46 protein-coding genes and 3 pseudogenes (1 of these 49 running past the window's edge) are annotated in these 57671 nt (G+C 38.7%); 24 read left to right on the forward strand and 25 right to left on the reverse strand.

Annotated features, from left to right (window positions below):
• Positions 1–148: 148 nt before the first annotated feature.
• The gene (locus ACM03V_RS19505) at positions 149–1213 is read right to left on the reverse strand and encodes a M20/M25/M40 family metallo-hydrolase (protein ID WP_414622460.1); all 1065 of its coding nucleotides are present in this window, start codon (positions 1211–1213) and stop codon (positions 149–151) included.
• Positions 1214–1268: 55 nt separating this feature from the next.
• The gene (locus ACM03V_RS19510; RefSeq protein WP_414622461.1) at positions 1269–7778 is read right to left on the reverse strand and encodes a translocation/assembly module TamB domain-containing protein; all 6510 of its coding nucleotides are present in this window, start codon (positions 7776–7778) and stop codon (positions 1269–1271) included.
• 420 nt (positions 7779–8198) lie between these two features.
• Between ACM03V_RS19510 and ACM03V_RS19515 the strand changes: the two genes are divergently transcribed.
• From ACM03V_RS19515 to ACM03V_RS19555, 9 genes and pseudogenes are all read left to right on the forward strand, one after another.
• Positions 8199–8588, forward strand: a complete 390-nt coding sequence (locus ACM03V_RS19515; protein WP_414622462.1) for a DUF3110 domain-containing protein — start codon at positions 8199–8201, stop codon at positions 8586–8588.
• Positions 8589–8749: 161 nt separating this feature from the next.
• The gene (gene murQ / locus ACM03V_RS19520) at positions 8750–9661 is read left to right on the forward strand and encodes an N-acetylmuramic acid 6-phosphate etherase (RefSeq protein WP_414622463.1); all 912 of its coding nucleotides are present in this window, start codon (positions 8750–8752) and stop codon (positions 9659–9661) included.
• A 240-nt stretch (positions 9662–9901) separates the two neighbouring features.
• Positions 9902–10033: a hypothetical protein gene (locus ACM03V_RS19525; RefSeq protein WP_414622464.1), complete on the forward strand. Its 132-nt coding sequence runs from the start codon at positions 9902–9904 to the stop codon at positions 10031–10033.
• A gap of 289 nt (positions 10034–10322) precedes the next feature.
• Entirely contained in the window at positions 10323–11504 is a 1182-nt protein-coding gene (locus tag ACM03V_RS19530) for a response regulator (protein ID WP_414622465.1), read from the forward strand.
• Positions 11505–11542: 38 nt separating this feature from the next.
• Positions 11543–11746: a GAF domain-containing protein gene (locus ACM03V_RS19535; RefSeq protein WP_414622466.1), complete on the forward strand. Its 204-nt coding sequence runs from the start codon at positions 11543–11545 to the stop codon at positions 11744–11746.
• A gap of 45 nt (positions 11747–11791) precedes the next feature.
• Positions 11792–12079, forward strand: coding sequence for a four helix bundle protein (locus ACM03V_RS19540; RefSeq protein WP_414622467.1), 288 nt, complete (start codon positions 11792–11794; stop codon positions 12077–12079).
• Positions 12073–12726: pseudogene (locus tag ACM03V_RS19545) on the forward strand (response regulator); the annotation flags it as partial. The gene ACM03V_RS19540 and the pseudogene ACM03V_RS19545, both read left to right, overlap by 7 nt.
• 735 nt (positions 12727–13461) lie before the next feature.
• Complete coding sequence (locus ACM03V_RS19550; protein WP_414622554.1) at positions 13462–14160, forward strand: CAP domain-containing protein; 699 nt, start codon at positions 13462–13464, stop codon at positions 14158–14160.
• Positions 14161–14290: 130 nt separating this feature from the next.
• Positions 14291–15109: an alpha/beta fold hydrolase gene (locus tag ACM03V_RS19555; RefSeq protein ID WP_414622468.1), complete on the forward strand. Its 819-nt coding sequence runs from the start codon at positions 14291–14293 to the stop codon at positions 15107–15109.
• A gap of 222 nt (positions 15110–15331) precedes the next feature.
• On the opposite strand, the gene ACM03V_RS19560 is transcribed toward ACM03V_RS19555, so the two are convergent.
• From ACM03V_RS19560 to carA, 5 genes are all read right to left on the reverse strand, one after another.
• Entirely contained in the window at positions 15332–15634 is a 303-nt protein-coding gene (locus ACM03V_RS19560; protein ID WP_414622469.1) for a DUF1816 domain-containing protein, read from the reverse strand.
• An 84-nt stretch (positions 15635–15718) separates the two neighbouring features.
• Complete coding sequence (gene rlmB, locus ACM03V_RS19565; RefSeq protein ID WP_414622470.1) at positions 15719–16711, reverse strand: 23S rRNA (guanosine(2251)-2'-O)-methyltransferase RlmB; 993 nt, start codon at positions 16709–16711, stop codon at positions 15719–15721.
• 101 nt (positions 16712–16812) lie between these two features.
• A complete protein-coding gene (locus tag ACM03V_RS19570; protein ID WP_414622471.1) occupies positions 16813–17286 on the reverse strand; it encodes a Mini-ribonuclease 3 in 474 nt (157 codons plus the stop codon).
• A 512-nt stretch (positions 17287–17798) separates the two neighbouring features.
• Positions 17799–18200 carry an STAS domain-containing protein gene (locus ACM03V_RS19575; RefSeq protein WP_414622472.1) on the reverse strand — a complete coding sequence of 134 codons (402 nt, stop codon included), beginning with the start codon at positions 18198–18200 and terminating at the stop codon, positions 17799–17801.
• Between the two features lie 144 nt (positions 18201–18344).
• A complete protein-coding gene (gene carA, locus ACM03V_RS19580) occupies positions 18345–19502 on the reverse strand; it encodes a glutamine-hydrolyzing carbamoyl-phosphate synthase small subunit (protein WP_414622473.1) in 1158 nt (385 codons plus the stop codon).
• A 415-nt stretch (positions 19503–19917) separates the two neighbouring features.
• On the opposite strand from carA, the gene ACM03V_RS19585 reads away from it, so the two are divergent.
• The 6 genes from ACM03V_RS19585 (at position 19918) to ACM03V_RS19610 (ending at position 28934) form a co-directional block, all read left to right on the forward strand.
• A complete protein-coding gene (locus tag ACM03V_RS19585) occupies positions 19918–21117 on the forward strand; it encodes a TIGR02281 family clan AA aspartic protease (protein WP_414622474.1) in 1200 nt (399 codons plus the stop codon).
• 745 nt (positions 21118–21862) lie between these two features.
• Entirely contained in the window at positions 21863–23671 is a 1809-nt protein-coding gene (locus ACM03V_RS19590; RefSeq protein ID WP_414622475.1) for a cyclase family protein, read from the forward strand.
• Positions 23672–24689: 1018 nt separating this feature from the next.
• Positions 24690–24971: a hypothetical protein gene (locus ACM03V_RS19595; RefSeq protein WP_414622476.1), complete on the forward strand. Its 282-nt coding sequence runs from the start codon at positions 24690–24692 to the stop codon at positions 24969–24971.
• A 502-nt stretch (positions 24972–25473) separates the two neighbouring features.
• Positions 25474–26061, forward strand: coding sequence for a hypothetical protein (locus ACM03V_RS19600; protein ID WP_414622477.1), 588 nt, complete (start codon positions 25474–25476; stop codon positions 26059–26061).
• A gap of 81 nt (positions 26062–26142) precedes the next feature.
• Positions 26143–27951 (forward strand): ABC transporter ATP-binding protein, encoded by a 1809-nt coding sequence (locus tag ACM03V_RS19605; RefSeq protein ID WP_414622478.1) that lies wholly within the window; start codon positions 26143–26145, stop codon positions 27949–27951.
• A gap of 209 nt (positions 27952–28160) precedes the next feature.
• The gene (locus ACM03V_RS19610; protein WP_414622479.1) at positions 28161–28934 is read left to right on the forward strand and encodes an energy-coupling factor transporter transmembrane component T family protein; all 774 of its coding nucleotides are present in this window, start codon (positions 28161–28163) and stop codon (positions 28932–28934) included.
• Between the two features lie 369 nt (positions 28935–29303).
• Here the strand turns inward: ACM03V_RS19610 and ACM03V_RS19615 are convergent, their stop codons facing one another.
• From ACM03V_RS19615 to ACM03V_RS19625, 3 genes are all read right to left on the reverse strand, one after another.
• Positions 29304–30002, reverse strand: a complete 699-nt coding sequence (locus ACM03V_RS19615) for an SAM-dependent methyltransferase (RefSeq protein WP_414622480.1) — start codon at positions 30000–30002, stop codon at positions 29304–29306.
• Positions 30003–30459: 457 nt separating this feature from the next.
• On the reverse strand, positions 30460–31104 hold the full coding sequence (locus tag ACM03V_RS19620) for a methyltransferase domain-containing protein (RefSeq protein ID WP_414622555.1): 645 nt from the start codon (positions 31102–31104) through the stop codon (positions 30460–30462).
• 61 nt (positions 31105–31165) lie between these two features.
• The gene (locus ACM03V_RS19625) at positions 31166–32515 is read right to left on the reverse strand and encodes an APC family permease (RefSeq protein ID WP_414622481.1); all 1350 of its coding nucleotides are present in this window, start codon (positions 32513–32515) and stop codon (positions 31166–31168) included.
• A 1295-nt stretch (positions 32516–33810) separates the two neighbouring features.
• On the opposite strand from ACM03V_RS19625, the gene ACM03V_RS19630 reads away from it, so the two are divergent.
• Both ACM03V_RS19630 and ACM03V_RS19635 read left to right on the forward strand, forming a co-directional pair.
• On the forward strand, positions 33811–34830 hold the full coding sequence (locus ACM03V_RS19630; protein ID WP_414622482.1) for a sodium:calcium antiporter: 1020 nt from the start codon (positions 33811–33813) through the stop codon (positions 34828–34830).
• A gap of 334 nt (positions 34831–35164) precedes the next feature.
• A complete protein-coding gene (locus ACM03V_RS19635; RefSeq protein WP_414622483.1) occupies positions 35165–36115 on the forward strand; it encodes a DMT family transporter in 951 nt (316 codons plus the stop codon).
• A gap of 144 nt (positions 36116–36259) precedes the next feature.
• On the opposite strand, the pseudogene ACM03V_RS19640 reads toward ACM03V_RS19635, so the two are convergent.
• Positions 36260–36510: pseudogene (locus ACM03V_RS19640) on the reverse strand (FAD-binding protein); the annotation flags it as partial.
• A 412-nt stretch (positions 36511–36922) separates the two neighbouring features.
• On the reverse strand, positions 36923–37093 hold the full coding sequence (locus ACM03V_RS19645; protein ID WP_414622484.1) for a hypothetical protein: 171 nt from the start codon (positions 37091–37093) through the stop codon (positions 36923–36925).
• Between the two features lie 67 nt (positions 37094–37160).
• Between ACM03V_RS19645 and ACM03V_RS19650 the strand changes: the two genes are divergently transcribed.
• The 5 genes and pseudogenes from ACM03V_RS19650 to ACM03V_RS19670 all read left to right on the forward strand — a co-directional run bounded on the left by ACM03V_RS19650 (position 37161) and on the right by ACM03V_RS19670 (position 44882).
• Complete coding sequence (locus ACM03V_RS19650; protein ID WP_414622485.1) at positions 37161–38348, forward strand: RNA-guided endonuclease InsQ/TnpB family protein; 1188 nt, start codon at positions 37161–37163, stop codon at positions 38346–38348.
• 134 nt (positions 38349–38482) lie between these two features.
• Complete coding sequence (locus ACM03V_RS19655) at positions 38483–40666, forward strand: GAF domain-containing protein (protein WP_414622486.1); 2184 nt, start codon at positions 38483–38485, stop codon at positions 40664–40666.
• Positions 40663–40815, forward strand: a pseudogene (locus tag ACM03V_RS19660) (IS200/IS605 family transposase); the annotation flags it as partial. The gene ACM03V_RS19655 and the pseudogene ACM03V_RS19660, both read left to right, overlap by 4 nt.
• 449 nt (positions 40816–41264) lie before the next feature.
• A complete protein-coding gene (locus ACM03V_RS19665; protein WP_414622487.1) occupies positions 41265–43370 on the forward strand; it encodes a M3 family metallopeptidase in 2106 nt (701 codons plus the stop codon).
• A 657-nt stretch (positions 43371–44027) separates the two neighbouring features.
• Entirely contained in the window at positions 44028–44882 is an 855-nt protein-coding gene (locus ACM03V_RS19670; protein ID WP_414622488.1) for a universal stress protein, read from the forward strand.
• Between the two features lie 111 nt (positions 44883–44993).
• Here ACM03V_RS19670 and psbM read toward each other — a convergent pair whose 3' ends face one another.
• The 7 genes from psbM to ACM03V_RS19705 form a co-directional block, all read right to left on the reverse strand.
• Positions 44994–45113 (reverse strand): photosystem II reaction center protein PsbM, encoded by a 120-nt coding sequence (gene psbM / locus ACM03V_RS19675; RefSeq protein ID WP_414622489.1) that lies wholly within the window; start codon positions 45111–45113, stop codon positions 44994–44996.
• 109 nt (positions 45114–45222) lie between these two features.
• Entirely contained in the window at positions 45223–45519 is a 297-nt protein-coding gene (locus ACM03V_RS19680; protein WP_414622490.1) for a 2Fe-2S iron-sulfur cluster-binding protein, read from the reverse strand.
• Between the two features lie 157 nt (positions 45520–45676).
• A complete protein-coding gene (locus tag ACM03V_RS19685; RefSeq protein ID WP_414622491.1) occupies positions 45677–45814 on the reverse strand; it encodes a photosystem II reaction center protein K in 138 nt (45 codons plus the stop codon).
• Positions 45815–46046: 232 nt separating this feature from the next.
• A complete protein-coding gene (locus ACM03V_RS19690; RefSeq protein ID WP_414622492.1) occupies positions 46047–47321 on the reverse strand; it encodes a sensor histidine kinase in 1275 nt (424 codons plus the stop codon).
• A 31-nt stretch (positions 47322–47352) separates the two neighbouring features.
• Positions 47353–49758 carry an MASE1 domain-containing protein gene (locus ACM03V_RS19695; protein WP_414622493.1) on the reverse strand — a complete coding sequence of 802 codons (2406 nt, stop codon included), beginning with the start codon at positions 49756–49758 and terminating at the stop codon, positions 47353–47355.
• 237 nt (positions 49759–49995) lie between these two features.
• Positions 49996–51102, reverse strand: coding sequence for a tRNA guanosine(34) transglycosylase Tgt (gene tgt / locus ACM03V_RS19700; RefSeq protein WP_414622494.1), 1107 nt, complete (start codon positions 51100–51102; stop codon positions 49996–49998).
• 52 nt (positions 51103–51154) lie between these two features.
• Positions 51155–51607 (reverse strand): hypothetical protein, encoded by a 453-nt coding sequence (locus ACM03V_RS19705; RefSeq protein WP_414622495.1) that lies wholly within the window; start codon positions 51605–51607, stop codon positions 51155–51157.
• A 395-nt stretch (positions 51608–52002) separates the two neighbouring features.
• Between ACM03V_RS19705 and cobS the strand changes: the two genes are divergently transcribed.
• A complete protein-coding gene (gene cobS / locus ACM03V_RS19710; RefSeq protein ID WP_414622496.1) occupies positions 52003–52785 on the forward strand; it encodes an adenosylcobinamide-GDP ribazoletransferase in 783 nt (260 codons plus the stop codon).
• Positions 52786–52876: 91 nt separating this feature from the next.
• Here the strand turns inward: cobS and ACM03V_RS19715 are convergent, their stop codons facing one another.
• The 5 genes from ACM03V_RS19715 to tnpA form a co-directional block, all read right to left on the reverse strand.
• On the reverse strand, positions 52877–53347 hold the full coding sequence (locus ACM03V_RS19715) for a PPC domain-containing protein (RefSeq protein ID WP_414622497.1): 471 nt from the start codon (positions 53345–53347) through the stop codon (positions 52877–52879).
• Between the two features lie 56 nt (positions 53348–53403).
• Positions 53404–54099 carry a ComF family protein gene (locus ACM03V_RS19720; RefSeq protein WP_414622498.1) on the reverse strand — a complete coding sequence of 232 codons (696 nt, stop codon included), beginning with the start codon at positions 54097–54099 and terminating at the stop codon, positions 53404–53406.
• 81 nt (positions 54100–54180) lie between these two features.
• Positions 54181–54675, reverse strand: coding sequence for a GNAT family N-acetyltransferase (locus ACM03V_RS19725; protein WP_414622499.1), 495 nt, complete (start codon positions 54673–54675; stop codon positions 54181–54183).
• 61 nt (positions 54676–54736) lie between these two features.
• Positions 54737–55336, reverse strand: coding sequence for a tRNA-(ms[2]io[6]A)-hydroxylase (locus ACM03V_RS19730; RefSeq protein ID WP_414622500.1), 600 nt, complete (start codon positions 55334–55336; stop codon positions 54737–54739).
• Between the two features lie 341 nt (positions 55337–55677).
• Positions 55678–56091, reverse strand: coding sequence for an IS200/IS605 family transposase (gene tnpA, locus ACM03V_RS19735; RefSeq protein ID WP_414622501.1), 414 nt, complete (start codon positions 56089–56091; stop codon positions 55678–55680).
• 75 nt (positions 56092–56166) lie between these two features.
• Here tnpA and ACM03V_RS19740 point away from each other — a divergent pair, with 75 nt between their 5' ends.
• Entirely contained in the window at positions 56167–57351 is a 1185-nt protein-coding gene (locus ACM03V_RS19740) for an RNA-guided endonuclease InsQ/TnpB family protein (protein WP_414622502.1), read from the forward strand.
• Between the two features lie 147 nt (positions 57352–57498).
• On the opposite strand, the gene ACM03V_RS19745 is transcribed toward ACM03V_RS19740, so the two are convergent.
• On the reverse strand, positions 57499–57671 hold the 3' portion of the coding sequence (locus ACM03V_RS19745) for a ParB N-terminal domain-containing protein (RefSeq protein WP_414622503.1). 88 nt of this gene lie beyond the right edge of the window; 173 of the gene's 261 nt are visible here — the last part of the coding sequence; the start codon falls outside the window, past its right edge — the gene reads right to left on this strand; it ends in the stop codon at positions 57499–57501.

Raw genomic sequence — 57671 nt, forward strand, 5'->3', positions numbered from 1 at the left:
ACAACCCGCGCAGGCGGGTTTTGCTTGTGTAGATGCGGTTTCAACCGCCGGATACTGCGTGGACTATGTAAATTTACAACCCGCGCAGGCGGGTTTTGCTTGTGTAGATGCGGTTTCAACCGCCGGATACGATGTGAAGCTAAACTTCCTAACTCGGCGTTGCCAAACTACCGCTACCTTCCAGCAAAGCATTCGTAACATTTACAATTAACTGCGCTGCACCGGCGAAAAAATCACGTTCAATATTAGCTGGAGTATCGCTTGGTTGATGATAAAAAGAACTACGCAAATTTGCTGTATCGGTAATTAATAAAGCTCCTATTCCTTGAATCCAAAATGGTGCATGGTCGCTACGTAAAACGTCGGGTGTTAAAACGCCTTTGAGGGGTACTGGTAAAGTAAATACAGGTGGCAATTTTGATGAATTATTAATATTTTTATCAACGTTTTTAAAAGTATTAATTAATGGTAAATGTTCTATATCACCTACCACGGCTAAAAAATCACCTTTATCGCTAATGGGAGCTATAGGAAAACCGGAGGGAGCTTTTTGACAACCTTTTGTATAGCAAGCGTAACCCACCATATCCATGACAATTACACCGCGCAAGTTTTGCAAGCGGGCTGTATTATTAACAAAAGCGCGACTACCCAATAAACCAGCTTCTTCTTGATCGAAAAAAGCTAATTGCAAAGTGCGTGGAGTCGAAGCAGAATTAAAAAGTCGAGCAATTTCCAACAATACAGCAACACCAGTAGCATTATCGTCAGCACCGGGGGAATTCAAAACGGTATCGTAATGTGCTGCAAGTAAAATTGCTCCCGCTTCACTATCAATTCCCGGTTTTTCAGCAAATATATTCACACCTTGTTGAAACTGCTCTAAAGAAGATTCCCAACCCTGCTTTTTTAATTCATTAATAATATAATTCCGGGTACGTCTGCGCTCGTCATCTGTAAAACGCTGAAAACTCAAATTTTGCACGTCAGCGAACAATCTTTCCGAATCAACTTGAGGAATATTAGTTTGTTTAATTTGTTTTGATTGAGTTTGTATTTTCGCTGCTGTAGATTCTTGAGCTATTGGAGTTTCTATTTGAATACTATTAATAACAGCAGTTTCTTTAGATGCACTAAAAAAAATATTCCCAAATAATACCGCAACCGCAACACCTAATAATATCAACAGCACGAAACCAAGATTTTTTTTCATAAATAGAAGTTAGTTGGTAACTGATAGATAAATGTTCACTGCTCACTGTTAACTGTCAAAACCTTGTTTGATATTCAATTACACCACGGCTATCATCATCAAAGTTAGTGGAACCGCGAAGACGAATTTTATCTTTTAAACGGTAATTAATACCAAATTGAAATGGATCATCTGCGGTTAAAATCTTTAAAGCGGAAATCGATATTTTATCTGTTATATCTACTCCAGCTTCTGCGGCTAATTCCACACTAGAACTGCTTTTTCCTGCTTCGGGATTGTCGGAAATAATAGTTGGGAATACTCGCAGTTCATCTAAACCAAAAGCAGTACCAATATCATTAAAAGCGCCTTGTAAATTACCTAAAACTGCGGTGCCTGCGATATTAAGCAATCCTACAGCCAAATTACCTCTTCCATCAGCGTCAAATCCACCTCCTAATAAAGCGACAATTTCTGTTTCACTACGTGATGGACTACTTTTCAATTCTAAGTTTTCATTTAGTTTACTAGCAGGGCCATTTACTGCTGCTTCGACACGAATTGTTTCTAATGCTGCTAAACCAGTGGCATTTGCTCTACTAAAGTCAGAACTTTGAATTACATCTAATACTTTAGCAAATAAACTAATATCTAAAATTGGATCGCGGGGCTGATTTTTGATAAATGTAGCGGTATTCTCTTCACCACGGGCTAGATTAAATTGGGTAGTAAATAAGTTAACTCCCCCTTTTTTTAATTTTAGAGTACCGACTGGGATGGGATTGCTAAATGTACCGTTTATATCTAATTTTCCACTAGCTTGAATGCTAACAATTGGAGGACGTTCTACTTTTACTTTTTCACCTAAAGTCAATTGTAAATTATCGAATCTTCCTCTAGTATTTTCTTCTTGATTATTTTCTGTACCTGCTTTGACACGTTTAATGTTTTTATTATTTGCAACCTCAGTATCGGCATCACCTTCGGGTAGCAATACTAAACCGTTATTTAGATTAATGTTACCGCTAACAATCGGACTTAATGCAGCACCTTTAAGAATTACATTACCTCCAACGCCACCTTGATAAATTCCTTTGAGATTTATTGCTAATTTATCTAAGGTAACTGAAAGTGGATTATTAATTTGAATAGATTCATCGTTATATATAGGAATTTCGCCTTTCGCGACTACTTTACCTTTACTAAAGTCTCCTTGAAGATTTTTTACCGCTATCGTATCAAAATCAAAGTTTACTGTTCCCGTTACGTTTGTCAGTTTTTCTGGTAAAGCTTGAGCGGAAAATATCCCCTGAGTAATAGTAGCATTTCCATTTACTACTGGTTCTTGCAAAGTTCCGCGTACTGTTAATTTAACTTCTCCTTCACCTTGTTCAAAAGCTACTTGATTGTTAAATAAATTTATGACAGCTAATCCTTCATTTTTGACATTTACATCTAAATTAATTTGATCGCTTTGGGGAGCTACTGAAGCAAAAGGCAATTTATAAGGAATACTACCGTTAATGTCAACGGGTTCGGAATCATTCACCAAGACGTTACTAGCAAATCTTAAACGTCCGTTGCTATAGCTGAAACTTGCTGCGGCTGATTCGATTCCTTTTTGGTTTAAAGTTCCTTCGGTAATTCTTAATTCTCCTTTAGTTAAAGGATTAGCAATACTACCGGCTATTGCTGCTCTACCATTAAGATTACCAGTGAACCCTATCGGTAACTTGACAAAGTTATCAACTACTTCTAAAGGAAAGTTCTTTACTTGTAAATTACCAAACTGTTCTTCACCACCAATCGCACCGCTAAAGCTAATAAGTCTATTTGTTGATTCAATTCGTAACGGTGTTAATTTTAAAATTCCGTTTTCAAAACCACCTTGAGCAACAACTTGTGTTGCTTTGTAGCGCTCTGGATCTTCTTCGGTTCCCCAAGTAAAGTTTTCACCTTTGACATTAAATTGCGTAGCTAATCCTTTATCTTTCGTTGTGTCTAGGCTAACTTCAGCATCGAAAGTTCCTTTTAAATTCGCTAATTCCGGAAAAGGAGAAGCATCCCGTCGTTGTTGTTTTTGTTTTTCTAATAATGCTTGAATTTCTGAATAGCGTCGCAGTTGAGTTAATAAATTTTGATTTGGTAAACCTACCGCAGTGGTTTCGAGTTGACTTGCTTTACCATAAGTCGGTTCTTCTAAGCCGCGCTGAATATCTTGTAATTCGTATATTTGTAATGCTGTTAAAACGTCTTGTATTTTTCCTTGATTGACTTTTAATTGACCTTTTATTTGCGGTGAATCAGATGTTTGAGTTACAGTACCCGCAACAATATAGCTGCTTTCGCCTTTGAAAAATTCACCTCTGCTAATATTTAATTTTTTACCATTATAATTAAAATTCGCAACCAATTTATCGCCTTTTAAACGTCCAACTTCTGGATTTTGAACGGCAATATTTCCCGAAGCAGTGGCAAAGGTTTTTTGATTAACTCTGACATTTCCAGTAAATGTTCCAGCAATTTTACCGGAACCAAGATAGCGATTTACTGGTAAAGGCAGTTTTAATAACTGTAAAGGAAATGCTTTTACGCTCAATGCTAAAATATCACCTTGAGATTGACCGGATGCAAATGCTTCACCCCGTTTAACTACAAAGGATTCTGGTCGATTATTAGCATTCAAATTAACTGCAATTTGGTCTTGTTTACCCGCAACATTTAACTGCAAACCGCTTCCTTGCTGCGATTTTACATTACCAGCTAAAACTGGCTCAAAAGCTATATCGTTAACTACAAAATCTTTTAACGCTACTCTTCCTACTACATTCGGTAAAGGTAATTTACCAGTTATCTTACCGTCAAAATCAACTTTCCCCGCTACATTAACTGCATTAGAAATATCTACAGGTAACTGCTGCAAATCAAAATTACTAGCTTGTATATTCAAATCTAATTGCGTAATTTCAGGTATCCCCGCACCCTTAGCATTAGCAAAAATATCACCGCTAATATTTAAACCCGGTGCAGTTGCTTTGACGATATTTAGCTTATTTCCACTCCAGGCGATCGCCGCATTAATCGGTTTCTCAAAGCCAGGAATTCCCTGAGAAAACTGCACGTTACCATTAGCTCTGATGTCAGCTAAACTGGGATTTTTCAAGTTACCAGCAAGTTGTAAATTACCAGCAAACTTACCCCGCAAGCGTTGATTTAATTTGTTTAATTCCACAGCTGCTGCATTCACAACTGCTTGATAGCGTCCGTTTTTAACTAAAATATTTGATGCTGCAATCTCACCACCTGCTGCATTTATTGCAGCATTCCCAGATAAATTAACATCTTCAAAGGAATTTAGCGAGCCAGCAACATTAAATTTACCCGTTAAATCTCCAGCTAAAATTTCCGGTAGTTGAGGTGCAAATTGTCTTAACCGTATTTGATTCGCATCAACTTTAGCTTGATATTTGCCGTTATTAACTAAAATATCCGACGCAGTTACCTTACCATCACTGGCATTTATGGTAGCATTCCCCGAAGCAGTTACATCTTCAAAGGATGAAAGCGAACCTGCAACGTTAAACCTACCCGTCAATCTTCCCGGAAACGATTGAGGAATGTTCTTAGATAATTGACTTACAAGTAAATTATTCGCATCAACCTTAGCTTGATATTTACCGTTATTAACTAAAATATCCGACGCAGTTACCTTACCATCACCAGCATTTATGGTAGCATTCCCCGAAGCAGTTACATCTTCAAAGGATGAAAGCGAACCCGCAACGTTACCTGTAATATTAAACCTACCCGTTAATCTTCCCGGAAACGATTGGGGAATTTTTGGCGATAATTGACTTACCAATAACTTCGAGGCATCAACTTTAGCTTGATATCTTCCGTTATAAACCGCAATTTCCGACGCTGAAATCCTCCCACCTGCTGCATTAACAAAACCATTCCCGGATACGGTTAATTCTTCAAAAGATTTCGTAGAGCCAGCAATATCAAAATTTCCCGTTAACTTGCCTGGGAACGATTGAGGAATTTGTGGTGATAATTGACGTACATCTATATTATTAACTCCAACTTTTGCTCGATACTCTCCCCTGGCAAACTCGATATCCGCAGCAGAAATTCTACCAGCGGCAGTATTTAAGTTTGCTTTCCCCGAAACAATTAAACTTTCCGGTGCAAAAGAATCTAAGGAGCCAGCAACGCTAAATTTACCCGTCAATCTTCCCGCAAACGACTTAGGAATTTGCTCGGATAACTCCCTAACTCGGACATTATTCGTCGCTACTTGAGCTAAATAAACCCCATTTTTGACTTGAATATTATTAGCTGCAATAACACCACCATTCGTTTTTACCTCAGCTTTACCAGTAGCTACTATACTTTCTGGTTGAAATGATTCTAAGGAGCCAGCAACATCAAATTCCCCCGTCAATCTTCCTTTAAACGACTTTGGTATTTGCTGTGATAACTGCTGCAACTGTAGATTATTTGTCCGGATTTTAGCTAAATAAATCCCGTCTTTCACCTGGATATTATTCGCTGTAATCCTTCCCCCAGCAGCGGCTAAACTAGCATCACCTTGAATCTGCAAAGTTTTTGCATCGAAATTATCTCTATTCCCAGATACTTGAAACTTCCCGCTCAAAGGGCCATTTATAGGTAAGCTCGCATCTTTTAATAAACGTCCTACTTGAACCTTAGAAGCTACCAACTCAGCAGAAAACTTTTGCTCGTCAAATTTAACAGAATTAACCGCAACCGTACCCCCAGCAACTTTTATATCGGCATTTTCGGTACGAATTTGAGCAATTTTAAACGGTGTTGAAGTACCCGAAACAATAACTTTACCGTTAAAATTAGCGCTACCAAGATTTACCTTTTCTAACTGTTCCTTACTGACAAATTGATTAATTTTGATACCCTTGGTATTCGCTACAGCCTGCCACTGCTGTTGATTCCAACTACCGTCAGCTAAAGCCGTACCGCCAGCCACAGCAAGAGCTACATTGCGAAATAAAACACTGCGGTTAGGATTTACTATTACTTCCCCCGTAGCTGGATAAGTCGCTTGAGGAGCATTAAATTTTACCAGGGTGCGAAGAGTTTCTGGTGTACCGCTTAAATTAGCTGTAGCTGCTACATTCCCAACTTGAAACGAATTTGTCGGAATATCGTAAATTCTGGCTAAACTATCTCCCGGTGCATTACCCGTGCGGAAATTAAAATTAACTTGGGTTTTTCTACCAATATTATCGTCGCCAATTAAGATTTTACCAGCACCTCGAACTTCTCCACCGACAGCAGCAGTACCGCGAATATCTGTAAAAGTAACGCTTGAATCAGCCGTCACAAAATCAAATTTACCGCTAGCGGTTTTCAATTTAACTTTATCGAAAATCCCAGGTTTAACCGTGGAAACAATACCGGAAATAACTGGTTTAGTAATAGCCCCCGTCATCGATAAATCGCCTTTGACAACTCCACCAACGGGTAAAGGCGACTGAAGATTGAGACTTTGCAAAGTATCGTTGACGCTGACTGCATTGGCGCGAGCAGTCAAATTGTAACCCTTGTTAAAATCAATGGTGCCACCACCACTCAAAGGAATTTTATCGTAACTGGTAACTACATCACTTAGTTTTACTTTTGTACCATCAAACTGCAAATTTCCTTGAGAATTAAGCAGCGGTTTCGGCATTTGGGCTACTTGAAAATCTAACCCTTCCACGCGAGCGTTGCCGTATAATAAAGGCTGCTTTTCTTCCCCAGTCGGTAGTTTTACCTGTAAATTTCCATTGATTTTCCCCCCTTTCAACTTAACTGGGAGCTTGACAAGGGGAGTAACTTCTGATGCTAATAAATCCTGTGCCTGTATTTGTAAATTACCGGCTTTATTTTTTAAACTTACCTTTCCCCCTACCGAAACATTACCAGTACGTCCCGGTTGTCCCCCGACTTCAAACCCGATCGCTTGATAATTATCAGTAAATTTTGCGTAACCGTTGAGTTTTGAAAAAACCACTGGAGAAGCAGCCTTCTGATTCTCCACAAAAGGCATTAATGTTACATTCCCATTACGCAAACGGACTTTTTCTACATCTATGGCGATCGCGCTCGGTTCATCCGGTAGCACAATTTTAGTAGTAATCCAGCGCCCTTGTTCGTCTTGATCGACATAACCAACGGGGTTGACTAAAGTTACATCTAGCTTTAATCTACGATTGAACAATAATTGTAGCGGGTCAAATCCAACCTCTATAGCATCAGCTTTAACTCGATCTGCGTCTGTTGCTGTCGCCGGAATAGCCGAAGCTCCAAACTTGACTCCAGAAAGCGTAAAACCTTTGACATCACCCAACTCCAGCGGACGGTCAATAATAGTAGTAAGATTTTTTTCTACTAAAGGAGCTAAATCTTGTTGAATAAAATTTTGTAATCGCCAAATACCAACAGAAATTCCTACAAGTAACAATCCCCCAAACGCCAATCCACCGCGACTAAGTACTAATAACCAAAGACGCTTGCGATTTTTCGATTTAGAACATTTTTCAGTAGAAGAAGAATCGATCATTTTATGTTACTTCTGACTTTAGCCGATGCAAACAGAACTGCGAATTAGACCTAAACGCGGACGTAATCCGTAAACCTTTCCAAGATAACTTGCTGAGTTGAGTAGAAAGTAGAGAATAGGGAGTATAAAAAAATTGCTCGTTTTCTGGGTGGAATACTAGAACATGAACAAACTAATGGTGTTTTTTAGAGAATAAACTTGGTCTAACCCAGTTGTAGCAGTAATTATTAAGAATTAAATCCAAATAATTAAAATTGAAACGGTACCAGGGTTAAAGCAGCAATACTTATATTCCCGTCAAAATAAAAGTGAATTCAGGAAAATGTTAAGAAAGCGAGAATTATTATCTTAACTTTCCCCCAAATGCATCCTAGAACTTTAATATGGATAGAACCCAAACAAAAGGACAGGTGATTACAGATGGGGCGCGTTTTTGTGTTAATCTTTAATGCCCGTACAGAAAACGAAGGAATTCATACAGTTCGGATCGGCGATCGCGATAAAGTGCTGATGTTTGAATCCTTAGATGACGCTGAGCGCTATGCTTTAATGCTCGAAGCGCAAGATTTTCTTACTCCTACACCCGAACCAATGGATAAAGCGGAAATCGAGCATTTTTGTAAAAGTGCTAATTATGACTATGAAGTTGTTCCTGAGAACGGCGATTTAGTTGTTCCTCCACCACAAAATCTTGAGAATATTGATTGGCGCGAGGATGATTCGACTCAAGAAGAACCAAAAGTTCCAGAAGAAGAAATGTCAAATTCCGATCTAGATAATATCCGTCGCAAACTGGAAGGATTGTTGTAAGATTCTTCGTATTTGTGATTTTAGATTAATTCTACAATTCTACGGATAAATCCGGGTATGAATTCAAATGTAGAGACGTGATACTATGCGCGTCTCTACAAAAATTTCGATTTCGCAACGAATAAATCCAAAATCTAAAATTACGGAAAAAAACAAAACATATGACAGATTTGCAAGAGCGCGGACACTTGTTAACCGAGCAAGTTAATCCCGATAGTCTTAATTTAGACCAGTTAAGTAGCGTCGAATTTATCGAACTCTTTAACCGTGAAGACGCAAAAGCAGTCGCTGCGGTTGTTGCTGCCAAAGAAAATTTGGCTAAAGCGATTGATTTGTCAGCGCAAAGTCTTAAAAAAGGCGGACGCTTGTTTTATGTAGGTGCGGGTACTTCCGGTAGATTGGGAGTATTAGATGCTGCTGAATGTCCGCCGACTTTTTGCACTCCCCCCGAATTAGTTCAAGGTATAATTGCTGGCGGTGCTGGGGCATTAGTACGCAGTTCTGAAGACTTAGAAGACTGCGCCGAAGATGGCGAAGTTGCGATCGCTCAGCGAGAAATTACCCAGCTTGATGTGGTAGTAGGTATTACCGCAGGTGGAACTACTCCTTTCGTCCAGGGTGCTATTAAGGCAGCGAAAAGCCGGGGTGCGACTACCGTATTTATCGCTTGCGTTCCATCCGAACAAGTAAGTGTAGAAACAGACGTTGATATTCGCTTACTTACAGGGCCAGAAATATTAGCCGGTTCAACTCGCCTCAAAGCCGGTACCGCCACAAAATTAGCTTTAAATATTCTTTCTACCGGCGTTATGGTCAAACTCGGTAAGGTTTACGGCAATCGCATGGTAGATGTCGCAGTTACAAATCAAAAGTTACAGGATAGAGCTTTACGAATTTTGCAGGATTTAACCAGTTTGAGTCGCGAAGCTGCCAGTACTTTACTCGAACGTAGCGGTAAATGGGTCAAGTTAGCAATTTTGATGCATGAAACTGGTTTGGATAAGAAACAAGCGTCGAAGCTGCTCACCCAATATCAAGGAAATCTCAGAAAAGCAATTGAAGCAAAAAAGTAAGTTGAATTAGGAATGGGGAATAGTTAAAAATGTAGAGACGCGATACTATGGCCGTCTCTACAATTCAATTGTTTATTTCTAGCAATCTGAAAAAAAATACTTTTAAATTTGAATTTAAACAGTGCTTTCACTTAGAAAAGAAATGGAAGTGCAGATTCTTCTATGCGTATAAACTCTATTGGCGTTTCAAAATTACCCAAAGATAATCAGAAGTGCAGTTATCTCAATAAGTAATTAATCATGTCACGTCCAGAACTTGGAGAATTTTCCAGTATTATTTGCTTTAAAGCTGCTATCGCTGGAATCGAAGAACGCGATCGCGCTAATTGCAGCAGCCCGCAAGTCGTGGTAAAAACCTTGCGAAAGAGTTAAATTCTTATGAGGTTATTTGTTGAGTCAATAAGTAAATTTGGAGCTTCTCTATAACTGTTCTGTAAATGATTCTTGAAATCTCTACAAATATATTATTTTTTTATAGATATATCTTGCAGATATTCTGGGTCTTTAACAAGAAGTATTTTTGTGCATTACTTCAAATTAGGCTAATCATCCGCAACCGGTTTGCACTCATGAAAGGGCAAACAAAGCTACGTATCTCCTGAGTTTTGCAACCGCGAGTCTGGACATTTAAGAGAAGACTTATTAATAAAGGGAACAAAGTATGAGCCATCCCGAAACGATGGTGTCGAGCGAATTACTCGATGAATTTAGAAGTTGTACTCAAATACAATATAGTGGCAAATTAAATATCAAAGGTTCCAAAGGGCACTCTTGGGTGTTCTACTACAGATTGGGACGTATAGTTTGGGCAACTGGGGGAACTCATCCCTTCCGACGTTGGCGCAGACACATGACCCAACACTGCCCGGATATTGATATTGACAAAATGCAGTTCAATTCCAAAGGTTTATCAAATAAAAATGATTACTGGGATTATAAACTGCTTGAAGTTTTGCATGAAAACCAGAAAATTAAGCGCGAGCATATAAACGGCGTTGTAGAAAAGACTATAGCAGAACTGCTGTTTGACTTAGCTCAACAGGCACATTTCAATCAAATTCAGTGCGATCGCACTAACGATGTGATATTGGAAGCGCCGATGAGTTTTACAAGTGCAGATATGTCTTTGAAGTTCATGCAAGACACGTGGAAACATTGGTCTGAAGCAGGTTTGGCTAATTTTTCTCCTGACTTGGCACCAATTCTCCGCAGACCAGATCAGTTACAGCAGATGGTAAGTCCGGCCGTCTACAAAAACTTTGTCAATTTGATGAACGGTAAATACACTTTGCGAGATTTAGCCGTCAAAATGAAGCAAAGTCCGTTACCTATAGCTCGTTCATTATTGCCTTACGTGCTTAAAGGGATTATCGAACTGATTAAAGTTCCTGATTTGCCTTTTAAGATCGGTGATGGTCAAAATATATCGAGTATAGAACCGGAGCCAGAAGCACCGAGGGGTCCTTTAATCGCCTGTGTTGATGATAGCCCCCAAGTATGTCAGATGCTCGAACAAATTCTTGTTTCTCAAGGATTGAGGTTCATTAAAATTCAAGATCCCGTACAGGCTTTACCGATTTTGATTCAGAATAAACCAGACTTAATTTTCTTGGATTTGGTGATGCCTGTTGCTAGTGGCTATGAAATTTGCGCTCAACTGCGTCGGATTTCAGTTTTCGCGAATACACCAGTGATTATACTTACGGGTAGCGATGGCTTATTGGATAGAGTTCGTGCCAAGGTAGTGGGTTCTACGGATTTTATTACTAAGCCTGTGGTTGCTGACAAGGTAATGGGAGTAATACGCAAATATATCCAAACTCCATCTCTTACTAAAATCTAGAGATTTTAGAACAGTTCCAAGTTAAAGCTTATGTAATTGTGCCGCTATTTGCAGGACAAAAACTCTGGGGTTTACTGGGTGCTTATCAAAATAGTGGTGCTTATAAATGGCAAGAAGATCAAGTGAAGTTGTTGCGCCAAATTGCGATCAACTTGGGCGTAGCTGTATCTCAAGCAGAATTCGCGCGGGAAAGTGAAGATAAATCGCGACAATTAGCGCAAACAGCAGAACGCCAGCTATGAAAATAAGCAGTAGTAAGTTCGGCTTTGATAATCGGAGGGTAGCTTTTGGCAACAAAGATAATCAATCTTTACTCTCAACTTCAACAGCATAAAGAATATGTAATTTCCAATCAATTACTCAAATCGGGTACAAGCATTGGAGCCAATATTGAAGAAGCTAGTGGAGGGCAAAGTCGAAAAGACTTCTTAGCAAAAATGTATATTGCTTACAAAGAAGCCAAAGAAACCAAATATTGGTTAAGGCTATTAAAACACTCTAATTTAGTCAAAATTGATGTAAATCAAGAACTTATATATATAGATGAAATTATTCGTCTTTTAAGTTACCTTTAGGTCAAGCAATTGCTCCCCCAAAATATGTTTACGGTTGTAGTAGTTTAGCTAATGGTAATTTAATTCTAGTAATTGATGGAACTTTGCTACCATCCATTGGCGAAATGCAAGCGTCAATTGATTATACGGCTCTACCACCAGGGGTTTCTAAAAAAGCTTTGCAAATGTCGGGAGAAATAATCACATCTAAAGCACTACTTGCTGCTTCTAAATCTACAAATAATCCTCAAATTACTTCAGGGCACAAAGCAAAGCCGGCTGTTGCTAAATCTTCAAAAGTTGTTTTAGTGGTAGATGATGCGATTAGTTTGCGACAAACCATTTCATTAACTTTACAGAAATACGGTTATCAAGTCGTACAAGCTCAAAATGGTGTAGAAGCTTTAGAAAAATTGCAGCATCATCCCGAAGTTGATTTAGTAATTTCCGATTTAGAAATGCCTCGGATGAATGGTTTTGAATTGTTAAGTAATTTGCGTCAAAGTCCTAATTTAGGAAATGTTCCTGTAGTTGTGCTTACTTCTCGCAGTGCAGAAAAGCATCGTCAGCTTGCAGAAGCATTAGGTGCAAACGCTTATTTAACCAAGCCTTATTTAGAACATGAATTTCTTTCTCAGGTTGAGCAGTTGGTAACGAGTAATGGGTAATCAAGGGAGTACGAAACGGGGAACAGAAGATAGTTCGAGAGTATTTTTTGGCTTCCTTGGGAAACTATAGTAATTCCTGCGGAAAATAAGTGTTTATATCGCAGCCCGCCGGGGACTGCAAGTCCCCGTCTAATAGCGAAAGTCCTATAAAACTTACATCTTGCACCATTGTTGTTAAGCCCGAATACCCGCCTTGTAAGCCGGAGGCTTTCTCGCAGAGAAATCAATTTCAAGGCTAATATACAAAGTACGTTAAAACGTACTAAAAGCCTTGCTCAGTCTGATTTATCAGACTTTGTATTTGAGCCTGGGAATTTATTCCAAGGCGGTGTTGAAAATGGTGCAAGATGTAAGATAAATAGGACTGGGTAAAAAAGTTTGTAGTCAGGGCTTTAGCCCCTAATTATAGCACTGAAGTACTTACTACTAACTATTCAAAAATAATGAAAAAGACTACTACTAGCGAGCAAAATGCTCCTACTACCGAGGCTACACTAACTTCTAAATATTAATTTTAAAGAAATTTAAAACCCCGGCTTTTTCAAAAACCGGGTTTTTAATAGTACGAAAAAACCATAATTATTACTTCTTTCCTCTGTTCCCCATTCCCTATTCCCTCTTCCCAAAACTCATGTACCGATAACTTTTTAATGTCCGCAATCAGGAAACTGATGTTAATATCATGAATCTATAAGAATGCTTATACTATATTCTCATGGGTTTATGAGGTTGTTGATGCGTCGGATACTTTATTGGGTAGCCCCTTTTAGCCTACTTGCGGTCTCCTCTGCTGTCGAAATTATTGAACCAATGCCTCCCGTGTCGGAAACTCCTTCAAAAACACCATTGTCTGTAAGGCGGGATAATAACCTTTCGGTTTTAGAACAACGAGTAATTGCCGAAATGAATCTGGCTCGGACAAATCCCCAAGCTTATGCTGCTATATTAGAAGATTATAGAAAACGCTTTGAAGGTAAACGAGTCAAAATTTCTAGAAATGTTTATTTAATAACTCAAGAAGGGATTCCTGCTGTTGATGAAGCTATTCGCTACCTAAAAACTGTTTCTCCCGTACCTCCGGTAATTACTTCAAAGGGAATGTCTTTAGCTGCTAAAGATCATGTCAAAGATCAAGGTCCTAAAGGTATCGTCGGTCACAACGGTAGCGATGGTAGCGACCCTTTCAAACGTTTAAGTCGTTATGGAAAATGGCAAGTCACTGCTGGTGAAAATATCAGCTACGGTTCTCACACCGCAAGGGATATCGTCATGCAGCTAATTATCGACGATGGAGTTCGCGATCGCGGTCATCGAATCAATATGTTTAATCCCGATTTCAAAGTATCCGGTGTTGCATTCGGAATTCACACTACCTACAGACAGATGTGCGTTATCACCTACGCTGGAGGATATAAAGAGTCAGTTAGCAGTTAACAGTGAACAATTATCAAAGTTTAATTACATTAATTACCCATTCCCAATTATCAATTACCAATTACCAAAGTTTAATTACATAAATGCCAACTCCTAACTCCTAACTGTTCACTGATAACTGTTTCAATAAATGCACCTCAATACTTACACTAAAGGTCAAGGTTTCCCGATTCTCTGCTTGCACGGACATCCCGGTTCGGGTTCGAGTCTTTCTGTATTTACAAATCATTTATCGCAACGCTTTCAAACTATTGCTCCAGATTTGCGCGGATACGGCAACAGTCGCTTTAATGACAATTTTGCGATGACAGACCATTTAAGCGATTTAGAAGTACTTTTAGACCGATTCCAAGTTGAAAAATGCTTAGTACTGGGATGGTCTTTAGGCGGTATTTTAGCGATGGAGTTAGCCCAGCGACTTCCACAAAGGGTAAGTGGTTTAATTTTAATCGCTACAGCGGCAAGACCACACGGCAATCATCCACCTATTACATGGCAAGATAATCTCTATACGGGTATTGCTGCTCTTTTAAGTATTGTAAATCCTAATTGGCAGTGGAATATTGATACGTTTGGCAAGCGTTCTCTTTTTCGCTACCTAATTCAACAACATACTCCCACTGCTTACAAATATATTGCTTCATGTGCGATACCGGCTTATTTACAAACTTCAGATAAAGCAACTCGCGCTCTTTATTCGGCGATTAGGGCTGGATACAACAAAGTTGGCGACTTAAACCAAATTCAATGCCCTTCCTTGGTACTCGCAGGTAAAGAAGACAGACATATAACAGCCGAATGCAGCTTAGAAACTTCTCAACATTTACCGTGGAGTCAATTTCACTGTTATCCAAATACAGCCCATCTTTTCCCGTGGGAAATTCCCCAGCAACTATTAAATGATATTGACTGCTGGTTGAAGGATAATCCACAAACCATACGATTTTAGATTTTAGATTTTAGATTTTAGATTCATTCAAATTTACGCACAAATTAATTTGTAGAGACCTGTTAGATCGCGTCTCTACATTTTCGGAAATAACATAATCATTTTCAATAAAATAAAGCATAAAGTATGGAATAAGCCAATTTTTCTTATTCATACTTTACACCTGATTTTTTTAACGAATGGTGCCTAATACAAAAAGCTTTCAATACAGAAAGTTTTCAACTACATTTGACCGCTAAAGACTGGCTTTACTTTACGGTCAAACCATTCCCCCAAGTCTTCAGAAATAGTCAAGACTTTTGGTTTACAACGTTTAACATTAACAATTATATTTTGCGCTCCTTCGAGTTCAAGGTCTTCTACATAGCCTTTGACAGATGCTTTTGCTTCCGTGCCGTTGAGAAAAGGCCCAAAATAGTAAGTACACTTAGGATTTTGAGTACCAATCTCTACCCACCAAGCTAAGCCAAGGTTATCAAAGATGTTGGTCACAAATTCTTTGAAAGGATTTCCAATGATGTTCATGGTTTTCGTCTATTACTAAAGTTGATAGTGGTTGTTAAAGAACTATGCTGTCGTTTTTTTGCCTTTACACTTCTTTATACTCTTTTACATATGGTTTTTGGAAGAGGTTTTTCGCAAATTTTCTAAATTAAGCGTGTTACTCCAGCGTTGACGATAGATTTCGTATAGTGCCATACCTGCTGCTACTGAAGCATTGAGGCTGGGAGTCTTGCCCTGTAAGGGAATCGATACTAAAACATCGCAACACTTTTGTGTCAGCATACTTAAACCTTCGCCTTCAGAACCAATCACTAAAACAATTGGTGGCCCATTAAAATTTACGGTGTGTAACGGTTCGCTCGCAGAACTAGCGGCACCGTAAATCCAGAAACCGGCGGTTTTCAATTCTTCCAAAGCACGGCTGAGATTTACGACTCTAGCCACGGGAAAATGATCTAAAGCTCCAGTTGCTACTTTCATTACCGTAGAAGTAATACCGACAGCCCGACGCTGGGGAATCACTAATCCTTGGGCACCGATGGATTCAGCCGTGCGAATAATTGCTCCTAAATTGTGGGGATCTGTAATACTATCAGCAACAACTATCACTGGTGTATCTGTTACGGATTTCGCCTTTTCGATCAAATTCTGTAAATCAAAATATTCGTAAGGAGCAGTTTGTGCTGCTACTCCTTGATGATTACCATTTTTAGTAATTTGATCTAAGCGTCTGGGTTCCACCTCATCTATGACTGTGCCATTGCCTTTAGCTTGTAAAAGCAAATCGTGAAAACGGTGATCGTAGCGCAAACGAGAAGTAATCCAAATGCGGTTGAGAGAACGCTGGTTTTCCAAACTACTCAAAACCGAATGACGGCCGTAAATTAGGTCGCTAGTTTCTTCGACTTCTGTAGACGATGATGATGATGGATATTCAAAATTAGAGCGATTCTGACGAGACTTATTAATTACAGGGTTATAATTTTTATCTTTAGATTTATCACCGGATGGAGATGGCAAGCGCTTACCTTTGAGTTTTAAAGAAGGTTTCCGGCTCGAATCACCATCTATCTTAATCTTTCTTGGTTGGTTGGTCATATAGGTATTTGGTAGAGCTTAGATGTAAGGCATCTTCTCTCACTTTTTTTTAACCGAAGAGCGCAGCAATTATTGACATTTAATAGTCAGATGTTCTGTTACTACTCTAGAAGGAGTTTTTGCAGAAGTTCGCTCAATCGTTCGGTGTCAGTGAGATATAAATAGCCAATCAAAGTTTCTAGACTTGTAGCCTGTCTGTATATTTGGGGTTCTACACGTTTGGGACGACCTGTAGCGGCGTTACGACCCCTACGGACAATTTCTAATTCATTACTATTGAGATATGGATCGAGCAAATGTAACATTTTGGCTTGCGTTTCGGCTCTTACTTGTGCCACTACCAACCTATGGTAACTTTCCACTTTTTGGGGTGGTAGCAAGTAATATCTCCTGATATACAGTTCGTAAACTGCATCGCCTAAATAAGCAAGAGCGGTAGGGGAAAGCTGCTGTAGTTGCGACTCAGAAAGTTTCGGTAACAATTTTTCTGCATTTGGTCTTGATTCATCAAAGCCAAATACATCTGATAGAAAAGTTTTTGAACCTGCACTTAATTGTTTTTCCTCCTTGGTCACAACTCAATTCCTTGCGTAATGGTTAATAATTATCAGGAAGTGATGTAATTTTGGAGTTTGCTTACTAGTCGCTTGTCAGGGTGATGCTTCACGCTTCTTACCGCTATCGCTACAAAAGTTTCCCGATCATTTTAGCTTGTTATTTCAGATTCATAGCATTGATTTTAACTTTTATTTACGCCAATTTTATTAACCATAAATATTATATCTATCGCTATCATATAAAACATTATCTTGAAATGAATTAATTTTGCAAACAAAAATATCAAGATTTGTCTTTGTAAAACACCTACCAGCTATAAATTATAGTTATCACATATACACAATTAAATATATGTATCTTAAATATTAGCAAACTAAATATTTTAGGTTCTTATTTTTATGCTCCGATTGAAGGAAAATTATTTTTTGGAAAATTTTATTCTACCTATGAGATTAATTTACTAATAAAGAAAAATTTAGCTATCCAGATTGAAATATCGGATAGCTAAGAAGGAACGACACTCAAGCCGTCAAGAAGATTTGGTGTTTTCTAAGGCTTTATCAACTGAACTTTGCAAAGCAAGAAACTTTTCCAAACGCACTAGCTTGACTGTCTGAGTAACGCGGGCATTGGTGACAATTTGAAAGGTACCTTCGGCGGTTTGGGATTGCTTTGCTAACTGTACCAAAGCTCCTAAACCGGAACTATCTACAAAGTCAATTTGTGAAAGATCCAGAATGACGTGTTTGGGACCTTCGTCAATCTTACTACTAAGTACCTTACGAAATGTCGGCTCGGAAAATGCGTCTAACAAACCTGTGAGGCGGAATAGCTGACAACTATCCCGGACTTCACGAGTACCTCGCAGGCTAACGGTTAGATTTAGTGGTTCAGCTATAATTCCCTCCTCGTGGTGAAAGCAAACGCTCAAGTATAGATGTTTTTTGTGTCTGTTGTCTACTTTAACCGCTACTTACCGCAAAAGACAGCAGAAGTTAGAAATTCAGCGATTAAAAAAGGAACGATTAAATTTGGCTCCAATTTTTCGCTTTCTTTATTTTTACCCCACTTTTACTCAAGCGGTAATTGTTTGACGAGCTTTTTTCATCGATTCAACAAACTGCTCAAATAAATAATCTGCATCGTGAGGTCCTGGAGATGCCTCTGGATGATATTGTACCGAGAAAATTGGCAAAGTTTTATGTTTGACTCCAGCAACGGTACTGTCGTTTAAGTTGAGGTGGCTAATTTCCACATCACTGTGAGTTAAAGAATCGGGATCGATGGCAAAGCTGTGGTTTTGAGAAGTGATTTCGATTCGTTCTTTCAAACCTGCTGGTTGATTTAAACCACGATGACCAAATTTTAGTTTATAGGTTTGCGCCCCTAAAGCTTGACCTAAAATTTGATGTCCCATGCAAATGCCAAATATGGGCTTGTCGGATTTTAATAGTGCTTTTGCGGTTTCAATTCCTTCGGTAACAGCGCTGGGATCTCCTGGCCCGTTAGAAAGAAATATTCCATCTGGGTTATGTTTGAGTATTTCCTGAGTTGGAGTATCTGCTGGAACTACAATTACTCGACAACCATGACTTGCTAAGCGACGCAATATATTTCGTTTAACGCCAAAGTCTAAGGCTACTACTGTAAATTTTTCTTGCGAACTTGTTTTAGAATCTATATTAAATTCCCATGCGGCTGTAGTCGCTTCGGACCATTCGTAAGTTTCTGAAGTTGTTACTTCTTTCACCAAATTTAATCCGCTCATCAGGGGAGCTGCATTCACCCGTTCTAATAATTCATTTGGGTCAAGTATTTCGGTAGAAACACCGCCATTCATAGCTCCAACGTTGCGGATTTTACGAGTTAAAGCGCGAGTATCAATCCCATAAATCCCCGGTATATGATGCTCTTTTAAATAGTCGGGCAAAGATTGAGTTGCTCGCCAGTTACTAGGGCGATCGCAAATATTTCTGGCGATACAAGCTTTAAGTTGAGGCTTATCTGACTCGGCATCTTCTGGATTGACACCAGTATTGCCTAGCTCCGGATAGGTAAATACGATGATTTGACCGCAATAGCTGGGGTCAGTCAGCACTTCTTGATATCCGGTCATGCCGGTATTAAAAACTACTTCTCCGATAGCGGTGCCGGTTGCACCAAAAGACCAACCGCGATAGCTGGTTCCATCTGCTAGGACAAGTAGAGCCGGTGTTGCGTCAAACAGAGGCATAAGCAATAAAACTATAAAGCAACAATAGGTAATTATCTATTGGGCACGAACGAAAGATAATTATAATGTATCGCGAGGTACAAAGGAGCTGCTAATTATAAAGGAGTTGTGGAATTATGAAAGGAAAAGTACAACAATTTTTTTTTAACTTTACTTTTAAGTACTATTAACCGATCAAAACTGGTTGAAAATCTTAGATACTATTTGTAAACTGCTTATCCCCGTTAATGACTAAAATAGTAAAAAGGTATTCTATATATAAGATAAGGAGAAATTTAATTTCTAAGAGAGAGAGATATTTTTCTGACTACGAAAAAACCAGGCAGATAGTGGCGCTCGTCCGACGTTAAATAAATCATTAAACCCTTGAAAGTAGATTTTTGCCCCCAAGGGCTTGGTAAAATCAAAAATTATTATGCTTGAGCCTTTGAAAACCCGTGCAGCATTAACTTTACTATGGAGCGCACTGACTATAGTTAGTGTCGCCTGTAGCAAACAATCAAAAACTGTTAAAATTCCCCAGAAGCAGCAATCGGTGTCAACTACGCCGTTGATGGTAGATTCGGCTGGCTCGCAAAAAGAAACATCCAGCCCAGCAAAACCAATCTCAAATAAAACCGAGCAAAATGTAGAACCAACTTCCTTTGAAATGGGATTGGATAAAGCTAGTGGTGGTTTTAGTGTCAGTCAATCGGCTCAATCGTCAGAAGATTGGAAATTAGTCGCTGATTATTATCAAGATGCCATTAATTTGATGAAATCAGTCCGCTCCCAAAGTCGCTACTATCCGATCGCCAAAGTAAAAGTTAGAGAATACCAGCGCCATTTTGATTATGCTCTGGAAAAATCAGTTGCTATAAGTCAACCAGTAGAAGCACCAGAACCTGAAAGAATAGTGGTAACAGTACCACCCTTGAAAGAATCGATCGCAAAAGAATCGATCGCACGTCAAAAAATGCAGGTTCCTCCAGCTGTACAAAAGATATTACAACAAAATTTACAATCTCAAGCAGCCGCAGTACCGATTCAAGTACCCACTTCATTGCCACAGTCGGAACCGCCACAACCACCACCAACACGTCAGCCGATACCCATACCCGTCGATACACAATCTGTATATGCTGCCGCTGCCGTACCTATTCGAGAAAATATTCCTCAAAAGACGGCATTCCGCGCCCCAATTAAGCGGCGCATTGGGGGTACACCAATTATCGATGTCACTTTTAACGGCAAACAGCGATTTGAAATGATTGTTGATACGGGTGCTAGCGGTACCGTAATTACCCAGCGAATGGCTAAATTACTTGGCGTTACTACCGTTGGCAAAGCAAAGGCAAATACAGCTTCAGCCGTAGCGGTAGAATTCCCCATCGGTTATGTTGATTCTATGGAAGCCGGTGGTGTCAAAGTTAAGCAAGTTGCTGTGGCGATCGCCGGAGAGGAATTGCAAAATGGACTGTTAGGTCATGACTTTTTCGGTAACTATGATATTACTCTCAAAAGCAATGTTGTCGAATTTCGTCCTCGCAGTGATTCCGAAATCCCTCTACAAAAAGCCCAAAAGGAAACTAGAAAAAGTATTCCGATTTATCCCAGGAAGCTTTTTGAGGAGTAGGGAGTGGGTAATAGGTAATAGGTAATGGGTAATGGGTAATTGGTAATGGGTAATGGGTAATTGGTAATTGGTAATTGGGAAATATTAAGAAGAACAAGATAGTTGTTGGGGAATAAGGGGTCTGTACCCCGATATAAATCGAAGAATTAAAGTGTAGTATTTGGATACGTACAGTTAGTCGCTTACCAACCCGCGAACGGTATATGCGAAACTTAGCACGATTAAATATTCTTCGATATACGGTAGAAGCAAGAAATAATTTTCTTTGTTCCGTAATTTTTCTGATGTCTTAAACTAAATTTAACCTTTTCTTAGCTCAATCTTAGTGCCCAAGGTGTTAACTTAAATAGTAATTCACTTTTTGCTGCAACATTTGAACTTCCCCCGCACCTTTGAGTATATAAGGTTCGGGGGATTATCTATTTTCAGTGAGCAGTTATTCGATTTTAGATTTTGGATTTTAACAACTTTTGGATTTTAGATTAGACATCTCCGACAAAGAAAAAGACCCCTCTCCAAACCTCTCCCCCACCCCTGAGAGGCTTTAAAACCCCACTTCCCTCATAGGGAAGGGGGGTAGGGGGGTTAGGTTTGCGTATAAAATTAAACTACCTAAATGTTTTCCGGAGATGTCTATTGTAGAGACGTAGCACTGCTACCTCTGTTATTGAGTTAGGTATTTCTCCCTGATCTCCCCATCTCTCTTCAGTGCTGAATTAGCGTAATATAGTAAAAATACGGCGCTATGGATTCTTTTGCGAAAGTGTCTCTACATAATATTTTTGTTCCTTCTTTGTTAGATAAAGCTAAATCTTATTTATCCGAAACTGTTGCACCAAAGGCGGCGGAAATAGATAAAACGCCAGATGCTTTGTTTGAGGCTTTGCAAGGTTTGGGGAATTTAGATTTATTAGCGTTGAGGGTTCCGGAAAAATGGGGTGGTAAGGGATTTGGCGAGGTAGATTACGGTAATTTTCAAGAGTTGGTAGCTAGATATTCTGGGGCTTTAGCTTTTTTACAAACACAACATCAAAGTGCTGCTGGGATGTTGGTTGCGGGTGATAATTCTACGCTTCAACAAGAGTATCTGCCGCTTATGGGTAGTGGAAAAGTTTTACTAGGCATTGGTTTTTCTCATTTACGCCGTGGAGGGGAGCCGATAATTACAGCCGAATCAAAGCCGGGGGGTTATCTCATAAATGGTGTTGTACCTTGGATAACTGGATTTGGATTTTTCCAAGAATTTATTGTTGCTGCGGCTTTACCGGATGGAAGTGCTGTTTTTGGAATCGCTCCTTTTCAAAACACCCAGCAAGCAGGGGGTGAAATAACGTTTAATCCTCCCGCAGAATTGGCGGCAATGAATTCAACAAATACTGTTTCGGCGATTTTAAATAGCTGGTTTCTGCCTGAAGAATTGGTAGTTTCGATTAAACCACCGGGTTGGATACAGCAAAGCGATCGAAAGAATCTTCTTAGAGCTACTTTTCTCGCTTTTGGATGCGCTGAGGCTGGTTTGGATGTTATTAAATCGGCGTTTGAGAAGAAATCGTTATTTTTTATCAATGATGCTTTCAATTCTCTGCAAGCAGAATTAACTAGCTGTCGTAGTGCGATCGCTTCTTCTAGGCAGCAAGAGGTAGAATTTACGCAAAAACTAGAATTAAGAGCTTGGGCAATTGATTTAACAACAAGAATAGCTCACGCGGCAGTAACTGTTTCTAGTGGTGCTGCTAATTACACTCATCATGCAGCACAGCGGGTTTATCGTGAAGCTTTGGTGTTTACTGTCACCGGGCAAAGTAGTGCGATTATGGAAGCTACTTTAAAAAGGTTAACGCGGAATTTTGCCCCACAAGATAACACTTCTGGAGAAGTTATTTATTTGAGCCATATTATTGATGAAAATATTCCTCAATGGGAAAACGATCCATCAGTAGAATTTGAAACGGTAGCAGATTGGGAAAAAGAAGGTTATTATCTGCGTCGGTTTTCAATGGGAGAACATTCTGCTACTCATATTAATGCACCGATAAGTTTCGATCGCAATGGTGCAGGGATAGATGAATACCCTGCTAATTCACTAGTTTTACCTGCTGTAGTTCTAGATATTTGTGCTTCTGTGGCAGTGAATCCCGATTATGTACTGAGTATTGCTGATATTGAGGTTTGGGAAGATCGATACGGGAAAATTCCCGATAAGTGTCTGGTGTTATTAAAAACGGGTTGGCAAGAAAAATGGAATGATAAGAAAGCATTTTTTAATAAAGATGTTGAAGGAAATATGCATTTTCCAGGTTTTGGTGTTGATGCAGCTGAGTTATTAATTCAAAAAAGAAATATTGCCGGAATTGGAATCGATACTCACGGTGTAGATGGGGGTAAAGATGTAAATTTTACTATCAATCGCTTAGTTTTAGATCGATCGCGCATTGTATTGGAGAATTTAACTAATTTAGAACAGTTACCGCCTACCGGAATAAAAGTTGTAATCGGAATTTTGAGATTGCGAGGAGGCAGTGGTTCTCCTGTAAGCGTGGTAGCTTTACTATAGGGTTTTCTTCCGTACTTAGTAAGAAGAAAAATAATAAAAAAGGGAACAGGCAACAGGCAACAGGGAATAAAAAATAGTATTTACGATTAATCTCGATTTATACAGCTTGTTCCTTTTGCATAGTAAGAATTTCAAGCTTTTAAGCAATAAATGACCGCATAGTATGTACGGCTATAATCATAAGTTTAAATACCTGAATTTTAATTAATTTACTTTCCTGAAGTAAATCTCTAAATACCACTTAAGGAGTATATATTTTCATTTGTTTTTCTGTAATATTGATTCTATTGGTTGTTTAATCGCACAAAAATGATAGTCTTTTTGAAAATCTATTATTGAAATAGTTAAGTGATTAATTTTTGAAACTGTCTCATCGGTTATTTAATGCTCATATGTTGATTTGTTGGTGAAGGTATTCAAATGAGTATTAACGGTTAATCGGTTAATCAATTTTGGATTTTAGATTTAGGATTTTAGATTGTTCCCAAATTTTCATAATTCATGAATGCAGTTTTCTTTGTCTGTTCCCCCAACCTTCGTAATTCAATCCAAAATTTAAAATCTAAAATCTAAAATCTAAAATCTTTTAGGTTAAAATTCACGTTTAGATAAAGCTTTCCGTCGCCGTCGTTGTTCTAAACACGGCAGCAATATCTTAACTGAAGCGCAATCATCTAAATTGATGCCCGAAACTGGTTCTTTTCTTTATAAAAAGTAATTATGCAATCAACCATAGTTTTCAATCCTGTTATTATATAGTTGATCCCTATAAATATGGATTGCAAAATCATTATTCATGAGTAATATACAGTTGACGTTTTACAAAACATTAGATTAAAACCGTAGCAACTTGAATAAATGTTAAGTAAAGTATCTTGTAACAAGCTTTTCTGGTGATATTTTAATATCTTTAGAAGCTGAATATTTAGAATTGTAAAACAATCTTTATCTAACGTTAAAACAATTGCTATTGTAATAGAGTGATAGATGATTTTAATGCTAAATTTAGGAGATAAAAATGTTAACAGTTTATCCAGTGCTATTTATTCTTGGGTTAGGTGCTATTTGGCTGGGACTCAATATAGCTGAGGAAGTATATCGTATAGCAGTACTTTTTACCGGAGCAATACTTTTGGTAATGGGGTTTGTATCGGCTCCATCGATTATACAAATAGGTAGTGTATTGCTGTTGTTGGGAGTTTACCAACTATATATTTGGCAACCTAAATTTAATCTGTTTGTGGGAAATGAAGTTGAGGCTGTAAAAACGGTTAAATGTATTGGTTCTGATTGTAAATAAAACAGTAAATAAAACAAATATCATAATGACGAATATTAAAGTATTGTTAGATTTTTAATTAAAAATATCATAATAAACATAGGTCAGAACTTAGAAATTCACTTTTCTAGCTTCTGACTTTAGTTTTTATGGGCAAATACAGTTACCAGTTATTAGTTCCCAACTTTAATTTTGTCGGCTTATCTTGACAATTAGTTTAATAACTATTTAAGGTCTATTTAAAAATTATTTAATTTTTTATTAAATATCCTAATTAAACTTAAATTTCTCTCTAAAGGTATAAGTAATAAAAACTGAAACCAGGGAGAATCTTCGTGTCTATTAATTATAAATAAAAGCTGTAATGGCAGACGTGCGGAGCCGAATATCCGTAATACATCTGCTTTTATATCTGAGCTTCTGACATTTTTAATAGTGTTTATCTAACCTTGCATCTTTATGCATAGGTAAATTTTGTTGTGAAAATTGCAAGTTATTAAATACGAATTAAACAAATTTAATCGTGGAACATACTAATACATCGAAGTTAACTGTAATAGCTGTCTTATGTTCGGTAATTTTCTTTTTGGCGCTGACGTTATTTGAAGCGGTACCGGAAATTCCCGTTGATATTGACTTGAAGCCATTTTTTATACCTTTGGCATTCGTTGCTCTGGTTCCCAAAGGTATGCCGGTTGTGACTGTTTCCTTGGGGGCAATGTTGGGAGAGTTTCTGCGAGATTTGCTCGAAGGCTATGAAATTGACGATCCAATTGGGGCAATTGGTTATGTGGTGGCTTTCATTCTCGCTGGTTACATCGTCGGTAGCAATCCGCTGAATAAATTTCGTCTGTTTATAGCGGCTGTGATGGCTGGGTTAGTTCATGCAGTGATTGAGGCTACAAGTTTTATCATTTTTAGTGCAGAAACTTGGTCAGTTGCTCTTTGGAGTGCTGTTGGTAACACAATTGCCGATGGTTTACTTGGGGGTGCGATTCCCTTGATTTTGATTATGCCTCATCTTTACGGAAGAGTTGAGCGTTACTTTGGCTTTGCACCGAGGGGTAAAAGTCGCAGACGAAGAAGCAATAGACAAGTTAATGCAAGTTGAATTTATTAAGGGAATAGGGAGTAGGCAATAGGGAGTAGGGAGTAGAGAATTCGCGTGATGTGAGTAATAACGGAGGGATAAATGTCAATAGTTAGTGCAAAAAACTTTACTTTTAATTACCCAGCAACCGAAAAAGCAACTATCGAAGGTATATCGTTTGAGATTAAACAGGGTGAAGTTATCGGTATTATCGGACCTTTGGCGGCGGGAAAGACAACTTTGTGCATGGCGATCGCTGATTTTGCGCCTCGGATTGTAGGTGGTGATTTTGAAGGTTCGCTAAGAGTAGATAATCGTAAACTGGGTTCTGATAACCGCAAGCAGGATAGACAAGTGGGGATGGTGTTCGAGGATTATTCGGCGCAGTTGGTGCAAATTAAGGTACTCGATGAAGTGACAACACCGTTACTCAATCATGGTAAAAGTCCGGAAGATGCAAACAATCGAGCGCGAGAACTTTTAGAAAAAGTCGGTTTGGGTACAGGAGAAAAAATCGAGAAAACCCGGATTTGGCAACTTTCCGGGGGACAACAACAGAGATTGGCGATCGCCGCAACTTTGGCAATAGAACCCCAGATACTTATCCTTGATAGCGTCATCGATAAATTAGATAGTTCCGGACAAGCGCAGGTTAAAAGTATTGTCAGTGAGTTTTGCGGTGATAGAACTCAGATAATCGTCGAGCAAGATATTGATATCCTCGTACAGTGTGCCGACAGGATATTGGTTTTGATTGACGGTGAAATTGTTGCAGAAGGTAAACCGGAGGAGATTCTGCAAAATGAAGAGCTTCTTTCCCGTGCCGATATCGATATTCCCGTAAGCTTGCGCGTTGCTAAGGCTCTGGGTTTATCGGAAATGCCACTCACGCCAGAAGATTTTCCGCAAGATAAGTTTACAAATCGAAATTCAAATCAAAATTCAAATCAAAACTTACAAAATCAAAATTACAGCAGCAGTTACATAACTATCGAACCACGTTCTTATAAACAAAAACAAGAACAAGAGCCGGAACCGGAGAATAAAAAATCAACGAATTTCGGTCAAGCCTTAGTAAAAGTTGAGAATCTCAGCTATAGCTATTCCGATGAAAATCAAGCCCTTGAAGACATAGATATTGAAATCCGCGAAGGAGAAATTCACGCACTTATCGGTCATAGTGGTGCTGGTAAAACAACTGTTGTCAAGCACATCGCCGGGTTATTGTCACCAAGCATTGGTAAAGTTACAGTCTGTGATATCGACATAGATCAGAAAACCGTTCCCGAATTAGGGTTAACGATTGGAACCGTTTTTCAAAATCCAGACGAACAAATCAGTGAAAAAACGGTGCGAGAAGAAATTGCTTTTCCTCTTAAACAGCGGCAGTATCAAAGAAAAGGTTTGTTTTCACGAGAAAAAAATTACGAAGATGACCATATTACCGAACAGTTATCCCGCGTCTGCGAGTTAGTCGGAATTGATGAAAAAATACTTGACAAAGACCCCATCTTACTATCGCGAGGACAGCGCAAACTCGTTACCATCGCCGCAGCTTTAATTGTAGACCCAAAAGTGTTAATTCTTGACGAACCCACAGTTGGTTTGAGTGCATCATCTCGTCGTCAGATTGCAGAGTTATTAACTAAAGTTTGCGAGAAAGGTAAAGCCGTACTTTTAGTCAGTAATAATATTGATTTCGTCTGTGAAGTTGCCGACACAGTAACAGTATTAAAACAAGGGAAAATCCAGTTGCAAAGCCCGATAAATGAAGCATTCGCAGCCGATAACTGGGAAAGACTCGAAGAAATGGACGTACATTTACCCGCAGCCGCAAGACTAGCAAAACGTTTGGGTATAAATGCGTTTACCTGTGACGAATTGATTTCAAAATTAGTTGTTAGTTGTTAGTTGTTAGTGGTTAGTTGTTGGGGATTGGGCATGGCGCATAGGGCATGGGTTGTGGAAACAACAAGGGAGCAAGATGCTCCCACTACAGATGTTTTTATAACTCTTAACTCCTCACTCCTAACTCCTAACTATCCCCAATGCCCTATGCCCCATTCCCCATCTCAAATCCAAAATCTAAATTCCAAAATCTAAATTCCAAAATCATAAAAATGACTTCATCTCGCGTACCAGTAATTTATCAAGATAAAGATACGGTTATTCACAACCGCGATTCCCGTGTGAAACTGTTTATTTTCTTTCTGCTATTCCTTTATTTATTCTTAGCTCCTACTTGGCAATGGTTGGCGATCGCCGTTGGTTTGGGGCTGGTTTTGGCAACTTTAGCTGGAACTTCGTGGAAGTGGATAGCTGTGTTGTGGGCGATTCATATTCCAACTTTTGTGACGATAATTATTATCCCCGCAGGTAGCGAATTACTAGCTGGTGAATACGGTAAAGCAATGGAAGCTTTGAGCGGTGAACTGCGTTTGGTGTTAGCTTGGACTGCGGCGATTATAGTTAGTCTTAGCTTGCTTTCAACGATGGATGCTGACGATTTAACCAGAGGTTTGCGGGGTTTGCGGGTACCTGCGGTAGTTGCTTTTGCAGTTGGTTTATCTTATCGATTGCTGTACGCGACTTTGAGCGAAACTTTCCGCATTGCTGATGCGATGAAAATAAAAGGTGTCGATTTAGAACCCAAACGTCCGATTCGATTTATCTGGAATTCCTTACGAATTTCGCTTCCTGTATTATTTGCAGTACTTAGACGTGGCCCCGTTTTGATGTCAGCTTTAGAAATGCGGGGCTTTATCAAAGGACATGGTAAAGGTTTAAATAAATTAGACTTTGGCGATATCGTATTTCTGCTAATTGCTTTAACGCTTTTTGGTTTAGCCGTGTGCGATCGGTTTAATTTGCTTCCTTTTTCACTGGGAAGTTAACATAACTTTTTTTTTCTACATCAAAAACCACTTCGCTATCATTCATACAGCTTCTAGTAAAGAAACTGCTGAAGAAAGTGAGGTGGGATTTTTTAAAAGGTGGGTGTCATTCCATCAAAAAAAATGGCTCTTCATTACATAGTATGCTAAATTATGAGCAATAAAGTGCTGCAACACTTACTATGCAAAGACTTTGACTATTATTAACTTGATTTCTTCCTAAAATCGTTTTTTTTCCCTTCTGCCTACAGCAAAGCTGCCTTCTGCCTTTTTACGATTATTTAGTTAGCATACCAAGTGCTGAAGAACCAAAAAAATTTAACAATGTATTCCTAAAACTTTGCGTATTTACGTGAAATTCTCTATTTATTAATTGATATCTTCAAATTCTTCCACATCGTTATTCATTCTGAGACGATTAATTAAATGAATATACCCAGGTGCAAACTCGCTGGAATTTTCTAAGATATTTGACCGTACATTGGCTGGAATTTCTTCGGGAACAACCCATAGATAAATTCTAGTTCCTCTTTTAGTTTGTACCACGCGATTGGGTTTCCATTCGCCCATGTCAAATGCGTAGGAAACAATACGGGTACCTGGTTTGAGTTGTTCTAACAGTTGAGGTCGTAGTTTCAAGTTGAGTTCGGGTTGCCCCTCTAGCGTCACGACAGTAGCTTCGCTCATATCGCTGGTAAATAAGTCTTGCTGGAGAAACTTGACTCGATTTGTAACTCCAGAGGAGCGAGCATTTGCATTTGCTTGTTTAATCCGTTTTGGGTTAATGTCAATGCCAACACCGCGAGCATTATACCTTTGTGCTGCCGTAATCGGAATTCGACCGTCTCCACTACCTAAGTCGTAAATGACATCATTTTTTGTTAATGAAGCTAATTCGAGCATTTCATCGACAATTTCTTGCGGTGTTGTGACATAAATAACATCCGGTTCGCGTTGAGAAGCTTGAACCTTTTGAATCTGTGTTTGCGCTCGAACTGTTGGAATAATGGTTGGCTCTTGTAAACTGTACTGAGCGCATCCAAGACTAATAACATTTACAGGATTCATGACAATGAAAGCCCACGGTTTTCAATCGTGGGATGAAATTGGAGTAGGTACTTTTAAGTGCCGTGAAATGATATAATTGAATCAGTCAGTACAAGACTATAAAACCTACCGAGGGACTTTCGGGAAGTATACGCCCTTCTTGCGAATTGGCGCAGTTAAGGAGATATCACTCCTCCTTCATGGAGAACGGAGTGAGCCTGGGAACCTGTTAGATTAAATCAATGGATAATGTGGATATTCTAACTATGCCATATGAATCCCACCGCTTTTAGCGGTGTGGAGAGTCAAAAAGGCACTGGCAAATATTAATCCAAATTTGTGTTCGATTGACATGATTCTTATCTACTATGCATTGAACCAGTTACTTGAAGTTAATGTAGGTGATTTCGAGCGTTAGTTGAACTTTAGATTTTGGAATTTCCTCAACTAACGCTCTTTATCAAGCTCTTTAAGTCAACTATTTTAAGTTAGCAGGCGGATTTTCAGGGACTGTCCACAGATAAACCGTATGAGTCCGTCCATTAGTTTGAACTTTCTCTACGCGTTCGGGCTTCCATTCACCCATGTCAAAATCGTGAGAAACAATGCGCGTTCCGGGTTTCAACTGGCTAAATAACTGCGGTCTAAGTTTGACGTTTAATGAAGGTAATAGATATAGCGTCATTACAGTAGCATCGCTAAAATCACTTTTAAACAAATCTTGGTTAAGAAAGGTAACTCGGTCAGTGACTCCGGCTTTTTGAGCATTGGCATTAGCTTCTTGAATGCGCTCTGGATTGATGTCAATGCCTACAGCGCGACGAACATCGCGTTTTTGTACTGCTGCAATGGGGATGCGTCCATCTCCACTACCTAAGTCATAAAGAACGTCGTTTTTATTAACCTCAGCCATTTCTAACATTTGCTCAACTACTTCAGGTGGTGTAGGCACATACACTACATCGGGAGAACGCAAAGGTGGGGATGGTGCTGGAGTTGAAGTTGTAGGTACTTGAGCTTGAGTAGATTCATTTTGAGTTGTGGCAGTAGTAGTTGGACTGCATCCAGTACCAATTAAACTGATACCAATTACTAATGATGTAATAGTGTGTTTTACTGAAATCATGCAAATCTCCTGAAAGTTAAGATTGATTAAGGGTCACGCAGTGGCAAACAAATATTCGCTAATCGTTCCCCGTATTTATTGAAAATTTTTGCGTCCACCACAGCAAAGGTAGTCCTAGTAGTAACACTATGACACCTAGCAAACCGCCCCATCCGGTGTACGCTAAACTCGCTTGCAGCATATATATGCAAATTCCACAAAATGCAAGCGGAGTCAGAGGATAAAATGGAACTTTGAACGAACGATTAATATTCGGCTCGCGTCTTCGCAATACAAATAGTGATATACCGCTCAATAGAAAGAAAAACCAGAATGCTGGAGCCGTATAATCTACCATCGTCTCAAAGCCTTGACGAGCAAAAGTTCCCACCATCACCAGTACAAGTGCAATCAAACCCTGTACTATCAAAGCATTTGTTGGGGTACTTTCGCGTCCGCGTCCTAAAAAGCTAAAAACTGAGAAATCACGTCCCAAGGCGTAATTTGTGCGGGCACCAGTTAAAATTGTGGCGTTGAGCGAGCAAATCGTGGCGATCGCAACCAAGGAACTCGTCAATACGGCACCGACTTCTCCCATGTTTAAGCGCATCAAGTCTGCGACGACTGCTTGAGAATCTGCCATTCGGCTTAATCCTAGCCCTCGAATTAGTGCCAAGTTGACGAGCAAATAGAGCGCGGTAATAATAGCAATACTCCAAATCAAAGCTCGCACAATATTTCGGCTACCATCGCGAACTTCTGCTGAAATATACGCAGCTTCGTTCCATCCGCCGTAACTAAGCAACACAAATACCATTATCATACCTAGATTATTTGAAGTAGCTTCTTCTGCTCCATCCAGGGGTAGAGTAGGCGCAGCAGAAGATGAAACTCCGAATAAACCAATGGCACAGATGAGGATTAATCCTGCAACTTGAGCAACTGCTAACAAGTTTTGCGTTCGTTTGCCTTGACGAACACCAAGCAGATTTAATCCAGTTAGCAGCATAATTGCGATCGCGGCATAAATAGAGGGAGAATAAATTCCCAATCGCCACAGTTGCGAGGCATAATCCCCAAACACAAAGGCTAATAATGCAATTGAGCCAGTTTGAATCACGCTCATCCGAGTCCATGCAAACAAAAAACCGATTGCGCTACCTAACCCTCTTCTGAGGTAGTAATAGGTTCCGCCGGGATGCGGATAAGTCGTTGCGAGTTCGGCATAGCACAATGCACCAATTAAAGAAATTACTCCACCAAGTCCCCATGTCAATAAGGCAATTTCTACACTACCAGCGTTTGCAGCCACTAATGAGGGAGTTTCAAAAACGCTAGCACCAACTACTACTCCCACAATTATCGCAATCGTATCGGTGAGGGAAAGAGTTGGTTTAAGAGTTACTATCGGACGCGCAGCTAATTTCAAGAGGCTTCTCCTATTGGTACTGGTATGCTAAGTTCGCTTACGATTGACGTGGTAGTTACCTTGTTTCAAAAAAATTAAAGCTAAGGTTTTACTGATAGTTAGAAGGTCAATTGAATCCATGCGGTTAGCAATCATAATGTTTTTTGAATCTGATTTTAAGTTATTTGCCTGAGGGAGTGAGTTAACTTCACGAACCGATTTTATGAACTTTAATTTGCTTGCTAATGCCGTGCAGTAATGCTGTAATATTTATGGCTATTTTTATAACCATTAAAATTTTTCACAGACGACAAAAATCCAATTTCAATATTTAGACAAATCAGAAAAAAACTGCATATCTTTACAAATTCTCTTTGCTCATAATGCGACTATTGAATATAGTAAAAATAATTTTATCTTAAGTATATCTATCTTAAGTTTGACTTTTGGAAGCTACAATTATTTATTTTTTATAAAATATCTATCTTAAGGATTGTATTTTGATATTCGCAGCATAAAAGAATTACAAGTATGCTGTTAACACAGTATTCATGTATTAATAAAATATTTTTTTACTTAAATATAGAAATCAAAACTGTACAGAAGAAATAGTATTAGTTTCTTCCCGGTTCTACGATTACCGAAAGAAAAAACAGCATATACGTATATTAAACAAAGAAAATAAGTTAATAGAGATAAGTCTTTTAAAAGAATGAAGAGAGTAAGAATAAATACGATTTGCTCGAAAATTTACAATACGAATCAACCAAATTATTTTAGCTATAAATATAACTTTTTTAAATAAATAGAGGTAGTTAACAAATAAGCTATAGCGAGATTATAAAAAATCAGCATAAGATAGTCGTGCTATTAACACACTGTTGTAAATTACTAATTATGGCTTGCGTTCGTGCTGTAGCTAAAATTAATAAAATTATAATTATAATTACAGAAATTGCTGTCAAACTTAGGCTGAAAAATAGTTATTTATTGTAAATTACCTTTTAACTCTCCCATATTCATTGTTTCACCAAAATGTGACAAGAAAGTGACACGAAGAACGCAGATGAATGTTCAACGGCAGTTCAATTCACTAATTACATCATAAATTTACATGATATACCTATAGCCCAGAGCAGCTGCGACAGCGTAACAAGCTTGGAAACCGAAGATTATTTTATGCTCGTCTAAAAAGTTGATTATAGTTTTTCTTCCCGTTTCCTCATCAAATAAAATCCAACAATGTATTCCTGAAACTTTGCGTCTTTGTGTCTTGACGTGCGACTCTTAGTAAACACTAAAATTAACTCCAGCCAATGAACCCACTACAATTAATTTTATATATTTTTCTGATAGTAATATCTACTGCTGTAGTTTGGAAAGGCAGCTTTATGTTAGAAACTGCTGCCGAAAAATTATCGGAATACTATCGACTACCACCCGTTGTTCAAGGAAGCGTTGTGGTTGCGGTAGGCTCAAGTTTCCCGGAATTATCTAGTGCGGTACTTGCAACGCTCGTTCACAAACAGTTTGATTTGGGTGTTGCAGCTATTGTAGGTTCGGCTATTTTCAATATTCTTGTCATCCCCGGAATTTCCGGTTTAGTTGGTCAACGCTTGAGTGCCGATCGCCTTTTAGTTTACAAAGATGCTCAATTCTATATTACTAGCATTACCGTATTATTACTAGCTTTTACTTTTGCAGTGATTTATAACCCCGTACCTGGTGTGATGTTGCAGGGTAAAATGAACCGATTAATTGCTTTGATGCCTTTATCTCTTTACGGACTATATTTATTTTTGCAGCAGCAAGACACTATGGAAGATAATCAAACGAATAACCGTCAGCGTCCATCAAATATTCGTATTGGTAAAGAATGGCTGCGATTGTTATTTAGTTTGGTTCTGATTGTTGTCAGCGTTGAAGGATTAGTTTCCGGAGCAATTGGTTTGGGGAAAGTTTTAAGTACGCCAACTTTTCTCTGGGGTATTACTGTTATTGCTGCTGGTACTAGTTTACCCGATGCTTTTGTTAGTATCCGCGCCGCTAAAAGAGGTGACGGGATTATCAGCCTCGCCAATGTTTTAGGTAGCAATATTTTTGATTTACTCGTAGCGATTCCCGTAGGAGTAATGATTGCTGGTGCTTCAATAATTGATTTTGCCGTTGCTGCGCCGATGATGGGTGTATTAACTTTCGCAACTATTGTATTATTTGCAATGCTTCGCACGGGGTTAGCTTTAAGTAAGAAAGAATGCGTAGTATTGCTAGGAATGTATGGGTTATTTGTATTCTGGATGGTGTTGGAAACTTTTGAGATTACTAATGTAATCTGAACTATTGCAACTAACCTTGGGAGTATAGTTCGGTTATTCAAGCGTTCGTTCCTAAGCTCGACTTGTGACTCATCACTTACCATAGAAATTTTCCGCTTCATTCACCGTTTCACCGCGTAACTCTTTATGATAATTTTTTAAGCGGACATGATATAAATTAAAATATGGGCTTTTCCAGAGAACTTGGACGGAATTGATATCACAAGAAAATCAAGTCAGTGGAACGAGGGTTTTTTTCCTCGCTCGTTTTTCCTATGCCTAGTATTCTATGCCGATTCATGCCAAGGGTTTAAAAACTAACTAAAAATCGAGTATTAGGAAAAATAAATAGATTATGACTAGTAGATTAGCAGTATTTCAAGAATCTTCTTTCCTTTCCAATGGCAAAACGAGAGCGATCGCAGCTCTAGGGATCTGTCTTATTAGTTGGGCTTTTGTTCCTATCTTGATTCGATTCGGTGAAAATACAATTAGCCCCAATGCTCTGATCTTTCATCGCCTCTGGATTGCTAGCATTATCTTGGGATTGTGGAAGAAATTCTTTCCTATACAAAATCAATTTTCCAAGGACTTACCTAAAGCATTTCTTCCCTATATTAACCAAAATATAGTACTGTTTATAATAGCAACAGGAATATTTTTTGCATTGTCACCAATTGCCTGGGCTTGGTCGATAACACAGACTAATATTGCTAACTCTGCACTTTTGCATAATTTTACACCTGTATTTGTTGCTATTGCAGGGTGGCTATTATTTAATCAAATCTGGGAAAAAAAATTCATTATTGGTTTAAGCATATCTATTAGTGGCTCAGTGATTCTTGGACTTGGTGATTTTGTATCCGGCAGTGGTAAGTTGCAAGGTGACGCAATTGCCCTTTTGTCTGCATTGTTTTTTGCAATATATTTACTCTTAGCCGAACGAGTCAAAAACCAATTAGATGCTATTACCACACTATTCTACTGCTGCCTTACTGGAACTCTGGGAGTTTTACCTATCTTGTTAATATCCCATGATAAAATTTTACCAACTTCGGGGAGTGAATGGTTAATTATTGTTGGATTAGGTTTGCTGACAGTTTTAGCTAATACTGCTATGTTATATGCTTTAAACTGGATGTCATCAGGATTTGTTGCTGTCACGTTTTTACTCGATCCAATTATTTCAGCTATCTTTGCTTGGTTAATTTTCTCGGAAAGACTAAATTTCTATACTCTTTTAGCTTTTCCGATAATTTTGTTCGGAATATACTTAGCTACAAAAAATCAATCAGCTATTGAATGATTGTATCAAAATATGGTGAACCGGCAGTGCGAACGATCGCACTGCTAACCCTTTTTCTCAGAAGACAATTAAAGGCGGTTATTCTAGCCCTAACTAACAACGCTCCAACTAACATCCCAACACAAGTTGACAGAGCTAGTGACTTTCTATTTGGGATAGTTGAGCCGCAAATACCAAACACTCCAACAAGGAATTACTCGCCAAACGATTAGCTCCATGAACTCCTATACTAGCAGTTTCGCCAATCGCATATAAACCAAGGATAGAAGTTTGTCCGCGAAATCTGTAGCGATTCCTCCCATCCAGTAGTGAGCGGCAGGAGCCACAGGAATAGAATCTGAGTGTGGATCGATACCGTAAGTTTGACAAACTTTAATGATATTGGGAAAGCGATAGAGACGTATAGAAAATAGAGGAAATAAGTAATTTATTTAGACTTATTTAAAAATAAACTAATTTTCTATTATAAATAACCGATACTAATCAACAAAAAAGCTTAAACTACGAAGATAAATATTTTTAAATTTCCTATAGCCCAGAGCCGCTGCGACAGCGTAACAAGCTTGCAAACCAAAGATTATTTTATGTTCGTCTAAAAAGTTGATTATTTTTAAGTAAGAAAGAATGCGTAGTATTACTAGGAATGTATGGATTATTTGTAATGTGGATGGTGTTGGAAACTTTTGAAATTACGAACGTGATTTAAATCCAAAAATTTAGCTAAAACCGAAGAAGCCTCCCGCCTACACGAAGTGAGGCGGTGAGATGAATTCGAGGATAAAAGTCTTGCGTCCTAAATTGCAATGTTTACGACGAGCTTTTTAGGACAGCGAGACTTTTATCAATCTCTTCGGATGGCAACGAGTCAATCAAATCTTCAAGAATTGCGGTCATGGTTTTATCTCTAAAAGCCGCATATTGACGTAACTTATTGAGCCGTCTTTCGCTAATTCGTATTCGTAAACCTTTATTTTTCATTTATATGTGTGTACATCGTTATAACTTTATGTTACTGTATTTATAGGTCGAATCAAGGAATAAATCAATGAGAACTTCTTACCAGTACAAAATTAAACCGACAAAACAGCAAGCAGCGAAAATTGATAACACATTAAATATGTTGCGTCATCAATACAATTTTTTGTTGGCTCAAAGATTTAACTGGTACGAACAAAACCGTTGTTCTATTGATAGATGTTGTAGGAGCATTTGTCATCTACCAGAATTATCCGAACAACCAAATTATTACAATCAAAAAGCATCTCTAACGCAACTAAAAAAAGAGCGTCCTTGGTACAAAGAAATTCACTCTCAGGTATTACAGGAAGTTCCAAAAAGAGTAGAGAAAGCGATGAACAGATGGTTGAAAGGTGACGTTAATGGTAAAAAGTCAGGTAGACCTAGATTTAAAGGTGAAGGTCAGTACAATACTTTTACTTATCAGCAGTTCAAGCAACATCATTTTTCAAATGAAGTTATAAAGCTTTCAAAAATCGGCGATGTAAAAGTAATTGTTCATCGTCCTATTCCGGACGGGTTCACAATAAAAATTGTATCTCTCACCAAGAAAGCTGATGGTTATTATGTTACTTTGAGTCTTGATGATAAGACAGTACCAACAGTTAAATCTGACTTTGATACAGATAAAATTGTAGGAATTGATGTAGGATTAATAGACTTTTTCGTAACATCTGACAATGAACGTGTTGCAGCCCCAAAACATTTACGGAAGGCAGAGCGTAAATTACGTAAGGCTCAAAAATGTGTTACTAGGCGTAAAAAAGGCTCTAATAGACGCAAGAAAGCTATCCGTAAATTGGGCAGACAACATAAAAAAGTAGCTGATACTCGAAAAGATTTTCACTTCAAAACGGCTAATCAACTGCTCAAAAAGTATGATGTAGTAGCAGTTGAAAAGTTAAACATAAAAGGTCTAGCTAGGACTAGACTTGCTAAAAGTATTCATGATGCAGGCTGGGGGCAATTTTTATCAATACTTACAAACAAAGCCGAAAATGCTGGTTTGTTGGTAATCCCAGTAAAGCCTCATGGGACTTCTCAAGAATGTTCAAGTTGTGGTCACAAAGTTAAGAAACCGTTATCGCAGAGAATGCATAATTGCCCGGTTTGTCATACTTCTTTGTGCCGCGACCATAACGCAGCAATCAACATTGCTGATCGTGGGGCGCACGACCTGTATAATCAAGCTCAGTTAATGTCTAGGGTTGCCTAGAGTCTCTGAGAAGCCTACACTTACTCGAAGAGAAGTGTAGGTACGTCACACAAGAATCTTTGTCAGTACTGTGATTTATTAAATACAAATGGGAATACTGAAACTAAAGATAATATTAAATTCTCATTATTGGTATGATAATAAGTCACAGTACTGACTCAAACGAGTTGAATTTGCAAGAATGCCAAAATCAACTGAATTTGAGGGATGAATATCAGAAAATATTAGAAAGAATTTTGGCGAAAATTCGTGCTTCTGTCAATTTGACTACTCTTTGTGCAACTTCTTCTCAAGATGTTTGTCGGTTATTAAAAATAGAAAGGGTTGGAATCTACCGCTTTAATGAAGACTGGAGCGGTAGTTTTGTCAATTATTTGGGTTTTGCGGAAGCTCCTTGGGATATACTCAAAACTTTTGGACAAGGCTTGGTTTGGAAGGATTCCCATTTGCAAGAAACTCAAGGGGGAAGATACAAAAATAATGAGCCATTTGCTGTAGCTGACATTTATCGAGCCGGACATTCACGCTGTCATATTGAAATATTAGAACAGTTTCAAACTCGAGCATATGCGATCGCGCCGATTTTTGTGGGTGAAAAATTATGGGGTTTGATGGGGGCTTATCAACACTCTGCACCCCGACAATGGCATTCCCATGAGGTTGAGTTTGTCGCGCAAGCAGCCAGCCATGTTGGTTTGGCAATCCAGCGAAATCAAGAGCAGCAAAAAAACAAGCAGGATTCAATTGCTCGTCAGCGTGCCTTAATGGAAGTTGTGGGAAATATTCGTTCTTCCCTTGATACAAACTTGATTCTCAATACTGCTTGTCAGGAAATTTGTAAGCTATTCAAAATCGAACGAGCAGGGGTTTATCGCTTCAATGAAGATTGGAGTGGGGAGTTTGTCAGCAATTTTGGCACGGTAGAGGCAGGTTGGGATAAAGTTAATCCCTTTGGTAAAAATCTGGTGTGGGAAGATACCCACCTCCAAGAAACTAAAGGTGGAAGATACCGCAACAATGAAACTTTTGCCGTCACCGATATTTATGAAGCTGAACATACCCGCTGTCATATGGATATTTTGGAGCAATACAAAATTCGCGCTTATGCTCTGGCTCCAATTTTTGTAGGTTCAAAACTGTGGGGACTCATAGCAGCCTATCAGCATTCTGGAACCCGCCAATGGGCAGATTATGAAGTTGAATTTCTCAGACAGGTGGGGGCGCAATTAGGGGTAGCAATTCAGCAAGCGGAGATTTTGGCACAGTCGAAACAGCAAGCTTCTGCATTAAAGGGTTCGATTGCTCGGCAGCGTGCCTTAACTGAAGTTGTTACCAATATTCGTTCCTCCTTAAATATAGATGTCATCTTGAAAAACACTTGCCAAGAAGTGTGTAAACTGATGCGTGTTGAACGGATTGCCGTTTATCGCTTCAATGAAGATTGGAGTGGGGAATTTGTCAGCAATTTTGGCATGGTGGAAACGCAATGGGAGAGCATCAATCCCTTTGGTAAAAATCTGGTGTGGGAAGATACCCATCTCCAAGAAACTAAAGGGGGACGATACCGCAACAATGAAAGTTTTGCTGTAGCCGATATCTATGAAGCCGGACATACCCGCTGTCACATGGACATTTTACAGCAGTTCAAAATCCGTGCTTATGCCTTAACCCCAATCTTTATCGGACGAAATCTGTGGGGTTTGTTGGCAGCTTACCAACACTCTGCACCCCGTCATTGGGATGAGGTGGAAGTAGAATTTTTACAACAGGTTGCCAACCAAGTAGGATTAGCCATTCAAAGTTCGGAAACCCTTTCGGAAACCCGAAGCCGTGCTGATGATTTGCAACAAGCCGCAGAGCAGCGTCGAATTTTATTTGATGTAGTTGTCAAGATTCGCGAATCCCTCGATTTAGAAACAATTTTCAAGACTACGGTACAGGAAATACGCCGATGGCTAAAAGTCGATAGAGTAGGGGTTTTCCGCTTTGATGCCGATGAAAATTTTAGCAGTGGTGAGTTTATTTCTGAAGACGTGCTACCTAAGTTCGATTCTGCTTTAGGAGTAAAGGTACAAGACTATGACTTTGGCGAAAAGTATGCACCACAGTTTAGTCAAGGGGAAATGCAGGTAATGTCTGTTGTCAAAGGTACAGACTCAAAGCTGCCTTATCAAGATATTATTGAAAGTTTCCTAGTCAAAGCCCAGATTGTCATGCCTTTACTAGAAGGGAATGAACTATGGGGATTATTATACATTCACCAGTGTAGTCCGTTACTTCTACCCATGAATCACCCGCAGATATTGCCAGATGGGTAAAAGGTCGAGCATCCCATCATCTTAGAAAAGAGTTCCCGCAACTAAAAAAACTACCGTCTTTGTGGACACCAACCTATTTTGTAGCTTCAACAGGTCAAGTCAGCACTGAGGTAGTTAAAAAGTATATTGAAAATCAACGTGGGAAATAAAAAACACCGGGTTAAAACCCGTCGCGTCGCGTTTCATCCCCTCCTTAAAAGGTAGGGGTTCTCACGCTCCCGTGTCAATTTGATAGTAAAAAAATATAAACCAGAATAACCTAGTACCGCTTGGCGGAAGTAAGAAGTAAGAAGTTTGATTTTCTAAGCTTTTCAGCCATTTTTAATGGTTGCCTTATTTAAGCCGTGGTGTACTAGATACAAGCAAACTTGCAGCGGATTTCAGTAGCGGCGATCGCCATTATTTTCAGAATTTATTTTATAAAAACCCTTCTAGACGCAGAGTACGCAGAGGGAAGAATTGACACTCCCCATCCCCTTGTCTCCCCATCCCCCCATCTCCCCATCCTCTTCGGTACGGAATTCCACAAACGCGCTTATTTACGAATACTCATAAAATTAGAACTATATAATAGAATATTTGTCTCTCACACACATTTATGACCACAAACGTTGCTATCTCGGATAATCCCTTGCTCAAATGTTCGGGTTTACCTCCTTTTGCAGAAGTTAAGCCGGAACACGTAGAACCTGCTTTAAATCAATTACTTTCAGAACTAAACGAAGAACTTACTCAATTAGAAGCTGATATAAAACCCACTTGGAGCGGTTTGGTAGAACCTTTAGAACGCTTAACCGAACGCTTAACTTGGAGTTGGGGTATTGTTAGCCATTTGATGGGTGTGAAAAATAGCCCCGAATTACGACAAGCTTACGAAACTTCACAACCTCGAATAGTGCAGTTTTCTAATCGACTCAGCCAAAGTAAACCTATTTACAACGCTTTTAAAGCCTTGCGCGAAGGTGATATTTGGAATACTTTGGATTCAGCACAACAGCGAATTGTTGAATCATCAATCCGCGATGCGGAACTTGCTGGTATTGGTTTGGAAGGTGAAGCGCAAGAACGTTTCAACGCTATTCAAATGGAAATGGCGGAAATTTCCACAAAGTTCTCAAATCATGTTTTAGATGCAACTAAAGCTTTTAGTTTAAAGTTAGTAAATACTGAAGAAGTCGAAGGTTTACCTGCAAGCTGGCTAAGTTTAGCAGCGCAAGCAGCACGAGATGCTGGTGAAGAAAATGCAACTCCAGAAAATGGCCCTTGGCTGGTAACTTTGGATTTTCCCAGCTATGCTCCTTTCATGCAGCACAGCAAGCGTCGGGATTTACGCGAACAGTTATATAAAGCCTTTATCTCTCGCGCATCTTCGGGAGAGTTGGATAATAGACCGATAATTAAGCGTATTTTGGAGTTAAGGCAGGAATTAGCTGAATTACTTGGATACAAAAACTATGCCGAGGTCAGTTTAGCTAGTAAAATGGCTCCTAGCGTAGAAGCAGTAGATAAACTTCTGGAAGAATTGCGTCTTACCAGTTACGATGCCGCACAAAAAGAATTTGCAGAATTAAAAGAATTTGCAGCTTCTAAAAATGCCCCAGAAGCGAAGGATTTAAAAAACTGGGATATCACCTTTTGGGCAGAGCGTCAGCGGGAAGAGAAGTTTGATTTTACACAAGAAGAATTACGTCCTTATTTCCCACTTCCTCAAGTTCTCGATGGCTTATTTGGATTAGTAAAACGCTTATTCAACGTTAGCGTTACTCCTGCTGACGGACAAGCTCCGGTATGGCATGAAAATGTCCGCTATTTTCAAATAGCCGATGAAACGGGTAATCCCATAGCTTATTTCTATTTAGATCCCTACAGTCGCCCTGCTGAAAAACGTGGTGGTGCATGGATGGATACCTGTTTAAATCGCCGTCAAATTGAAAAAAACGGTAAAACTGATATTCAGTTACCCGTTGCTTATTTGATATGCAACCAAACTCCCCCGGTTGACGATAAACCCAGCTTAATGACCTTTACGGAAGTAGAAACCCTCTTCCATGAATTTGGTCACGGTTTGCAGCATATGCTGACCAAAATTAATTATCCTAGCGCTGCTGGTATTAATAATGTCGAATGGGATGCCGTAGAATTACCCAGCCAGTTTATGGAAAACTGGTGTTACGAACGCCCGACTTTGATGGGAATGGCAAAGCATTACGAAACCGGCGAACCTTTGCCAGAACATTATTATCAGAAACTTGTCGCAGCACGTAACTATATGAGCGGTAGCGGAATGTTGCGTCAACTGCACTTTAGCTTGCTCGATATAGAATTACACTACCGCTATCGTCCTGGTGGTGACGAAACTCCCGACGATGTACGCAGTCGCATCGCCAAAAATACCACCGTATTGCCACCACTCCCTGAAGATAATTTCCTCTGCGCCTTCGGACACATCTTTGCTGGCGGATATGCAGCAGGTTATTACAGCTACAAGTGGGCTGAAGTTCTTAGTGCAGATGCCTTTGCTGCTTTTGAAGAAGCTGGATTAGAAGACGAACAAGAAGTTAAAAAAATCGGCAAACGCTATCGGGATACCGTACTTGCACTTGGCGGTAGCAAACACCCAATGGAAGTATTTAAATCTTTCCGGGGTAGAGAGCCTAGTACCGAACCTTTACTCAAGCATAATGGTTTAAAAAGTGCGGCTTAATTAGTTGGGAATTGGTAATAGGTAATTAGTTTTTATTTATTCCTATTCTTTAATTTTTTCATTAATGCCAATAGACATCTCCGGAAAACATTTATATGGTTTTAAATTTACAGATTAACCTAACCCCCCTGCCCCCTTCCCGGAGCAGCGAAGAGAGGTTTTTTTCATTTCCGGAGATGTCTAACAAGAGAGGTAAGGGAGTAATCCAAAATAAGAAAAGCGTTGCTCCCGATAACTAACGCCAATTTTGAGAAACTGCAATCTAATATCAAAAAATACAGTTTTTTATACTTTACATATTTTCACATAATGCTTCTATACATAGAATAGAATAATTGAAGATTTTAATTCACCAAACTTTACAGCTTGACTTTCTGTATTGACTATTTTTATAAGACTTTACTTAGTTTTAATTAACTTTATTAAACATAGATTACAACTAATAAATTTCATCATTATTCGTGAAGTTAATAGTGCAGAATTAGAAGTAGGCTAGATGATATAGAACTTTTATTTTTAACCTTAAATATAATGGTTCATATATACATAACCGCCCTTTGTCCTTTGTCATTTGTCTAATTAGGTCTGGGACAAACAACAGAGGAAATTGGAGCAAGGCGGTAAAAACCCAAGCTAGGCAATACAAAAAATGTCCCTATGATGCAAAATATTTTGCTAGCTGTCTCAGGATTGGGACACGCGGAAGAAATGCTCAAACAGATGGAGGAAATACCATCAATCCAACGAGCGAAAGTTACCGTTTTGCACGTTGTTCCTCCACAAACCACTGCCGAAGCAATGACAGCTAAGTGGGAAGAAGGCGGTAAAATTTTAGCAAGCGCTATTCAAAAGTTGCAGCTAAATCCCAATCAAGTTAATTCGGTGCTGCGTCAAGGTGAACCTAAAGACGTGGTTGGCCAGGTGGCAAATGAAATCGATGCCGATTTGATTATTATGGGTTCAAGAGGACTCAAGCGCTTGCAATCAATTTTGGCTAATTCAGTCAGCCAGTATGTTTTTCAGCTGACTTCTCGTCCCATGTTACTGGTTAAAGATGATATTTATGTAAAAGCAATTAACCGGGTTATGGTGGCGATTGACAAATCGGAAGCGTCACAGTACTGTTTAGACTTGGCTTTATTCTTACTAAAAGATATCAAAGGCGGCGAGTTATTTTTAACTCACGTTATGACTGACTTAAAGAGTCCATCAGCCGAAACTGCACAGGTTAAGGCAGATAAACACCCTATTTTAGAAGCAGCAGCGAATAAAGCTCAAAAACAAGGTGTTAAATCTCGCAGTATACTCGGTATTGGTAAACCGGGCGAAAAAATTTGTAGCTTGTCAGAAGAGATGAATATAGACTTATTATTAGTCGGTTCCCCAGATCGTCGCCCAACAATAGCTAAGAATTTTGTAGATTTGGATAAACTTATAGGTACTTCATTGTCTGATTATGTCAGAATTAATGCTACCTGTCCGGTTTTACTAGCGCGTACTGCCGCAGCCTAAACGCTATTTTAGATTCGATTCATTTAACTATAGATTTCGCGGTTGATAGATAAAACCCCTACACTTATACATAGTGTCGGGGTTTTTCCTATTCTTAGAATGAAGTCTTAATTAAGAATCGTTTCTTCCGCCTTCTCTACTCACAGTCAAGGTGTAAAGTAATACTAAAAAAATTGCGGGAACTAGTACGAACAGAATGCTCGCAATGAATCCCAAATCATTAGTTTGCATTGTTAAAAAAGCCTCTCTTTTTATTTGCAGCCACTAGTTTTAGCATAGCATTACTGATGCTTAAGCCGAACGAGATCGCAAAAAAAAGACTGCTACTAAGATATAATTCTCAAGGCTTAGTTGCTACACTTACAGAACCATTAACTAAAGTTTGACAGGCAAGACGATAATTATCGGGCTTTTTCTTCAACATTTTGGTTTCTGCATTCGTGCGAGGTGAGAGATTTTCCATTCCTTCTGTTATCTCTACAATACAGGTTCCACACTGCCCAGCACCTCCACAGTTCATCATTTTGCCCCATACTTTATAGATATCAATATTGTTTTGCATGGCTTTCAATCGCAAATTCGCACCATCAGCTGCGATTACTTCTTTATTTTCTTTAACAAAATTGATGTTGCCCATAGTTAATCCTGGTTAAATATTACCCTGCCAATAAATACTATATCTATTATCCAATTTATTACAAAAAGTTAAGAAATATCAAATTTAGTAAATAATATTTGGCAAAAAAATAAGACAGGCTTTGTATACCTGTCTAAAAAGATGATTGTCGATTAACTTACTTGAAACCTACAGCAGCTTGCCAAACAAAAGCTAGTAACAAGAAGAAAACGGGAATGATTGGGAGAACATCTACCAAGGGGTCAAAAACTTGATAAGCTTCCGGCAATTTCGCTAATAATAGTGTTACTTCCATGTTTGTTTAAATCCAAGTATCCAACATAGTTTTCATATTTGAGCAATATCTTAACACGATTGGGGTATGGGAAGTATGTCGAGAAAAATAAGTAATAAAAGCTATTAGCTCTTAGCTCTTAGCTATCAGCGTTTCTGTTGGCAATTGGATGGGGATTTAAACCCGCTCGTAGCTCAAAGCTAAAAGCTGAAAGCTCGATAAATAATTTGTAGTACAAATAAGGGCAGAAATTTTAAGCTAAAAGAGGAATTTCAATTGTAAATTCGGTTCCTTTGCCGCTAACTGATGATACGCTGATTTTTCCTTGGTGAGTTTCTTCAATAATCTGTTTGGCGATCGCCATTCCTAATCCGGTACCTTTACCGAGGGGTTTAGTAGTAAATAATGGCTCAAATAATTTTTGCTGTACTTCTTCACTCATCCCTATACCGTTGTCAGCAATACGAATAATTAGTTTATCGGAAATATTTTTTTCTGTAAAAATATGGATATTTGGTGCAGGTACATCTTCTAAGGCATCGATGGCATTTGCAAGTAAATTGGTAAATACTTGATTGAGTAAGCCGGGGTAGCACTGGATTTCTGGCAGATTACCGTATTGTTTGATTATTTCAATTTCTGCACGAGAGCCTACTGCTTTGAGGCGATGACGTAAAATCATTAATGTGCTATCCATTCCGGAATGGATGTCGCTGCTAACAAATTTATTGGTATCGTTTCTAGAAAAATTTCGCATCGACACCGAAATATCTTGGATTCGTTGAGAGCTTACTTTCATCGATTCGAGTAAGTTGGGAAAATCTTTTAATGCAAACTCAATATCTAAGTCTTCTAAGGCTTCTGCGATTTCTGTGACTGGTTGCGGGTAGTGCTGTTGATAAAGATGAATGATTTGCGTAATGTCTCCTAAATATTCGTAAGCTGGAGTAATATTGCTAGAGATGCAGCCGATAGGGTTATTGATTTCGTGAGCAACTCCTGCTACTAATTGTCCGATTGTGGCGAATTTTTCTTGTTGTACTAATTGCACTTGTGTTTGTTGCAATGCGGCGGTTCTTTCTGCTACATTTTTTTCTAATTGCTCGTTCCAATTTTCCAGTTTTTTGGTTAAATGTCGCAATTGTAAATGTACTCGCACCCTTGCTAAAACTTCTTCTCCTTCAAAGGGTTTGGTGATGTAGTCAACAGCCCCTAAAGATAATCCTTTCACTTTAGAATCTGTATCTGATAAAGCAGTCATAAAAATAACTGGAATTTCCTGAGTTTGCGGATTTGCTTTGATGCGACGACAGGTTTCAAAACCATCGATACCGGGCATTTGTACGTCTAGTAAAATTAATTCTGGTTGCTCGGTTTCATATTCAAGTTGTTCTATAGCGCTTTCACCATCGGTTTCAATCCGGATAGATAATCCGGCATTTTTTAAAGTTTGAGCTAATACCGCAAGGTTAGTAGGGTTATCGTCAACAAGGAGAATAAAGCCGGATTTTTGAGTAAAAGTAGACATAATTTAATTTTCAAATATTAAAATATTAAAATTAATTCAGGTATTCTTTAATAAGCTGTCGCAGGGGTTTGAGTTGAAAATTCTCTGCTAAGTGAATTATTTTTTGAGCAAAGGGTGTGATATTACCGTCAACATCTTTTAATTTGTTCGCTTCGTCGATAATTGCGTAAACATCGCCTTTTTTCGCTACTGAATGCAGATGACGCAATATTTCATCTGATGGTGGAATAATTTCTGATGATGTATTAATTGATTTTTGAGGTTTTGCGCTTGATGCTTGGTTGTCTTCGTAAACCCATTCAAGTTGTAAATGTCTGCCAAGTAATTCTAATAAACTTTCTACCTGCACTGGTTTGGGTAAAAAACTATTCGCACCAATATCTAAACTTTTCTGTTGCTCTGCTTCAAATACGCTTGCAGAAGAAGCAATAATTACTATATCTTCTAGAATCGAGTCTCGCAAATTACTAATTAACTCAAAACCATCCATTTCCGGCATTACTAAATCGGTTATTATAACATCTGGTTGCCATTCTTTCGCTTTATCTAAACCTTCTTTACCATTACTTGCTTCATTAACTTCAAAACCAATCGGTTTGAGTAAATTCTCAACAACCGAACGATTTTCCCATTTATCATCAACAACTAAGATTTTTTGTTTTCTTCCTTGATATCCAATGATTTTACCATGCGCGATAGTAGAAAATTCTGCCCAATCGTCATAGTAAGGTAAATCTAATTCAAACCAAAAATTACTACCTTTCTCAATCTCGCTTTCTACCTGAATTTCGCTATTCATCAAAGAGATAATTTTTAAGCTGATTGCTAATCCTAATCCAGTACCTTCAGCCTGTTTTTTCACATCTCCTACCTGCTCGAAAGGTTGAAAAATCTTATTTAATTGTTCGGGAGACATTCCCATCCCCGTATCTACAATTTCAAAACGAACTTGGTGATTTTGGGTTTGATCTTTACTTATGATATAAACTTTTAAAGTCACGCTACCTTTATCGGTAAACTTGATAGCATTACCCAACAAATTAATTAAAACTTGACGCAATCTTTTCTCATCTGCTTTTACACCTATTGGTAATTCCGAGTCGGGTTGATAAATAAACGAAATACCTTTTTGTTCGGCACGAATACGACAGATTTCAACAACTCCTTGTAAAAAAGATGGAAAATGAAACTTCACTGGATAAAGTTCCATTTTGCGAGCCTCTATTTTGGATAAATCTAAAACGTCATTAATTAAAGTCAATAGATGAGAAGCACACTGATGAATAATATCAACTCCCTTGCTTCCCTTATCCGTCATCGTTTCCGAACGTTTGAGAATTTGAGCATAACCAAGAATACCGTTAAGTGGAGTTCTTAATTCATGGCTCATATTGGCAAGAAATTCGCTTTTCGCTTTATTTGCATTATCAGCAGAAATTTTTGCTTTATCAGCTACCGTTAATGCTTCTCCCAACTGAAAAGTACGTTCTTCTACTCTAAATTCTAATTCTTCGTTGGCTTTTTTCAGCTTTATTTGCGCTTGTCGATTCTCGTTAATTACAGCGCAAAGTACATAAGTAGTTACTGCAATCACGCAAATAAACGATTGTAACAGTAATAACGATTGATTTACCGAACCTAATTTTGCAAACGAACCAAAACCGCGAACAGTACCAAAAACTGCAATTCCTGAAACAATTACAACAAGTATTGTTGACTCTCGTTCTCCAAAGCGAAAAGCCGACCAAATTAATAGTGGTATCATCATGTATTCTAAAGGATAACCTTGCCCAAAGGCTATCCAACTAATGAAAATAAATGATATTATTAGCAATCCTAATTCGCTAATTTTTTCTCTTTTCAATGGTTCTCGCTGTTCTGTTCTTTGAAACCATTCCAGCATTCCCGGTGTCACAATCAAGATGCCAGCAATAACTGATGTAAACCAACCTTGCCATACTTCTTTATAAATAGTCCAAGGCACTATACCGCGCATACACAAAGTTGCAACTGCAAGAGTAGTAATTACTATTGGAGTAGGAATAATTAAGATAAAAAACTTAAAAATATTCTGAGAGTAATTGAGGATTTTTTTATTTTTAATAAAGCGTTTTATTAAAATACTAGCGATGAACGGATCGGCAACATTGCAGATAGCTATAAGACTACTTGTGACAAAATCATCTTTATAAAAAAATACGCTATTAGCAATTAATGCACCTACGAACAAAGCTGGTAATATCCGATATCCTAATAGTAAAAAACTAGCTAAATAAAGTCCTGCGGAAAGCCAAATTGCTGATGAACCATTTTGGAAAGACAGCAATAAACATATCTTGCACAAACACAAGTGAATTGCCGGAATCACTAATGATGCTATAAGTATTTTGTGCTTCGAGTTAAATCGATTTATCTTCTTATGTAAAACTTTTTGCATTACTTTTAATTCGAGTCTTGGGTTAGAGAAAATATACAAATGCCAAATCATCAGCAAATATCCGCTTCATTAGATTAGAAGTAAACGTTGCTGAAAACTTTGGTGGAATAGTAGGTTAATGAACTAAACCGTACCGTCTCCAACAAAAGTAGTTAATCTTCCCTGTACTGAATTTATGGTTCCCTAAAACCGAATCAAAATTAAAGTTTGTGTGAATTATTGGTAATTAGTAACTGCTCACTGTTTCAACCAATGCCCAAATTCTGTAGTAAAAGTATCGTTCAATATACTTTCCCGAATCTTCTGGGTAAACCTAATTAACTCGGTAATATTGTGAATACTTAATAAGGTATAAGCCAAAATCTCTTGCGCTCGTATCAGATGCGATAGATAAGCGCGAGTAAAGTTTTGGCAAGTGTAACAAGGGCAAGTTTCATCAAGGGGAGTAAAATCTTCACGAAACTTTGCATTTTTAACGTTCCATCTTTCCCCTTTAACCACAGCAGTACCGTGTCTAGCCCAGCGAGTTGGAATCACGCAATCAAATAAATCCACACCAGAGGCGATCGCCACTACCATTTCTTGATGGGTACCTACTCCCATCAAGTAACGCGGCTTGTGAGCGGGTAATAAAGGTGCTGTTTGTCGAACAATTTCGTGAATTAATTCTGGCTCTTCCCCGACGCTGACACCACCAATGGCATATCCCGGTAAATCCAATTCAGTTAAAGCATTTGCGGCTTTGGAACGTAAATCGGCATAGATACCCCCCTGTACTATTCCAAACAACGCTTGTTCGCTACGATTATGCGCTTCAACACATCTCAACAACCAACGGTAAGTACGTTCCGTTGCAGCTTCTACTTCCGTGCGATTGGCTGTTGCAGGGGGACATTCATCAAATGCCATAATCACATCCGCACCCAAAATATTTTGAATTTCTATGGATTTTTCTGGCGTTAAATTTATAATTCTTCCATCGTGGGGCGAGCGAAAACTTACTCCTTCTTCAGTAATTTTACGCATCTCGCTCAAACTAAAAACCTGAAACCCACCGGAATCGGTAAGCATGGGTTTGTCCCAACCCATAAACTTATGCAGTCCACCTGCTCCTGCTACAATCGCCTCGCCCGGTTGTAAATGGAGATGATAAGTATTTGACAGTACCATCTGCGCTCCAGTTTCCTTTAACTGGGCTGGAGTAATGGTTTTAACGTTTGCCAGCGTTCCTACCGGCATAAAGCGCGGCGTTTCTACCACACCATGAGGCGTAGAAAATATCCCAGCACGCGCTGAACTGTTGCTACATTTAGCAAGACATTGAAATGAAAAATTTGCGCTCAAAATTAAGAAAACCGAGACTGTTCTGTTAACGATCTAACTTATTAAACCAAATTTAGAACATATCTGAACTATCATCATCAATTTCAGCATCCCATTTAGCCGATAATACCTGCTCCATCATTGCTTCGATGGCATTAGTATTCCAACAACGTTCCTGCCGTTCCTGCATTGGAGTAGAAAGGGGAGTCAACCGCAAGCGCATCCCTTCTTGAACTAAATCAAAACAGGCTTCCTTTTCGGATGACTGAGTAAGTTCTAAGCAATCAAAACTATAAACGTTTAAATAAAGAGCGTTATTTGCGACTAATGTGGAGCGTCGGGGATTTGCAAAAACTTCCATTACATCCCCTTCACCCGAAGCGCAAACCTCACCATCTTGGGTGTAGGCATAGCGGACACGACCTAAATCCCCCAGCAATCGTCGCATATCAAGTTTATTTACGATGACACCTGTATTGACGATACATGGAGCTGGTATTTTGGTTTCGGGTAGATGGTGATTCATAATCAAATAGCTTTTTGAGCAAAGGTGAAGTACAACGTTATAGCCTGCATAACCAATCAATCAGCGGTAATCTATGCCCTCCCCTGTAATGTACAAATATAAATATCAAATATGGCGGGGCAATTACTTAAACTCACTGACATTAATTATGAGCTTTTTTTTTCAAACTACAAAAAACACTACCATCGATTAAAATGCAACCTTTTATGCTTCATTGAACTGTGACAAATATTACTAACTTATTTTTTCCTACTTAGATAAGCATAACAAATTTTTTGACTCAGTTTCTCATACAAGTAAATCTTATTTCAAGTTTTAAGATTTGATACTGTTATTTGTGCGGTAATCGTAAGTGCCATTGTTTTTGTTCTACTTAAGTAATTATTTTGACAAGTATGAATTCTCAGTATCCGTGGTGGAAAACTCAACTTTTAAATTTAGTTGCAAGTATTATATTTTATACGTCTATTCCGTTGCCTTATATCGAGCGATTGGAGTTCGGCATGGTAGCACGTTTTGCGACTGCGATCGGGATAATAATTGGAGGAATCTTAGGATTATTTGATATTGTAGCCAATTTTTTAGGAATGTCAGTATTAACTCGCAGTGCATTGGTAGTAGCAAGCTGGATTGCAATTACGGGAGGACTGCATTTAGATGGAGCAATGGATACTGCCGATGGGTTAGCAGTAACGGATAAAGAGCGGCGCTTGGAAGTAATGACTGATAGCGCTACAGGAGCCTTTGGAGCAATGGTGGCGGTTGTTATAGTCTTACTCAAAACGGTAGCTTTATCAGAAATACAAGAAAATCGTTTGTTAATAATAATTGCAGCTTGTGCATGGGGACGTTGGGGACAGATATTAGCAATACAAAGATATGACTATCTCAAACCAACTGGTAAGGGTGCATTTCACAAGCAAGCCATTCGTTCTTATAAAGATGTTTTACCTTCTGTTTTACTGCTATTAAGTTTAAGTTCTGTAAAGCTGATATTTGGTCAGTTTAATCAAAATAATTTACTAGCAGCAATAAGCATGATAATTACGGGAATTGCAATTGCTTTTCTTACAGGTGCTTGGTTTAACTATAAATTAGGTGGTCATACCGGGGACACTTACGGTGCAGTTGTAGAATGGACTGAAGCACTTTTTCTTTGCGCGATGACGATGCAGTGAACAGTGAGCAGTGAGCAGTTACCAGTGAACATTTAATAATTTTTTTTAACTCTTAACTCCTAACTCCTAATTCCTAACTCCTAACTTTTAACTACTTGACTGGCTTCAATCGGGTTACTTTCAATTTAAAGCTGCCGATTCCAGTTTCTCCGAAAGAGCGAACCCTAACAATGTAAGTTCCGGCTTTGGTAACGCGGGTGAAGAGGAGAGAATTACTGCTACCGTCGGGGCCGTCATCATTTTCTGCTATTGTTGAACCGTCGGGAGCGAGCAGCGTAATGATGCTGTCAAAGCTATCTGAAGAGAGATCGATCGCTAAATTATCGCCTTTGGCTAACTTCACCATATAGTCACGAGCAAAGCCACCTTGCCCCGTAGGAATATCACTATCGGAGAGTGCATCGGAAACTTCGTAAGTGCTGGGTAAAGGTATGGGATTATAAAATTTATTTGCTTGTTTATTTGCCTGAGCAAAAGCTGTTGTCGTACTCATACCAAATGCTAGCAATGTAGCAGGAATTAACCCACACCGTCCTAAACCCAGCGCTTTAGACTTACTCATGATTGTATGTAGTTTTCCAGTAAAATAATCTTAGTTTTGGTTAATTATAATTTTTATTAGCCGACCTTGCCTATGAATTCTTTGTATAGTTTGCCTCTGTGTGGAACGGCAACTGCTGCAACTCCGGAAACGGTAATTCCAGATTTACTTAATATTTCTACCGCAGAATTAACTGTAGTACCCGTTGTATAGATATCGTCAATTAAAATTACAGGCACATTTGGAGGCTTGCGAAAATCTTTGCCTATATCAAAAGCTTGAGTTAAAGTTTCTTTGCGCTCGATTGGCGATAATCCAAATAGCGCTTCAGTGGCTTTGACTCTTTGTAATCCGTTTACTTTTAATTTTAGCCCAGTTGTTTCACAGAAGCTTTTTGCAATCAACTCTGCTTGATTAAAACCCCTTTCTTTTTGCTTCTCCGGATGCATCGGAATCGGAACTACCATAAAAGAACCTTTGCTACCGTATTCTTGCAGCCATACTTCTCCCAACCATTCACCCAAGGGACGAGCAATTTCTGGATGATTATTGTATTTCATTGTGGCGATCGCCCGTTTGATAGCTCCCCCATAAGCACCCCAAGCAATTACTGGTGGAGATGATAAATTATTTTTACTGTTATTGGAGCCAGTTAAACGACACTTTTGTAACTGTTTATGACAATATTCACAAAATTCTTCCGAAGCAGGGCGCTGACATAAAGGACAATTTGATTGTAAAAAAAGATTAACTAAACTTTTCCAAAGTTGCATATTTATATTTTGGCGATGGGGCATGGGGCATTGGGCATTGGCAAGAGGGGGAAGAGGGGGAAGAGGGGGTAGAAATAATTTTTAATTTATAACTCCTAACTCCTTAAAGTAAACTCGGTCGCAGCGTTCTGTTTCTACACCTGTTGCAGGTATATAATCATTGCTTTCATAGAGTTTGACGGCTTCGTGCAAAACGCTGGCAGTTTCAATCCAAATTTGTTTGAAATCACGGGAGCTTATTTCTGCTTCCAACTGTTGTAACAAAAATTTACCCAATCCAAAACCTCTAGCTTTGGGTAATAAATACATTTTGCGTATCTCTACAGCATCTTTGCCGCGTTCGATAGGATAGTAAGCCCCCGTACCTACCACTTCACTAAAGTATTCTATTACCCAAAACTCACCACCTTTATCTAAGTAATAATTCTCAACTTGTAATACATCCTTATCTGCACCATCTGGTTCCCAACCCAAACCGTACTCCGACAATACAGAACGAATAACTTCAGCCGCATAATGGCGATCGCTCGGCTTCCATTGACGAATCAAAAAATCTCGAAAATAAAGACTAACCATAAGAGTTAGGAGTTAGGAGTTGGGAGCTAGGAGTTAATAATTACCAATTACCGATTCCCAATTAACTGTGAATCCTTGGCTCATAATAAAGGGTTGCAAGTATTTCACTTTCGGCGATTGATAATTCATCTAATCTCTGCATGACAATTTCGCGGTCGAAATAAGTGTCTGCAAGTACCCAATAAATGCCATAATGACGTGCTTCTGATGCCATTAAGCCTTGATAAAATTTGGCTAATTCTGGTTCGGGACAATGTGCGGCTAATAATCCCAAGCGTTCGTGACTGCGAGCTTCTATTAATGCACTAATAAGTAGAGAATCCAAAAATCGATTAGGTTCGTTGGGACGAATTTGAGCTTTCAATTTTGCACCGTAAGGGGGCGGAGTAACTGGACGTAAAGGAATATTCCGCTTTTCTAACCACTGGTTAACTTGCTCGAAGTGTTCTAATTCTTCTTTGGCAATTTTAGTTAACTCCTTGACCATTTTGGCATTGGAAGGGTAGCGAAACATAAAGTTGATTGCAGAGGCAGCTGCTTTACGCTCGCATTGGGAATGATCGAGTAATATTGCATCTAGGTTAGATATTGCTAATTCTACCCAAGCTGGGTTGGTGGGTTGCTTGAGGATATTGATTGTTGGTAGCTCGTTCGTTAGCACGCTTAGTTTTATAGATTAATATACAGCTTTCTATTTTATAGGGAATCAGCGATGGGGTTGATTGATCAGATTTTATATTGTTTCTGTTCTCTATAAGTACTTAGGCAAAATTAATTCTATATTGTCATTGCGAGGAACGTTAGCGTTCACGCGGAGCGTGCGGCGAGCGCGTCTCCCGCAGGGAGATAGCAATTCTAAGAACTTGAAGCTTTTAGCTGAAACAGCATTCATCCCACGTCTCACTCTCTTAGGAGCGTGGGATGAATGCGAGCGAGATGACGACAGTTCCCTGACCAAGGCTGAAAGCGAGGGAGGGGAACATGGAGGAAACAAGCAATATATTAATCTTCAGGGTTTTCTTGATTCTCAATATACTTTCTCAAGGTTGACACTGTTACACCTCCACAGCTAGCTACAAAATATGAACCATTCCAAAAAACATCTTTACTATAAAAGCTTTCTAGATGTTCAGTAAATTCTTGACGTAATTTTCTAGATGACACAGATTTTAAATTATTTACAAGCTTACTTAATGCTAAATCTGGGTGATATTGAAAAAGTAAATGTATATGATTGTCTTCACCGTTAAACTCGACTAATTTACAATCCCACTTTATAAGTAGTTCTTCAAAAATAATGTGTAGGCGTTCTAGCATTTTGCTTGTGAACGCTTTTTTTCTGTATTTTGTAGTTAAGACAAGATGAGCTTTCAAGTCACTGACTGAACGTCCTTTTGATACAAAATCATTTTTCATAGTATTTATGTAATATTGCTCTTAATTGGTGTATACTAAAAGAGTAACACTGATTAAAGCAGGGAGGTTAAATAAATGCGAATCTCGTACCAATACAAAATTAAGCCCAATAAAGAGCAAATAGAAAAAATAGATAACACTTTAGATATGTTGCGTTGTCAATATAATCATTTACTTTCTCAAAGGTTTGATTGGTACGAGATGAATCGTTGTGCTATTGATAGATGTGGTTTAATTTGTCACTTACCGGATTTAAAGGAACAACCAAATTACTACAATCAAAAAGCATCTTTAACCCGGTTAAAAGTAGAACGACCTTGGTACAAAAATATTCATTCTCAAGTATTGCAAGAAGTACCCTCTAAAGTTGAAATAACTTTTGACCGTTGGTTGAAAGGTGATTGCAATGGGAAACGTAGTGGTAAACCTAGATTCAAAGCTAAGGGGCAATACAAAACTTTTACTTATCCGCAATTCAAGAAGCATAAATTTAACAATAATAAAATTACCTTGTCCAAAATAGGTGATGTAAAAGTTATTGTTCATCGTCAAATACCGGATGGTTTTGATATTAAAACTGTTTCTGTCACTAGAAAAGCAGATGGTTATTATGTAACTCTAAGTCTTGATGACAAAACAGTTCCGACAATTAAACCAGATTTTAACGCTGATAATATTGTTGGTATCGATATTGGTTTAATTGATTTTTATGTTGCTTCTGACGGCACTAGAATTACTGCACCAAAATACTTACGCAAAGCAGAAAGGAAATTAAAGGCTGCACAACGTAAAGTTTCAAGACGTAAAAAAGGTTCTAATCGTAGAAGGAAAGCAATTCAGAAACTAGCTATCCAACATAAAAAAGTTGCGGATACTAGAAAAGACTTTCACTTTAAAACAGTTAAAACATTGCTTGATAAATATGATGTAGTTGCTGTTGAAAAGTTGAATATCAAAGGACTTGCTAGAACACATTTGTCTAAAAGTATTAACGATGCTGGTTGGGGACAATTTAGAAATATTCTTTCAAACAAAGCCGAAAATGCTGGTTTGAAAGTAATAGCAGTAAATCCAAACGGCACAAGCCAAGACTGTTCTAATTGTGGGCATAAAGTCAAAAAGCCACTATCTCAAAGAATGCATAATTGCCCTGTCTGCCATACAGGTTTATGCAGGGATTTAAATGCGGCAATAAATATAAAGAACCGTGGGACACATGGTCTTAAAGCTCAATTAATGTCTTCAAAGAAGAGTCATTGAGAAGCCCGCACTCACCTGAAAGGGAGTGTGTGGAGTATGTCACAATCTTAAAGCTTTGCAGTAGAACCCAAAGTCGCGATGAAAATACAATTTAAAAGTACGACTAAAATAAAGCTAACAACTATCAACTAACTACTAACTACGCGCCTAAGCTAAATGCATTTTCAAAACACTTCTGGGCGCTTTGCGTACCCTGGCTTTTATCGTTTCTTTACCCAAACGCTGACAAGCCTCGAAGCGATGACAACCGGAAAAACCGTAATATTGCCCATCTACTTCTAATAAATCTATCGGCTCTTGCAGCCCAATTTCTGCGATCG

Origin of the sequence: Calothrix sp. CCY 0018 (genome assembly GCF_963920925.1) — a bacterium.
Classification (GTDB): Bacteria; Cyanobacteriota; Cyanobacteriia; order Cyanobacteriales; family Nostocaceae; genus Rivularia.

Coding starts and splice junctions, on each gene's coding strand:
- ACM03V_RS19505 (WP_414622460.1), bottom strand. CDS start 1,213: ATGAAAAAAAATCTTGGTTTCGTGCTGTTGATATTATTAGGTGTTGCG.
- ACM03V_RS19510 (WP_414622461.1), bottom strand. CDS start 7,778: ATGATCGATTCTTCTTCTACTGAAAAATGTTCTAAATCGAAAAATCGC.
- ACM03V_RS19515 (WP_414622462.1), top strand. CDS start 8,199: ATGGGGCGCGTTTTTGTGTTAATCTTTAATGCCCGTACAGAAAACGAA.
- murQ (WP_414622463.1), top strand. CDS start 8,750: ATGACAGATTTGCAAGAGCGCGGACACTTGTTAACCGAGCAAGTTAAT.
- ACM03V_RS19525 (WP_414622464.1), top strand. CDS start 9,902: ATGTCACGTCCAGAACTTGGAGAATTTTCCAGTATTATTTGCTTTAAA.
- ACM03V_RS19530 (WP_414622465.1), top strand. CDS start 10,323: ATGAGCCATCCCGAAACGATGGTGTCGAGCGAATTACTCGATGAATTT.
- ACM03V_RS19550 (WP_414622554.1), top strand. CDS start 13,462: ATGCGTCGGATACTTTATTGGGTAGCCCCTTTTAGCCTACTTGCGGTC.
- ACM03V_RS19555 (WP_414622468.1), top strand. CDS start 14,291: ATGCACCTCAATACTTACACTAAAGGTCAAGGTTTCCCGATTCTCTGC.
- ACM03V_RS19560 (WP_414622469.1), bottom strand. CDS start 15,634: ATGAACATCATTGGAAATCCTTTCAAAGAATTTGTGACCAACATCTTT.
- rlmB (WP_414622470.1), bottom strand. CDS start 16,711: ATGACCAACCAACCAAGAAAGATTAAGATAGATGGTGATTCGAGCCGG.
- carA (WP_414622473.1), bottom strand. CDS start 19,502: ATGCCTCTGTTTGACGCAACACCGGCTCTACTTGTCCTAGCAGATGGA.
- ACM03V_RS19585 (WP_414622474.1), top strand. CDS start 19,918: ATGCTTGAGCCTTTGAAAACCCGTGCAGCATTAACTTTACTATGGAGC.
- ACM03V_RS19590 (WP_414622475.1), top strand. CDS start 21,863: ATGGATTCTTTTGCGAAAGTGTCTCTACATAATATTTTTGTTCCTTCT.
- ACM03V_RS19595 (WP_414622476.1), top strand. CDS start 24,690: ATGTTAACAGTTTATCCAGTGCTATTTATTCTTGGGTTAGGTGCTATT.
- ACM03V_RS19605 (WP_414622478.1), top strand. CDS start 26,143: ATGTCAATAGTTAGTGCAAAAAACTTTACTTTTAATTACCCAGCAACC.
- ACM03V_RS19610 (WP_414622479.1), top strand. CDS start 28,161: ATGACTTCATCTCGCGTACCAGTAATTTATCAAGATAAAGATACGGTT.
- ACM03V_RS19615 (WP_414622480.1), bottom strand. CDS start 30,002: ATGAATCCTGTAAATGTTATTAGTCTTGGATGCGCTCAGTACAGTTTA.
- ACM03V_RS19630 (WP_414622482.1), top strand. CDS start 33,811: ATGAACCCACTACAATTAATTTTATATATTTTTCTGATAGTAATATCT.
- ACM03V_RS19635 (WP_414622483.1), top strand. CDS start 35,165: ATGACTAGTAGATTAGCAGTATTTCAAGAATCTTCTTTCCTTTCCAAT.
- ACM03V_RS19645 (WP_414622484.1), bottom strand. CDS start 37,093: ATGAAAAATAAAGGTTTACGAATACGAATTAGCGAAAGACGGCTCAAT.
- ACM03V_RS19650 (WP_414622485.1), top strand. CDS start 37,161: ATGAGAACTTCTTACCAGTACAAAATTAAACCGACAAAACAGCAAGCA.
- ACM03V_RS19655 (WP_414622486.1), top strand. CDS start 38,483: ATGATAATAAGTCACAGTACTGACTCAAACGAGTTGAATTTGCAAGAA.
- ACM03V_RS19665 (WP_414622487.1), top strand. CDS start 41,265: ATGACCACAAACGTTGCTATCTCGGATAATCCCTTGCTCAAATGTTCG.
- ACM03V_RS19670 (WP_414622488.1), top strand. CDS start 44,028: ATGATGCAAAATATTTTGCTAGCTGTCTCAGGATTGGGACACGCGGAA.
- psbM (WP_414622489.1), bottom strand. CDS start 45,113: ATGCAAACTAATGATTTGGGATTCATTGCGAGCATTCTGTTCGTACTA.
- ACM03V_RS19680 (WP_414622490.1), bottom strand. CDS start 45,519: ATGGGCAACATCAATTTTGTTAAAGAAAATAAAGAAGTAATCGCAGCT.
- ACM03V_RS19685 (WP_414622491.1), bottom strand. CDS start 45,814: ATGGAAGTAACACTATTATTAGCGAAATTGCCGGAAGCTTATCAAGTT.
- ACM03V_RS19690 (WP_414622492.1), bottom strand. CDS start 47,321: ATGTCTACTTTTACTCAAAAATCCGGCTTTATTCTCCTTGTTGACGAT.
- ACM03V_RS19695 (WP_414622493.1), bottom strand. CDS start 49,758: ATGCAAAAAGTTTTACATAAGAAGATAAATCGATTTAACTCGAAGCAC.
- ACM03V_RS19705 (WP_414622495.1), bottom strand. CDS start 51,607: ATGAATCACCATCTACCCGAAACCAAAATACCAGCTCCATGTATCGTC.
- cobS (WP_414622496.1), top strand. CDS start 52,003: ATGAATTCTCAGTATCCGTGGTGGAAAACTCAACTTTTAAATTTAGTT.
- ACM03V_RS19715 (WP_414622497.1), bottom strand. CDS start 53,347: ATGAGTAAGTCTAAAGCGCTGGGTTTAGGACGGTGTGGGTTAATTCCT.
- ACM03V_RS19720 (WP_414622498.1), bottom strand. CDS start 54,099: ATGCAACTTTGGAAAAGTTTAGTTAATCTTTTTTTACAATCAAATTGT.
- ACM03V_RS19725 (WP_414622499.1), bottom strand. CDS start 54,675: ATGGTTAGTCTTTATTTTCGAGATTTTTTGATTCGTCAATGGAAGCCG.
- tnpA (WP_414622501.1), bottom strand. CDS start 56,091: ATGAAAAATGATTTTGTATCAAAAGGACGTTCAGTCAGTGACTTGAAA.
- ACM03V_RS19740 (WP_414622502.1), top strand. CDS start 56,167: ATGCGAATCTCGTACCAATACAAAATTAAGCCCAATAAAGAGCAAATA.